Below are 56,780 nucleotides of genomic sequence, written 5' to 3'. Positions count from 1 at the left end.
CAAGTACCAGCACAAGCAGATCCCCGACGGCTACACGGTGTCGCCGTCCAAGCAGAACCCCTTCGTCGGGATCCTGCTCTCCCTGCTTCCCTTCGTCCTCATCGTGGTCGTCTTCCTGTTCCTGATGAACCAGATGCAGGGCGGCGGCTCCCGCGTCATGAACTTCGGCAAGTCCAAGGCGAAGCTCATCACCAAGGACACCCCGAAGACCACGTTCTCGGACGTCGCGGGCTCGGACGAGGCCGTCGAGGAGCTCCACGAGATCAAGGAGTTCCTCCAGGAGCCGGCCAAGTTCCAGGCCGTCGGCGCCAAGATCCCCAAGGGTGTGCTCCTGTACGGGCCTCCCGGTACGGGCAAGACGCTGCTCGCGCGTGCGGTCGCCGGCGAGGCGGGCGTCCCCTTCTACTCGATCTCGGGTTCCGACTTCGTCGAGATGTTCGTCGGTGTCGGTGCCTCCCGAGTCCGTGACCTGTTCGAGCAGGCCAAGGCGAACGCCCCGGCCATCGTCTTCGTCGACGAGATCGACGCGGTCGGCCGTCACCGCGGCGCCGGCCTCGGCGGCGGTCACGACGAGCGCGAGCAGACCCTGAACCAGCTCCTCGTCGAGATGGACGGCTTCGACGTCAAGGGCGGCGTGATCCTCATCGCGGCCACCAACCGCCCCGACATCCTCGACCCGGCCCTCCTGCGCCCCGGCCGCTTCGACCGCCAGATCGCGGTCGACCGCCCGGACATGCAGGGCCGTCTGGAGATCCTCAAGGTCCACCAGAAGGGCAAGCCGGTCGCCCCGGACGTCGACCTGTCGGCGGTCGCCCGCCGTACCCCCGGCTTCACCGGTGCCGATCTCTCCAACGTCCTGAACGAGGCCGCGCTTCTCACGGCCCGCAGCGACCAGAAACTGATCGACAACAAGATGCTGGACGAGGCGATCGACCGCGTGGTCGCGGGCCCGCAGAAGCGGACCCGGATCATGTCGGACAAGGAGAAGAAGATCACCGCGTACCACGAGGGCGGTCACGCCCTGGTCGCGGCGGCCTCGCCGAACTCCGACCCGGTCCACAAGATCACGATCCTGTCCCGCGGTCGCGCGCTGGGCTACACGATGGTGCTCCCGGACGAGGACAAGTACTCGACCACGCGCAACGAGATGCTCGACCAGCTCGCCTACATGCTGGGCGGTCGCGCGGCCGAGGAACTCGTCTTCCACGACCCGACGACGGGTGCCGCGAACGACATCGAGAAGGCCACGGCCACGGCCCGCGCGATGGTCACGCAGTACGGCATGACCGAGCGTCTCGGCGCGATCAAGTTCGGCGGCGACAACACCGAGCCGTTCCTCGGACGTGAGATGGCTCACCAGCGCGACTACTCGGAAGAGGTCGCCGCGCTCGTCGACGAAGAAGTCAAGAAGCTGATCGAGAACGCGCATAACGAAGCCTGGGAGATCCTGGTCGAGAACCGCGACGTCCTCGACAACCTGGTGCTCCAGCTGCTGGAGAAGGAGACGCTGGGCAAGGAGGAGATCGCCGAGATCTTCGCCCCCATCATCAAGCGTCCGGCGCGGCCCGCGTGGACCGGTTCCTCGCGTCGCGCGCCGTCCACGCGTCCGCCGGTGCTCTCCCCGAAGGAGCTGGCACTGACGAACGGCGCGAACGGCGCCACGCTCGCCAAGGCCACGGATGCCACCGCCGAGTCGGCTGTGGAGGACCGCCGGGAGAGCTGACCCCAGCCGTCCCGACGGGCCTCACCAGGCCCGGAATTTCCGCCGCGTCCCCTGGGCTTAGCCTGGGGGACGCGGCATTTCCATAAGACCGCGCAGGAACGACCGCACAGGAACGCGTGATCCGTAAGGCGCAGGAACGAGGCAACAGATGATCGACCCGGTGACACTGGACGGCGAGGGCACGATCGGCGAGTTCGACGAGAAGCGCGCGGAGAACGCCGTACGGGAACTGCTCATCGCGGTCGGGGAGGACCCGGACCGCGAGGGGCTGCGTGATACGCCCGGCAGGGTGGCGCGCGCGTACCGGGAGCTTCTGGCGGGGCTTCGGCAGGAGCCCGAGGACGTCCTGACGACGACGTTCGATCTCGGGCACGACGAGATGGTGCTGGTCAAGGACATCGAGATCGTCAGCCTGTGCGAGCACCATCTGCTGCCGTTCCACGGGGTGGCCCATGTCGGGTACATCCCGGCCGAGAGCGGGAAGATCACCGGCCTGTCGAAGCTGGCGCGGCTGGTCGATGTCTTCGCGCGCCGTCCGCAGGTGCAGGAACGACTCACCACGCAGATAGCCGACTCGCTGATGCGCATCCTCGAGGCGCGCGGCGCCATCGTGGTGGTCGAGGCGGAGCACATGTGCATGTCCGTCCGGGGCATCCGCAAGCCGGGCGCCAAGACGACGACATCGGCCGTGCGGGGTCAGCTCCGGGACGCCACGACCCGGTCCGAGGCGATGAGCCTGATACTGGCGCGCTGACCCGGAAGCGCCGGCCTGGCGGGGCGGCTGCCGTGATCGCGGGCGCCCGTCAGGTCGTCGGCGCCGTACCGCCGTTGTGTTCGTCGTCCTCGGGGAGCTTGCAGACCCGCTCCAGGAACAGGGCCGCCGCTATCACCGCGATACCGGCCACGAGCGAGAGACCGGCGTAGATGGCCTGGTCGCGGCGGGCGGGCTGGTCCAGGGACTCCAGGAGGACGACGCCCGTGCCGCCGTACATGCCGGCGACCAGGGCCGCGACGAGGGCGCTGGCCTGGCCGAAGACGACGGCGCGGGCCGCCATCAGCGGGTCGACCCCCTTCGCGTCGGCTCGGCGCTCCCGCTGGGCCTTGAGGCGGGCGCGGAGGGAGAGCGCCGTGGCCAGCAGGACCACGGCGATCAGGGCGAGGACGATGGGCGCGGCCAGGGGGACGCTGGGCAGCGTGTCCACCGCGGACCACAGCCGGGCGCCCGCCCAGGACAGCACTCCGGCCACCACGAACACCGCCGCCAGCGTCCGAATGCGCAGCTCTTTCACGATGTCCCTTCGTCAGCCCGGCCGTGGGCCGTCCATGATCGTGGATCCGGGGATCCTGGCCCGGTAGACCTTAACGACTACTCGGGCAGCCGGAGTTCCAGGTCGGGGCGGGGCGTGACACCGGCGCGGGTGACCAGGGCGAGCAGGTCGGCCACCGGGCCGCGGCCGGGGAGCTGGGCCTCGGGGTCCAGGTCGTGCCACGGCGCGAGGACGAACGCCCGCTCATGGGCGCGGGGGTGGGGAAGCGTCAGCACCGGGTCGTCGGAGACGACATCCGCGTACGTGATGATGTCCATGTCGAGCGTGCGCGGGCCCCACCGTTCGTCCCGCACCCGGCGGAAGGCCTCCTCCACGGCATGTGCCCGCTCCAGCAGCGAGGACGGGGGGAGGGTCGTCTTCACGACGACGACGGCGTTGAAGTACGAGGGCTGGCTGCCGGGATCCACGCCCCAGGGCTCCGTCTCGTACACCGGGGAGACGGCCTTGACGCGGACGCCCGGGGTGTCCTCCAGGGCGTCGATGGCGCCCTGGAGCGTCTCCAGCCGATTGCCCAGGTTCGACCCCAGGGAGATCACCGCGCGGCGGGGGTTCTGGAGGGTCGTGTCGGCGTCGACGCGTTCCACCACGGAGGCGGGCACCGGTTGTACGGTCGGGTCGCTCTGACCCTTGGGGAAGAAGGCGGTCATACTCGGCTCCGGGTGATCGTGACGGTCACGTCGTCGAAGGGGACCGTGATCGGTGCCTCCGGTTTGTGCACACACACCTCGACCTCCTGGACCGGGGCGTGCGCGAGGCAGGAGCGGGCGATGCGCTCGGCGAGCGTCTCGAGGAGGTCGACGGGTTCTCCTTCGACGAGGGCCACGACCTCCTCCGCCACGACGCCGTAGTGCACGGTCTTCGTCAGATCGTCGGCGGCGGCGGCAGGCCGGGTGTCCAGGCCCAGGACGAGGTCCACGACGAAGGTCTGGCCCTTCGCGCGTTCCTCGGGGAACACTCCGTGGTGGCCTCGGGCCCTCAGGCCGCGCAGCGCGACACGATCCACGCGAATCACTCCTGCAATCGTCGGTAAGCGGCGGTGGTCACCACGTGCGGTCGGCTCACCGGTCTCGAACGAATCTACCGGCGGGCACTGACAGCGAGGGCCCGCGAAGGCGTCCGCTCGCAAGACGGCCGCGAGGGTTCACCGGGCGTTCTCCTGGGAAACACGATGGCGCACGCGAAGGCGGCCACCCAAGCCGGGGCCGGGTGATTCCGGCCACTAGGGCCGCGTCAGGCACGAGCACCGCCCGCCGCCACCGGGAGCCCGCTCACGGGGCGGAGTCCTCCTCCTCGTCGTCGTTCGACTCGGCCAGGACCGGTGAGGCGTGGTGCGACCAGAGCTTCCAGCCCTCCGCGGTGCGGCGGAACACGTTCGTGGCGACCACGAGCTGGCCGACGAGCGGACCCAGCTCGGTGCCGTCGTCCGGGGCCGGGCCCCCGCTGAGGATGTTCTCGGTGCAGGTCACCAGGGCGGTGTCACCGGTCACGGAGACGTGCACATCGGTGAGGAAGAACTGGATGTAGTCGGTGTTCGCCATGATCAGCGCGTACGACCGGAGGACCTCGCCGCGGCCGGTCAGCACCGGCCAGCCGGGGTGGACGCAGGAGATCACCCCGGTGTCGGCCGGGTCGTGGTACTCCTCGTCGACGCCCAGGTCGGCGGGCGTCAGCCAGAGCGTGGACAGCGTCTCGAAGTCGCCCTGCTCCAAGGCCTCGTAGAAGGCGGTGTTGGCCTGCTCGACCTGTTCGACGTCGGTGTGGGCCGTGCTCACCGGGCTCCTTCGGGGGTGCCGGTGCGGGGTGCGCGGTCCGACGCGCGGGCCCCCTCGATGGCGCGTGCCACGCGGACCGCGTCCGCTGTCGCGCGCACCTCGTGCACGCGTACGGCCCATGCTCCGGCCTGGGCGGCGAGCGCGGAGACGGCGGCCGTGGCGGCGTCGCGCTCCCGCGCGGGCGGCGGCGCGCCGTCCGGACCGGCCAGGACGTGCCCCAGGAACCGCTTGCGGGAGGCCGCGACCAGCAGTGGGTGGCCGAGCGCGAGCAGGCGGTCGAGATGGGCGAGGAGGACCAGGTCGTGTTCGGCCTCCTTGGAGAAGCCGAGGCCGGGGTCGATGACGATCCGGTCGGGGGCGACGCCGCCCTCCAGCACCGCCGCCACGCGCGCGTGCAGCTCGTCGACGACCTCGCCGACGACGTCCGCGTAGTCGCCCTTGATGCCGTCGCCCTGGAGGATGCCGCGCCAGTGCATGACCACGAAGGGGGCGCCCGCCGCCGCGACGACCGGGATCATCGCGGGGTCGGCGAGGCCGCCGCTGACGTCGTTGACGAGGGTGGCACCGGCGGCGAGGGCCTGTTCGGCGACGGAGGCGCGCATGGTGTCCACGGAGACCGTGACGCCCTCGGCGACGAGGCCGCGCACGACGGGTACGACACGTCGCAGTTCCTCGGCCTCGTCGACGCGGGTGGCGCCGGGCCGGGTGGACTCGCCGCCGACGTCGACGAGGTCGGCACCCTCGGCGACCAGGTCGAGGCCGTGCTTGACGGCGGTGGCGGTGTCGAACCAGCGGCCACCGTCGGAGAAGGAGTCGGGGGTGACGTTGACGACACCCATGACCGCGCAGCGGTCCCATGTCGGAAGGCCTGCCACGTGGCCCCGCCCGGTCTTCGTGCTCATACGTTCAGCGTAGGCCCCCGGCGTCCCCGGGCTCCGCTCGCGGGGGCGGGCCACCGGGGGCCGGGGGAGCGGTGGATCAGACCCTGCCCGTGGCCTCCGCCCCCCGCTCCACGCCTCCGTGCGCGCACGGAGGCGTGGGACGGGGCCTGCGGCGCAGCAAGCGCGGGAGCGCCACGTTCACGAAGCCCTCGGCGCGCATGGCCGCCAGACCGATGCGCGGAAGGTCGCGGGAGGACGCGTAGACCACGAAGCGCGGCTCCCAGCGGGGCTGGAACTTCGCGTTGAACTTGTACAGCGACTCGATCTGGAACCAGCGGGAGAGGAAGAGCAGCAGGCTCCGCCACATCCGCAGCACCGGGCCCGCGCCGATCTTCTCGCCGCGCGCCAGCGCCGAGCGGAAGTTCGCGAAGTTCAGCGAGACGTGCTCGATACCGAACTTGGGGGCGGCCTGGAGCGCGGCCACGATCAGCAGTTCGTTCATGCCCGGATCCGCCGAGCGGTCGCGGCGCATCAGGTCGAGGGAGGCCCCCTTGGTGCCCCAGGGAACGAAGTGCAGGATCGCCTTCAGATCGCCGTAGGGGCTCGACCCCGTCTCGCCCTGCCCGTCGACCCGGTGGGCCGTGGCGATCAGGCAGTCACCGTCGGCCGGGTCGCCGATGCGGCCGAGCGCCATGGAGAAGCCGCGCTCGGTGTCCGTACCGCGCCAGTCCTCGGCGGCGTGCCGTATGCGCTCCAGTTCTCCCTCGCCGAGGTCACGGATGCGCCGTACCCGGGTTTCGTAGCCGGCGCGCTCGATGCGCTTCACCATCTGGCGCACGTTGCGCATCGCACGGCCGGCGAGGGAGAAACCCGCGACGTCCACCACCGCCTCGTCGCCCAGTTCGAGGGCGTCCAGGCCGGTCTCGCGGGTCCACACCTCGCCGCCCGTCTCGGAGCAGCCGAGGACCGCGGGGGTCCAGGAGTGGGCCTTCGCCTCGTCCATGAAGCGCTCGATGGCACCGGGCCAGGCCTCCACGTCGCCGATGGGGTCGCCGCTGGCCAGCATCACGCCCGAGACGACGCGGTACGTCACCGCCGCCTTGCCGCTCGGCGAGAAGACGACCGCCTTGTCCCGGCGGAGCGCGAAGTGGCCGAGGGAGTCCCGGCCGCCGTGCTTGGCCAGCAGGGCGCGCAGTCGTGCCTCGTCCTCCTCGGTGAGCCGGGCGGCCGGGTGCTCGGGGCGGAAGGCGAGATAGATCGTGGTGACCGCGGTCAGCAGGCCGAGCGCGCCGAGCGAGAAGCCCACCGTCCAGGAGGTGTTGCCGGTGTAGTCGACGGGGCCCTCGAAGCCGAGGAGGCCGTACAGGACGTGGGCGATGCGCTCGGACAGGCTCGGGTCGCCGACCGTGCGGTGTGGGTGGACGCTGACGATGACCAGGCCGAGCCCCAGCGAACCGGCGCTCATGAGGACGAAGTTGGCGAGCGCGCGCCAGCGGCTGCGGGGATCCGGCAGGGCCGCGAACTCGGCGCGGTGCAGCAGCAGGGGCAGCAGCAGCGCCACCGAGATGAGCACGCCGAGGACCGAGTGGCGGTAGGCGGACTGCGCCACCGCGCCCCCCGGCAGCAGAAGAACCGCCGCCCGCCAGGCCCGGCGCTTGCGCCGCCGCAGCCCGTGCGCGAGGAGCAGCAACAGGATGCCGACGCTCAGCGACAGGGCCGCCGCGAACGGGCCGAGCGCACCGGGCAGGACCTCGGCCAGGCGGTGCATACGGCTGTTGCGGAAGCGAGGGAACACGCCTGCCGCGACGTCCAGGACGCCCACGAGCGTGCACGCCCTGGCGATCAGGGCGGGGACCACTTCGGGGCGCGGGCCACGGAGTATGCGCCGGATCACCTGCGACCGCCCCGGAACCTCGCCCGACAATTCCCCATCTATCCTGACAGACATCGCGTTCCGTAGTTCTTCGAGAGACCTTGAGCCCGGTGCCTATCAGGGCATCCGGCGACATTGCGCCCTCTAGGACGGTGTCTCGGGGAGCGAGGTTCACTCCCCATGTCAAAGCCGTTTCAAAGCCGAAGGAAAGGCCGGGGCAAGCCCTCGCGAAGGTGTGAGGGAGACTCCCACGGAACAAAAAGCGCAGGCAGGGGAGCCCATGGGTCTCACGAGCAACAAGGTGCTCGCACTCGCGGTCGTGTGCGCCGTACTGCTGTTCGTCGGCACGGTCTGGTACTGGCCGCGGCTCGCACGGCGGAGCTGGCGGGCCGTCATCGGACGTGTCGGTCTGCTGTTCGCCACGCAGTTGACGATCTTCGCCTCCATCGGGCTCGCCGCCAACCAGGCGTTCGGGTTCTACGCGAGCTGGGCGGACCTGTTCGGGCAGGAGAGCGGCCAGGGTGTGGTGGTCGACCACAACGCCGCCGGGTCGCGAGCCGGCCCGCTCCAGGTGACGGACACCCAGGAGGTGAACGTGACGGGGGGTGCGCGGCCACAGATCGGGGGCCAGATCCAGAAGGTCGACATCGTGGGCCGCAAGACCCGTATCGCGTCGCCCGCGTTCGTGTATCTGCCGCCGGAGTACTTCCAGCCCCAGTACCGCACACGGACGTTCCCCGCGACCGTGGTCCTCACCGGCTACCCGGGGACGGCGCAGGCGCTCATCAAGGGGCTGCACTACCCGCAGACGGCTCACGAGCTGGCCAAGACCGGGAAGATGCAGCCGATGATCCTCGTGATGCTGCGGCCGACGGTGGCGCCGCCGCGCGACACGGAGTGCGTGAACGTGCCGGGCGGTCCGCAGACCGAGACGTTCTTCGCGAGGGACCTGCCCGACGCGGTCATGGCCCACTACCGGGTGGGCAGGAAGCCCGGGAGCTGGGGCATCATCGGCGACTCCACCGGCGGGTACTGCGCGCTGAAGCTGGCGATGCACCACCCGAAGGTGTACGCCGCCGCGGTGGGCCTGTCGCCGTACTACACGGCGCCGATCGACCCGACCACGGGCGACCTCTTCCACGGCGACACGGCGCTGCGGAACCACGCCGACCTGTGGTGGTGTCTCAAGAACCTGCCGCCGCCGGACACCTCACTGCTCGTCAGCAGCAGCAGGGTGGGTGAGGCCAACTACCGGGCCACGCTCAAGTTCATAGGGCAGGTGCAGGCCAAAGGGGTGACCCGGATCTCGTCGATCATCCTCGACAGCGGCGGTCACAACTTCAACACCTGGCGGCGGGAGATCCCGGGAGCACTGCAGTGGCTGAGCGGACGGCTCAGCGATCGCTGAGCGGGTGAATACTGCGGGTGGTACGGGGAATTCCGCGTGATCCGCGGGAGGCCGGTGGGCCGGGCGATGGACTGGCGAGAAATGATCTTGTAAGTCGTCGCGCCGGTTCACGATCGTGCCTTGCGGTGCGTCAGAAGGCCTGTGCGGGGGCGCCGATGCGCTCCTCAGTCGTCCATGACGGGCCTGCAACAAGGGAATTGCACCGGATACCGGACGTGGAGGTTCCGTTTCCGGTACGTGCCGACGGTGACGAAAGCCCCCCGGTCGCCGCGTTTTTACCAGGTGGCGCCCCATCATCCCTCTACGCGCGGTAAGTTTCTGGCCATGCCACGTGGACGTCACCGTCATTCCCCGCCCTTGCACAGGACGCTGCCCCCCTCGGTGATCGCCGGCGTCTCGATCGTCTGCGCCGTGGCGCCCTGGCTGTTCACGGAGCCGATGCTGCTCCGCGGACTGGCCGCGGGTGCCGCGATGACGACGGTCGTCGGCTCCTTCATCATGCGCCGCTGGGATGTCGCCGCGACCAAACGCGTCGCCGACCTCACGCGCGCGCAGGCGAACGACGAGTGGCGCCATGAGGAGCGGGTCGCCGAGCTGGAGACCGACCTGGAGGAGTCGCGCGAGCTGCGCACCAAGCTGGAGCACAAGCTGCGGGCCAAGCGCGCGGAGCTGGCGAAGCTGCGCAACGAACACGCGGCGCTCCTGCGGCGGTACGCCACGGCCGAGACGGAGCGGGCCAGCGCCCTGGAGGGCCGCCGCCTGCTCGCGATCGAGACGACCACTCCGACACACGCGCTTCCGTCGGCACAGAGCACGTCCGGTACGGAGGCCACGCCCTCGGTGGAGTCGTCGGCCGTGCGGGCGTTCTCCGCGGAGGGCTCCTCGCTCTTCGCGCGGGCCGACGCGGCGCTGGAGCGGCTCGCCGGACGGAACACCGGCACGCCGGAGCAGGACGCCACGTCGGCGAGCGCGTCCGCGCAGGAGGGCGACGCGGCGGAAGGGGACGCCCCGGCCGCCGGGCCGGAGCACGCGCCCGCCCCGGCCGCGCAGTACCTGCCGGCTCTCGCCCGGCCGACCCAGGGCGCGGGGAACCTCCCCGTGTCGACCGCTGTGGCCGTCGTCCCGTCGACGCCGCGACGGCGCCCGGCCGTCGAGGGCGGCTTCGACTTCTTCGGCAGGCAGAAGGAGCAGGACTCCCCGGAGCCCCAGGCCTCGGAGCCCCAGGAGACCCCGGAGTCCCTGGACGCCGTGCAGCACGAGGACCTCGCGGACGTCGTCGGCCAGGAGGCGCTCGCCGCGCACCAGGCGGAGTCCGCGTCCGGCGCCGAGCCCGCCGAGCCGAAGGGGCACGCCCTCCCTCAGGTCATCGACCTGACGGCCCATGACGAGACGGAGCGGATCGACATCCAGGACATCCAGAAGCTGCGCACCGCCGCCTCCTGAGCCGCGGAACGGGGACCGGGGGCCGTCCGCCCCCGGTCCCCGTTTCCGTACCCCGGGCGTCCGTACGAGAGACTGGGGCCATGACTCCTACGACGGAGACCATGGTCGGGATCGGCGGCGCCGCGGAGAGCACCGACATGGTGCTCAACATCGGTCCCCAGCACCCCTCCACCCACGGTGTGCTGCGGCTGCGGCTCGTGCTGGACGGAGAGCGGATCACGCACGCGGAGCCCGTCATCGGCTATATGCACCGCGGCGCGGAGAAGCTCTTCGAGGCGCGGGACTACCGCCAGATCGTCATGCTCGCCAACCGCCACGACTGGCTCTCCGCCTTCTCGAACGAGCTGGGCGTGGTCCTGGCCGTCGAGCGGATGCTCGGCATGGAGGTCCCCGAGCGCGCGGTGTGGCTGCGTACGCTCCTCGCCGAGCTGAACCGCGTGCTGAACCACCTGATGTTCCTCGGCTCGTACCCGCTGGAGCTGGGCGGCATCACCCCGGTGTTCTACGCCTTCCACGAGCGCGAGGAACTCCAGAACGTCATGGAGGAGATCTCCGGCGGGCGGATGCACTACATGTTCAACCGCGTCGGCGGCCTCAAGGAGGACCTGCCCGCCGGATGGACCACACGCGCGCGTACGGCGGTCGCCGATGTGCGCTCCCGCATGGACCGGTTCGACGACCTGGTGCTCGGCAACGAGATCTTCCGGGGGCGCACGCGCGGCGTCGGCGTCCTGGCGCCCGAGGCCGTGCACGCGTACGGCGTGAGCGGGCCCATCGCACGCGCCAGCGGTGTGGACTTCGACCTGCGCCGGGACGAGCCGTATCTGGCGTACGGGGAGCTCCAGGACACGCTGCGGGTCGTCACCCGACAGGAAGGCGACTGTCTGGCGCGCTTCGAGTGCCTGCTGGAGCAGACGCACAACGCGCTCGACCTGGCCGACGCCTGCCTGGACCGACTGGCGGAGCTGCCGGCCGGGCCGGTCAACCAGCGGCTGCCGAAGGTGCTCAAGGCGCCCGAGGGCCACACCTACGCCTGGACCGAGAACCCGCTCGGCATCAACGGCTACTACCTGGTCAGCAAGGGCGAGAAGACGCCGTACCGGCTGAAGCTGCGCTCGGCCTCGTACAACAACATCCAGGCCCTGACCGAGCTGCTGCCGGGGACGCTGGTGGCGGACATGGTGGCGATCCTCGGGTCACTGTTCTTCGTGGTCGGGGACATCGACAAGTAGCCCCCCGAGCGAGGCGTCCGCGAGCCCGACGGGCTGGAGCAGCCAGCCGAAGTCACCGAGGCCGCCCGGCGCGGTGAGTTCCGCGGCGGCTCCGGCTCGGGCGAGGGCGCGTACGTAGGCCGCCGGGTCGGTGGACGCGAGCGCGAGCGCGGGGCGTGCGCCGGTGATGCCCAAGGCGTGCAGGGCCGCGCGCTGGGTCAGCAGTCGGGCACCCGGCAGGGCGCACGCGTCCAGTGCCACATGCGCCGTGATGTCGCACGAGCCGTCCGGCACGGGCGCGGTCCCCCGGCCCGCGCGGAACCCGGTGAGCGTCCCGAAGGGCGGCCGGGCCGCGGCGCGGTGCGCGTAGTCGACGGCGACGGCGAGCCCCCGGTCCACCGTCGCGACGACGTCGGCCCAGGCGGCGTCCCTGGGCAGCCCGATCTCGGCACGCAGTCCCTCAGCGGGAAGCCCCGTGGGCAGCGGCCACCAGCGCGCCAGCCACTCCGCCTCCGCACCCGCGACCGGATCGCCGAGGCGCTCGGTCCCGTCCTCCCGTACGAGCACCCGACGCCGTACGCCGTCGGAGTCCGCCTCCGCGACCTCGACCGGTACGTTGTCCAGCCACTCGTTGGCGACCAGCAGCCCGGTGATCCGCTCGGGCGGCGCGTCGCGCCAGGCGATCCGGGGGTCGAGGCCCTCGGGCCGGTCGGCGATCTCGACGGCGTGCACGCGCACCCGGGCGCCGACGTCCGGGGGCAGCGCGCCGAGGACTCCGGTGGCCAGCTCGCCCCGCCCGGCCCCCATGTCGACGAAGTCGAGCCCGGCGGGCCGGCCCAGCGCCTCGTCCAGTCGGCACATCAGCCGGGCCACGGCGGCGGCGAACAGCGGCGAAGCGTGCACGGACGTACGGAAGTGCCCCGCGGGTCCCTCGGGCCGCCGGTAGAAGCCGTCCGCCCCGTACAGCGCCTCCTGGGCCGCCGCCCGCCAGCCACGCCACTCACCGTTCGCCTTGTCCGCCTTGTCTGCCACAAGGTCAGGCTAGAGGCGGCCCGTGCCCTCCACCGGTCGGCCGCGTGCTCCGGCGGGCGCGCTCGGCGCACCCGGACCGGTCGGGATCAGGCGGGCATCCACCTTGCGGAGTACGCGCGACCGCTCCGGATCGACCCTCCGGTTGACCCCTGCGCACACAGCACTTCCTACCCTGGGTTACGTGCAGCGCCTCTATGACTTCCTCCGCAGGCACCCGACATGGGTCGACAGTTTCTGGGCCGTCGTCCTGTTCGGGCTGTCCTGCGTGAGCGTGACGAACGTCAACGGGGCGTCGGACCACCACGGGACGCGCGTCGGTGGGCTCGCGATCTCCGCCGTGCTGTCCGTGGTCGTCGCGCTGCGCCGCCGTATGCCCGAGAAGATGCTCCTCGTGGCCGTCGCGACGGGGCTGGCACAGGTGGTCCTGGACGAGCAGTCGATGATCGCGGACTTCGCGATGCTGGTGATCATCTACACGGTCGCCGCCACCGGCTCCCGGTGGGCCTCCAGCGTCGGCCTGATCGGCGGTCTGGCCGCCGGAACGATTTCGCAGGTGCGCTGGCCGCAGGACGCGAGCATGGCGGGCAACGTCGCGATAGCGCTGTTCCAGACCGTCCCCTTCGCCCTCGCCTGGGTCCTCGGCGACTCGCTGCGCACCCGCCGCGCCTACCTGGCCCAGCTCGAGGAGCGTGCCTCCCGTCTGGAGAAGGAGCGCGAGGCGCAGGCCAAGGTCGCGGTCGCCGCCGAGCGCGCCCGTATCGCCCGCGAGCTGCACGACGTCGTCGCGCACAATGTCTCGGTGATGGTCGTGCAGGCCGACGGCGCCGCCTACGTCCTCGACGCCGCCCCCGACCAGGCGAAGAAGGCCCTGGAGACGATCTCGGGGACCGGCCGTCAGGCCCTCGCCGAGATGCGCCGCCTGCTCGGCGTGCTGCGTACCGGCGAGCACAAGGAGGCGGGCGAGTACGTCCCGCAGCCCGACGTCGAGCAGATCGACGACCTGGTCGAGCAGTGCCGCAGCGCGGGCCTGCCCGTCGACTTCCGGGTGGAGGGCACCCCGCGCCCGCTGCCCAGCGGCGTCGAGCTGACGGCGTACCGCATCGTCCAGGAGGCGCTCACCAACACGCGCAAGCACGGGGGCCCCAACACCGGCGCGAGCGTGCGGCTGGTGTACTTCGACGACGGCCTCGGACTGCTGGTCGAGGACGACGGCAAGGGCGCCCCGCACGAGCTGTACGAGGAGGGCGGCGCCGACGGCCAGGGCCATGGTCTGATCGGCATGCGGGAGCGCGTCGGCATGGTCGGAGGCACGCTGGACGCGGGCCCCCGCCCCGGCGGGGGCTTCCGTATCAGCGCCCTGCTGCCCCTGAAGCCGACCTCATGAGCCCCATGAGTCTCCTGGCCCCCGCCTCTGACACGCCCCAGCCACCCGCCCGAAGCCGACCGTGAGGACCCCCGCCATGCCGATCCGTGTGATGCTCGTCGACGACCAGGTGCTGCTGCGCACCGGCTTCCGGATGGTGCTGGCCGCACAGCCGGACATGGAGGTCGTCGCGGAGGCGGGCGACGGCGTCGAGGCCCTTCAGGCGCTGCGGGCCACCCAGGTCGACGTGGTCCTCATGGACGTCCGCATGCCGAAGCTCGACGGTGTGGAGACCACCCGCCGCATCTGTGCCGACCCCAACCCGCCGAAGGTGCTGATCCTGACCACCTTCGACCTGGACGAGTACGCCTTCTCCGGGCTGAAGGCGGGCGCCTCCGGCTTCATGCTGAAGGATGTGCCGCCCGGCGAACTGCTCACCGCCATCCGCTCCGTGCACAGCGGCGACGCCGTGGTAGCGCCCTCCACCACCCGCCGCCTCCTCGACCGCTTCGCGCCGATGCTGCCGAGCGGCACCAAGGAGCCCCGGCACAAGGAACTGGCCCGGCTCACCGAGCGCGAGCGCGAGGTCATGATCCTGGTCGCCCAGGGGCTGTCCAACGGGGAGATCGCGGCGCGGCTCGTGCTGTCCGAGGCGACCGTGAAGACCCATGTGGGCCGCATCCTGACCAAGCTGGCGCTCAGGGACCGGGTGCAGGTGGTCGTGCTCGCCTACGAGAGCGGTCTGGTCCGGGCGGGAGGGCACGGCTGAGTCATGCTCCTGTGGCTCAACGGCCCCTTCGGAGGCGGCAAGACACAGACCGCGTACGAGATCCGGCGGCGCCTGCCCGGCAGCGTCGTCTGCGACCCGGAACACGTCGGCTTCGGGCTGCACCGCATGCTGCCGCCCGAACTGCGCGGCGACTTCCAGGACTTGGCGTCCTGGCGGCAGGGCGTGGTCGAGGTCCTCGACCTGGCGCTCCGGCGGTACGACGGTGTGATCATCGCGCCGATGACGGTGACCGACCCGGTCTCCTTCACGGAGACCGTCGGGCGACTGCGTGAACTGGGCCACGACGTACGGCACTTCGCGCTGCTCGCCGAGCGCGAGACCGTGCTGCGCAGGCTGCGCGAGCGCGGCGTCGGGCAGGTGCTGAAGTACGTCGCCGGGAAGGGCTACGAGCCGCGCGGCGAGAGCTGGGCCGTCCAGCGGCTCGACCACTGTCTGGAGCGGCTGCGCGAGCCGGAGTTCGCCGAGCACCTGTGGACGGACCGCTTGACGTTGCCCAGGACGGCGGACCGGATCGCGACGCTGGCCGGGCTGACGCTCGTGCCCAACGACGACGGAGCCCTGCGGACCCGGCTGCGGCAGGCGAGGGTCGGGCTGAAGCACATCCGCTTCGACTGAGCCGACACACATCCGGTTCGACCGACGGCCGCCTTCGGCCGACAGTCGCCGTCTCCGCTTCGGCCGACGGTCGCCGTCGCTCCCGGCCGCGCTACCGGAGGATCCCCTCCAGGAAGTCGCTCCCCAGCCGGGCCACCGCGGTGACGTCCAGTTGGTGCAGCACATACCGGCCGCGGCGGCGCGTGGTGAGCAGGCCCGCCTTCTTCAGGGCGCTCAAGTGGCGGGATATCTCGGGGGCGGTCATGCCGTGCGTCTGGGCCAACTCACCCGTGGTGAAGGCGCTGCGGGCCAGGTTGCGGCACATGCGCATCCGCACCGGGTGGGCCAGGGCGGCCATCCGCAGGGTCAACTGCTCCACCGACGGCAGGGCGGTCGGCTCCGGAGAACCGACCGGGTAGTGCAGCACCGGCTGCCAGCCGTAGCGGTGCAGCACCATCAGATGCGGCCACCCGAGGCTCGTCGGTACGAGCAGCAGGCTGCCGTCCCCCGTGGTGGTGCGGCCGTTGCCGAGCTTGTCGACGACGATCCGGTCCCCGGCCTCGTCGAGCGTGACCGCGGACGACACCGACGTCAGGGCCTCCGCGAGGCCCTTGTGCCGCAGGAGGTCCGTCTTGTGCCGGGAGTCCGCCGTGAGCTGGTGGCGCAGCCGGGACCAGATGTCGGCGAAGAACGCCTCGTCGCAGTCCTGGAGGAACTGCCGCAGCCAGGCCCGGATGCGCGGCGGGTCGGCCAGCAGCCGCTCGCTGAACCGCAGTTGCTGCGGGCCGCGCGCCGCCGCCAGCTCCAGGGCGCGTCGGCGGACGCCCTCGTCACTGAGCGCGTCCGAGCCGGGCGTGATGTACGGCAGCGCGCACGTGAACTCCAGCGCCGCGTTCACGAACTGCTCGTCGTCGAGCTTGTCGAGGAGGTCCAGGTCCTCGGTGAGCGTGGCACCGGGGAGCGTGTCCCGGCCCGGCAGTCCCGCGCACGGCAGGAAGAGGTCCGAGAACGTCGTACGCCACAGGAAGTCGGCTTCGCACATCCGGTCGGCGAGATGGCAGTCGAGGCCCGCGGTCACCGCGGTCGCCCAGCCCCGGAGCCCGGGATGGTGGCCGGGCTCGGCCAGCCCGTGCAGGGCCATCCCCAGCTCGGCCAGCGGGGACGGCACGACGGCGATGCTCTCCCGCCGCAGCCCCGTGATGTCGATCTCCACGCTCATGGCCTCACCTCCGCGCTCACGGCTTCATAGTGCACCTCACCACTGACAACGCCGCCGCCGATTGACGACGGCCGTCAATCGGGACGACGCGCGGCCGGAGCGGGTGCAGGCTGATGCGTCACCGGGGCCGCCGCGGAGCCTTCCGGATCCCGTTCCCGTTCCCGTTTCCGAAGAGGCGATCCGCCATGACTCTCACTCAGCAGTACCTCCTCGACACCTACCGGGCCCAGCGCCTCGGCGAGCCCGTCCCGCCCGCGCCCGGCACCCGCGACTGGCAACTCGTCCGCGAACTGGACGACCGCCGTCGGTTCCACGCCGTCCTGGCGGGCCGCCCGGCGCGCGGCCGGTTGCGCACGGCCCTGTCGCACCTGCTGTCCAGCCGCCGCTCGGGCTCCCTCCGCTGAGCGGACGGGCGCTACGCCTCCGGAAGCCGCTTCACGAACTCCGTCACGGCCGACGTCACGTCGTCCGCCGTCCACTCCAGCCCCTGGGCCCGTACGGAGACCTCGGTGAAGGCCAGGCCGGGGCCGCCGCGGTTCCAGGGGCCCGCGAACAGCAGCGTCCCGGTCTCCTCGGCCTGCAGGACCGCGGCCTCCGCGAGGACGTCGGCGTCGTACGGCAGCCAGACCTGGAACTCGTGGGTGGCCGGTACGCCGGGGTGTACATGCGCCCATGGCACCCCGGCCGCCGCGAACCCCGCGCGCAGTGCGGCGGCGACCACGCGCGCGTGGCGCACGTACTCCGGCAGCCGGGGCAGCTCCCGCTCCAGGCCGATGAGGGCCGACAGGGCGGTCGGGAACTGCTGGAAGACCAGGCCGCCGTAGCGGTGCCGCCAGGTCCTGGCCTCCTCCACGAGCGAGGCGGGACCCGCGAGCGCGGCACCGCCGTACGCGTCGAGGGACTTGTAGAACGACACATAGACGCTGTCCGCGAGGCCCGCGATCTCGTCCAGGGGGCGGCCGAAGTGGGCGGTGGTCTCCCACAGGCGCGCCCCGTCGAAGTGCACCACCGCGTCGCGCTCGCGCGCGGCCTCGACGACCTCGGTCAGTTCCTCGAAGGAGGGCAGGACGAAACCGGCGTCGCGCAGGGGCAGTTCGAGCATCAGCGCGCCGAACGGCTCCTCGAATCCGCGTACTTCGTCGGCGGTCGGCAACCGGGGTTCGCTCGTCACATGTACCGGCCGCAACCCGCTGACCTGGCTGAACGCCTTGCGTTCATGGACTTCGGGGTGGGCGAGCGGGTGCAGGGCCACCGTGGTGTCGCCCGTACGGCCCGCCCAGCAGCGCAGCGCCACCTGCTGGGCCATGGTGCCTGTCGGGAAGAAGGCGGCGGCCTCCGTCCCGAGCAGCCCGGCGACCTTCTCCTCCAGGGCCTCCACGACCCCGTTCCCGTAGATGTCACCGGTCTCGTCCAGGTCGTACACGTCCTGCGCGTCCGCCAGCAGCGCCAGCCGCTCCCGGAGCGTCCCCAGGAAGCCCGGCCGCGCCAGGACCCGCTCCGCACGCCGGTAGGCGGCGATACGCCGCTTACGCCGCATCCGCCACTGCTCCTCCACCGCAGGATCCGATCGCTCCGCGTCAGCCTCCTGCGGTCCGCCCGCCGATCCTTCCGGGCCTCCTGCCGGCTCCTGCGGCCCGCCTGTCGGCCCCTCGGGCCTTCCTGCTGATCCGGTCGGCTCCTGCGGTCTTCCCGCCGACTCCTTTGGTCCGTCCACTGCTGTCTGCGGTCTTCCCGGGGACTCCTCCGGTCCGTCCGCTGATGCCTGCGGCCTTCCTGGCAACTCCTGCGGTCCGTGCGCCGATCCTTCCGGGCCTTCTGTCGGCTCCTCCGGCCTTCCCGCCGATCCCCGTAGTCCGCCTGCCGATCCCTCCGGCCTTCCCACCGGTCCCTCCGGTCCGCCAGTCGGCGCCTCCGGCGCTCCCGCCGATCCCGTCGGTGCCTGCGGCGCTCCCGCTGACTCCACCGGCCCTCCCGGCAGACTCTCCGGCACTTCCGCCGACCGCCCCTCGTCCCACCCCGCCGTAGAACCCTCACGCCGTCCCGCCGTCTGTGCCATGTCCCCCTCCGCCTTCGTCCTCATGCCCGGATCATGCCGCGTACCCATGGCCTCGGGCATGTCCCTCTCCCTACCCCGCCCTGCGGGAACCCACAGCCTGTGGACAGCCGGTCGGCCCCTGAGTCGATCGCGTTAACATGACGAGAAATCGTCCGGTACCCAGAGCGGACTGGAACGGGAAGGTCACCGTCGAGTGAGTACATTCCAGCAACCTGACCCTGGAGACCGCCCCGCGCGGCTCCGCGTGGGCGTGATCGGAGCCGGCCGGGTCGGCCCCGTGCTCGCCGCGTCCCTGCAACTGGCCGGGCACCGTCCGGTCGCCGCCTCCGGGGTCTCCGAGGCGTCCAGACGGCGGGCGGCGTCGATGCTGCCGGACGTCCCCCTCCTCCAGCCCGCCGAGGTGTTGCAACGGGCGGACCTGGTCCTGCTGACCGTCCCCGACGACGTGCTGCCGGGCCTGGTCGAGGGCCTCGCCGAGACCGGCGCCGTACGGCCGGGACAACTGCTGGTGCACACCTCCGGGCGGTACGGCACGAAGGTGCTCGACCCCGCCCTGCGCGCGGGCGCGCTGCCGCTCGCCCTGCACCCCGCGATGACCTTCACCGGTAGCCCGGTGGACATCCAGCGCCTCGCCGGCTGCTCCTTCGGGATCACCGCGCCCGAGGAGCTGCGCCTGGCCGCCGAGGCCCTCGTGATCGAGATGGGCGGCGAACCCGAGTGGATCGCCGAGGAGATGCGGCCCCTCTACCACGCGGCCCTCGCCCTCGGCGCCAACCACCTCGTCACCCTGGTCGCCCAGTCCATGGAACTGCTGCGCGAGGTGGGCGTCGAAGCCCCCGACCGCATGCTCGGCCCGCTGCTCGGCGCCGCCCTGGACAACGCCCTGCGCTCCGGTGACGCGGCCCTCACCGGCCCCGTCGCGCGCGGTGACGCGGGCACGGTCTCGGCCCACGTGGCCGAGTTGCGCCGACACGCGCCGCAGACCGTCGCCGGCTATCTCGCGATGGCCCGCGCGACCGCCGACCGGGCCCTGGCCCATGGACTGCTCAAGCCGGAGCTCGCCGAGGACCTCCTCGGGGTACTCGCCGACGGGACCGAAGGGGAGCCCCGATGACCACCGTTCTGCTGCGCACCGCCGATGAGCTGCACGCGCGCGTGAAGCACGGCCGCCGCGCCGTCGTGATGACCATGGGCGCCCTGCACGAAGGCCACGCCACCTTGATCCGCGCCGCCCGCCGGATCGCCGGACGCGACGGCGAGGTCGTCGTCACCGTCTTCGTGAACCCCCTCCAGTTCGGCGAGGGCGAGGACCTCGACCGCTACCCGCGCACCCTGGACGCCGACCTCAAGGTCGCCGAGCAGGCGGGCGCGGACGCCGTGTTCGCCCCCACTCCGGAGGAGGTCTACCCCGGCGGCGAGCCCCAGGTGCGGATCACCGCGGGGCCCATGGGCGAGCGCTTCGAAGGGGCTTGCCGCCCCGGCCACTTCGACGGCGTCCTCACCGTCGTCGCCAAGCTGCTGCACCTCACCCGCCCCGATGTCGCCCTGTTCGGACAGAAGGACGCCCAGCAGGTCGCCCTGATCCGCCGGATGGTGCGCGATCTGAACTTCGGCGTGGAGATCGTCGGCGTGCCCACGGTGCGCGAGGACGACGGCCTGGCCCTTTCCAGCCGCAACCGCTACCTCTCGATCGAGGAACGGCGCACCGCGCTCGCCCTGTCCCGGGCCCTGTTCGCGGGCCGCGACCGGCACGCCGCCCAGGAGGCCCTGCGCGCGCGGGCGCTGGAGGTGCCCGCCACGCACGCGCGCGCCGAGGCGCTCAGCGCGATAGGCGAGTCGCGCGCCGCCGCCGACGCGCACGCGGTCGCGAAGGCCGCCCCAGGCGGTCCCGCCGCCGTCCGAGCCGCCGCCCGGCTGGTCCTGGACGAGGCCGCCCGTCAGGAACCGCCCCTGGACCTCGACTACCTCGCCCTGGTCGATCCGTCGGACTTCACCGAGGTCCCCGACGGCTACACCGGCGAGGCCGTCCTCGCCGTCGCCGCCCGCATCGGCACGACCCGGCTCATCGACAACATCCCGCTCTCCTTCGGAGCCCCCGAACCCGAACCCGAACTCGCGGACCCGGACGGGGCCTCCTCGTGACCCGGCCCCGGCACGCCGGAACGGGCCTGCGCCTGCACGCCCCGGCCCCCGGCTGGTCCGTCGCCGCGGACGTCGTGGTCATCGGCTCCGGTGTGGCCGGCCTCACGGCGGCCCTGCGCTGCGAGGCCGCCGGTCTGAAGACGGTCGTCGTCACGAAGGCCCGCCTCGACGCCGGTTCCACCCGCTGGGCGCAGGGCGGCATCGCGGCGGCCCTGGGCGAGGGCGACACACCCGAGCAGCACCTGGACGACACGCTGGTGGCGGGCGCGGGACTGTGCGACGAGGAGGCCGTACGCCTCCTGGTCACCGAGGGCCCGGACGCCGTACGGCGGCTCATCTCCACCGGCGCCCGGTTCGACACCGACGACGAGGGCGGCATCGAGCTCACGCGCGAGGGCGGCCACCACCGCCGCCGTATCGCGCACGCGGGCGGCGACGCGACCGGCGCGGAGATCTCCCGCGCCCTCGTCGAAGCGGTCCGCGCGCGCGGGCTGCGGACGGTCGAGAACGCGCTGGTGCTGGACCTGCTCACGGACGCCGAAGGCCGCGCCGCGGGCGTGACCCTGCACGTCATGGGCGAGGGCCAGCACGACGGCGTGGGCGCCGTGCACGCGCCCGCCGTGGTCCTCGCGACCGGCGGCATGGGCCAGGTCTTCGCCGCGACCACCAACCCGTCGGTGTCCACGGGCGACGGCGTCGCGCTGGCCCTGCGCGCCGGAGCCGAGGTCAGTGATCTGGAGTTCGTGCAGTTCCACCCGACCGTGCTGTTCCTCGGCCCGGACGCGGAGGGCCAGCAGCCGCTGGTCTCCGAGGCGGTACGCGGCGAGGGCGCCCACCTGGTGGACGCGGACGGCGTGCGCTTCATGGTCGGGCAGCACGAACTGGCCGAACTGGCGCCCCGGGACATCGTCGCCAAGGGCATCATGCGCCGTATGCGGGAACAGGGCGCCGAGCACATGTACCTGGACGCCCGCCACTTCGGCGCGCAGATGTGGGAGCACCGCTTCCCGACGATCCTCGCCGCCTGCCGCGCCCACGGCATCGACCCGGTCACCGAGCCCGTCCCGGTCGCCCCGGCCGCCCACTACGCCTCCGGCGGCGTCCGCACCGACTCCCACGGCCGGACCACCGTGCCCGGCCTGTACGCGTGCGGAGAGGTCGCCTGCACCGGCGTCCACGGCGCCAACCGGCTCGCCTCCAACTCCCTTCTGGAAGGCCTGGTCTACGCAGAGCGCATCGCCGCCGACATCGCGGCGGCCCACGCGGCACACGGCCTCACCGCGCGCGTGCCCGCGACCGTCCCGTACCCCGAGAAGCCCGCGCACCCGCTGTTCGCCGCGCAGGACCGGTTCGCGATCCAGCGGATCATGACGGACGGCGCGGGTGTGCTCAGGTCCGAGGGGTCGTTGCGCAAGGCCGCGGAACGCCTGGAGCGGCTGGCCGCCGACGCGCGCGAGCGCCTCGAGGAGCACGGCAAGACCCCCGAGCCCGGCGTCGACACCTGGGAGACCACCAACCTCCTCCTGGTGTCCCGGGTCCTGGTCGCAGCCGCCCTGCTGCGCGAGGAGACCCGCGGCTGCCACTGGCGCGAGGACCACGCCGGGCGCGACGACACCGCCTGGCGCCGCCACGTCGTCGTACGGCTGAATCCCGACCGATCGCTGGCCACACGCACCACCGACACCGCAGACTTCCCCCCGACCGTCCCCTCGACGGGCACCCCCGGCACGCGTCCCCAGGAGCAGTGACATGAGCACCCCCGACCTTCCCCTCGTCCCGAGCGGCGGCTGCGGCGACGGCTGCGCCTGCGGTGCGGACGACGACATGGACGCCTACCTGGAGTGCGGACTCGACCCCGCCCTCGCCCAGTTGCTGACGGACGCCGGACTCGACCCCGTGGAGGTCGAGGACATCGCCAACCTGGCCATCGAGGAGGACCTGGACAACGGCGTCGACGTGACGACGGTCGCGACGATCCCCGAGGACGCCGTGGCCACGGCCGACTTCACCGCGCGGGAGGCGGGCGTGGTGGCGGGCCTCCGGGTCGCCGAGGCGGTCATCTCGGTGGTCTGCACGGACGAGTTCGAGGTCGAGCGCCACGCGGAGGACGGCGAGCGGGTCGAGGCCGGACAGAAGCTCCTGACCGTGACCACCCGCACCCGCGACCTGCTCACCGCCGAGCGCAGCGCGCTGAACCTGCTGTGCCGTCTGTCGGGCATCGCGACGGCCACGCGCGCGTGGGCGGACGTGCTCGAGGGCACCAAGGCGCGCGTACGCGACACCCGCAAGACGACGCCGGGCCTGCGCTCCCTGGAGAAGTTCGCGGTCCGCTGCGGCGGCGGCGTCAACCACCGCATGTCCCTGTCGGACGCGGCACTGGTGAAGGACAACCACGTCGTGGCGGCCGGCGGGGTGGCGGCGGCCTTCGAGGCGGTCCGTACGACGTTCCCGGGCCTGCCGGTCGAGGTCGAGGTCGACACCCTCCACCAGTTGCGCGAGGTCGTGGACGCGGGCGCGGACCTGATCCTGCTGGACAACTTCACGCCGGGCGAGTGCGAGGAAGCGGTGGCCCTCGTCGCCGGCCGCGCCCAGTTGGAAGCCTCGGGCCGACTGACCCTGGAGAACGCCAAGGCCTACGCGGACACGGGCGTCGACTTCCTGGCGGTCGGAGCGCTGACGCACTCCGCGCGGATCCTGGACATCGGCCTCGACCTGCGAGCGGCGGAGTAGGCGAACCCCATGCTGCTGACCATCGACGTAGGCAACACCCACACCGTCCTCGGCCTGTTCGACGGCGAGGACATCGTCGAGCACTGGCGCATCTCCACGGACGCCCGCCGCACGGCGGACGAGCTGGCCGTGCTCCTCCAGGGCCTGATGGGCATGCACCCGCTCCTCGGCGAGGAGCTGGGCGACGGCATCGACGGCATCGCGATCTGCTCGACGGTCCCCTCCGTCCTGCACGAGCTGCGCGAGGTCACCCGCCGCTACTACGGCGACGTCCCCGCGGTCCTGGTCGAACCCGGCATCAAGACCGGCGTCCCGATCCTCATGGACAACCCGAAGGAGGTCGGCGCCGACCGCATCATCAACGCGGTGGCGGCGGTCGAGCTGTACGGCGGCCCGGCGATCGTCGTGGACTTCGGCACGGCGACGACGTTCGACGCGGTCTCGGCGCGTGGCGAGTACACGGGCGGCGTCATCGCCCCCGGCATCGAGATCTCCGTGGACGCCCTCGGGGTCCGCGGCGCCCAGCTCCGCAAGATCGAGCTGGCCCGTCCGCGCTCGGTGATCGGCAAGAACACCGTCGAGGCGATGCAGGCGGGCATCGTGTACGGCTTCGCGGGCCAGGTCGACGGCGTGGTGAGCCGGATGGCCCGCGAGCTGGCGGACGACCCCGAGGAGGTCACGGTCATCGCGACGGGCGGCCTCGCCCCGATGGTCCTCGGCGAGTCCGCGCTGATCGACGCGCACGAGCCGTGGCTGACCCTGATCGGTCTGCGCCTGGTCTACGAGCGGAACGTGTCCCGCATGTGAGACGCGACGCCCCGGCGGAGCCTCACCACCGCCGGGGCGCCGCCGCACGGCGACTGCATCCGCCCCCACCTGGGGGAACCCCACAGCGACACGACCCCCAACAAGGTCGGTTTTGTCCGATTAGCGGTAGCGTCCCCCGCATGCCCACGCCACACGGATCCCGCGGCGGCCTGGCGTTCGGCGCGGAGGAGCTGCGTGTGCTCCGCCGAGCCCTCGCCCTCGCCCTCCAGCCCCGTACCGCCTCCGCCGAGGACGTCCAGGAGTGTCTCCGCCTCGCCGAGTCCGTCGACGAGGCGGTACGCGAGGGCGCCCGCCTGAGGGCCTTCCTGCTGGCCGACCTCGCCCGCTACCGCGCGGCCCTCCCGGGCGCCGTCGTCGGCTACTGCGCCCTCCTGGAGGAGGCCCTGAGCGACGGCTACCGCCCGGTCCCTGACGACCTCGCGGCCCTGGGCGCCCTGCGTGGCACCCCCGCCGCCGCGGCCCTCCTCGACCGCTGCTCCGCCCTCGCAGGCCGGAGCGCCCGAGCCCGCCTCACCCTCCGTACGGCCACCATCCCCGCCTCCCGCGCCCGTCTCACAGCGCTTCCGGGCGGCCGTGCGGTCGCGGAGGACCCGGCGGGCGAACCGGCCCGCAAGCCCAGCGAGAAGCCGGCGGAGCGGCCCGACCGGCCCAGCCCCCGGCCGGAACCGCAGAGCCCGCGCCCCTCGCGCCCGATCCCCACCCCGGGCGAGGTGTTCCCGCCGAAGCGCAAGCCCGCCCCTCCCGCGCGCTCCGCGCAGCGACTGGCCGCGGTCTGACCCCGGGGGAGTCCTCGGACGGACCCTGGCTACTCTGGACTCATGGACTACGTCTCCGCGCTTCTGCCCCCGGTCGTCATGGCTGTCTTCTTCATCGGGCTGATCAGGGTGATCGTGAAGACCCAGGGCGGCGCCAACAAGGCCAAGGAGGACGCGGCCGTCGAAGCCGCCTTTGCCCGCGCCGAGAGCAAGACCCCGGACGCGACGGCCTGACCCCCGGCCGGTCCGCACCGGTGACCCCCGGCCGGTCCGCACCGGCACCGCACCCTCCGGCGTACGACTCACCGCTTTCCGAGTCGTACGCCCTTTTTGTTACCCCTCACCGGGAAAGTCACCGTTCGGCAGGCCATGGCCGGGATCTCCCACTATTCTGCTGAGGTGCCTCGCCCCCTGGGAGAACTCGAAGACGCGGTCATGACGCGGGTGTGGAAGTGGAACCGCCCGGTGACCGTTCGAGAAGTCCTGGAAGATCTCCAACAGGACAGGTCCATCGCGTACACCACGGTGATGACCGTTTTGGACAATCTCCATCAGAAGGGCTGGGTCCGTCGCGAGGCGGAAGGCCGGGCCTATCGATATGAGGCGGTCTCCACCCGCGCCGCCTACGCGGCCGCACTGATGAACGATGCCTGGGCGCAGAGCGACAACCCGGCCGCCGCACTCGTCGCCTTCTTCGAGATGATGAGCGACGAACAGCGGCAGACGCTGCGCGACGCCGTCCGTATCGCGCAGGGACCGCAGGACGTGGGTGAGTCCGCCGAACCCGCGGAGAACCCGGAGAACCCGCAGGAGAACGTCGCGGAGAAGGGCGAAGAGAAGAACCCCGCCGCGCCCGAGGAACGTACCGGGCGATAGCGTCCACTCATGCCAGCAGAGAGTCCTGAAGCAGCCGCAAAAGCCCTCACCATCCGACGGGCCAGGACGAGCGATGTCCCGGCGGTGCGCCGCCTGCTCGACGCCTACGTCCAGCGCCGCATCCTGCTCGACAAAGCGACGGTCACGCTTTACGAGGACATCCAGGAGTTCTGGGTCGCGGAACGCGACGACAACGGCGAGGTCGTGGGCTGCGGCGCGCTGCACGTCATGTGGGAAGACCTCGCGGAAGTCCGTACTCTCGCGGTGACGCCCGAGGCCAAGGGCCACGGCGTCGGACACCACTTGCTGCAGAAGTTGCTCCAGACCGCCCGCTGGCTCGGGGTTCGCCGCGTATTCTGTCTGACCTTCGAAGTGGACTTCTTCGGGAAGCACGGGTTCGTCGAGATCGGTGAGACTCCCGTCGACACCGATGTGTACACCGAGCTGATGCGTTCCTATGACGAGGGCGTGGCGGAGTTCCTCGGTCTCGAACGAGTGAAACCGAACACCTTGGGCAACACTCGGATGCTTCTGCATCTGTGATCGCCGACGGATCACCTCCCCGACTATTCGGCCGCCTTCCGTCGGACAGCCTTGCCCGCGTTCCCTATGTCCGAAACGCGCATGTTTCCGGTCTCCCGTCTCTCCCTCGGTCTCTCACAGGGGTTTGTGTTTTTCCGGCAAAAGCGGTTTGCTTTCCGACGTAACGCAGTACTGCATATAACAGGGGACCCGAAACAAGCGGGGCACAGGCCGCGAACCAGCGGCCCCTGAAGTTATCGATGAAAGGAAATCCGGTGGCACAGAAGGTTCAGGTCCTTCTTGTGGACGACCTCGACGGCGGCGAGGCGGACGAGACCGTGACGTTCGCGCTGGACGGCAAGACGTACGAGATCGACCTCACGACCGCGAACGCGGACAAGCTCCGTGGCCTTCTCGACCCTTATGTGAAGGGTGGCCGTCGCACCGGAGGCCGTGGGGCGGGTGGCCGTGGTAAGGCCCGGGCCGCTTCCGGTGCCGGCCAGGACACCGCGCAGATCCGCGCCTGGGCGAAGGAGAACGGGTACGAGGTCAACGACCGTGGCCGCGTCCCGGCGACCATTCGTGAGGCCTACGAGAAGGCGAACGCCTGAGCGTACGCACGGCGCAGCCGGATCCGGTGGCAGTGCGTCGCCATGGTGTCGGCCAGCCGCACCAGATCGGGGGCGCTCCCCGCGCCCCCCAATGCCGACAGCGTCGGCAGCCGGGATGCGACCTCGCACCCCGGCTCAGGGGGCCGCGGCCAGATGGCGGCCCCCTGTGAACGGATCCGGCCGGGAGTCCAGCCCGGCGGCAGGAGTGCCTCGACGCATCCGCCCGCGCCGGTCGTGGTGAGGACCAGCGCGAGCTCGCCCCACTCCAGCCGGTCGAGCGGCCCCGGCAGCTCCTCCGCGCTGCCCGCGGCCATCAGTAGCCGCATCCGCCCGGCGTGCAGTGCCACCGGCGAGGCCGGTCCCAGATGCCGCAGCGCGGCGAACTCCGCCTTCGCGGGGACCTCCAGGACGTCCGCTCTCGTACCGCCGCCCTACCGCCTTGCCCGGGTCGAGCGCCCCGCGCGACGGCGGGAGCACCCCGTCGGGCGGGCGCTTGCAGGGGGGCGGCCTGGTGAGGTGAGAGCCATGCCGGGAGCAACAGCCAGGAGCACGGTCGGGTTACGCTGGGTGGAGGCTCGATTGCACAGTGTGTCGAACAAGGGGGCGTTCGGGGGTGTGTGGTGGCGCAAGGATGTTCGCCCGTAGCGGAGGGAACCGGTACGCGCGGCATGGAGTGTCCGTACATACGGGTAAGACATCCCTAGTGGGAGGGGGCGACACGCAGCACGGGCGGTCTCTCGTTCGCCATGGGCGTACTGACGACGTACTGGCGACTGGGATATCTGCCTGGCCTGCGGGAACATCGTCTCGCACCATCGGGTTGGAGCACATGTCGGCGTTCGGGGTCAGGAGGCAGGGACTCTGTCTCCGCGAGAGCGGAGGTGATCCGGACGGTGTCGGCAGTTGGAATGAGCGGTCCCCGCTTGCGGGACTAAGCTGCGGAAGGACAGGGAGGGGAGCGTCCCCTTACTGCCTGACCGCTCTGAGGAGCGATTAACGATGTTCGAGAGGTTCACCGACCGCGCGCGGCGGGTTGTCGTCCTGGCTCAGGAAGAAGCCCGGATGCTCAACCACAACTACATCGGCACCGAACACATCCTCCTGGGCCTGATCCACGAGGGTGAGGGTGTCGCCGCTAAGGCCCTGGAGAGCCTCGGGATTTCGCTCGAGGCGGTCCGCCAGCAAGTGGAGGAGATCATCGGCCAGGGCCAGCAGGCGCCCTCGGGCCACATCCCCTTCACCCCCCGTGCCAAGAAGGTCCTGGAGCTGTCGCTCCGCGAGGCCCTTCAGCTCGGCCACAACTACATCGGCACGGAGCACATCCTGCTCGGCCTGATCCGCGAGGGCGAGGGCGTCGCCGCCCAGGTCCTGGTCAAGCTGGGCGCAGACCTCAACCGCGTCCGCCAGCAGGTCATCCAGCTGCTGTCGGGCTACCAGGGCAAGGAAGCCGCCACCGCGGGCGGCCCGGCCGAGGGCACCCCCTCGACCTCTCTCGTCCTGGACCAGTTCGGCCGGAACCTCACGCAGGCCGCTCGCGAGTCCAAGCTCGACCCGGTCATCGGGCGCGAGAAGGAGATCGAGCGGGTCATGCAGGTCCTGTCCCGCCGTACGAAGAACAACCCGGTCCTCATCGGCGAGCCCGGCGTCGGCAAGACGGCGGTCGTCGAGGGGCTGGCGCAGGCCATCGTCAAGGGCGAGGTGCCCGAGACCCTCAAGGACAAGCACCTCTACACCCTCGACCTGGGCGCGCTGGTCGCCGGCTCCCGCTACCGCGGTGACTTCGAGGAGCGCCTGAAGAAGGTCCTCAAGGAGATCCGCACCCGCGGCGACATCATCCTGTTCATCGACGAGCTGCACACGCTGGTCGGTGCGGGTGCCGCCGAGGGCGCCATCGACGCGGCCTCGATCCTGAAGCCGATGCTGGCCCGCGGTGAGCTCCAGACCATCGGCGCCACCACGCTGGACGAGTACCGCAAGCACCTGGAGAAGGACGCGGCCCTCGAGCGCCGCTTCCAGCCCATCCAGGTCGCGGAGCCGTCCCTGCCGCACACCATCGAGATCCTCAAGGGTCTGCGCGACCGCTACGAGGCGCATCACCGCGTCTCCATCACGGACGAGGCCCTGGTCCAGGCCGCCACCCTGGCCGACCGGTACATCTCCGACCGCTTCCTGCCGGACAAGGCGATCGACCTGATCGACGAGGCGGGTTCCCGGATGCGCATCCGCCGGATGACCGCGCCGCCGGACCTCCGTGAGTTCGACGAGAAGATCGCGGGCGTCCGTCGCGACAAGGAGTCGGCGATCGACTCCCAGGACTTCGAGAAGGCCGCTTCCCTGCGCGACAAGGAGAAGCAGCTCCTCGCGGCCAAGGCCAAGCGGGAGAAGGAGTGGAAGGCCGGCGACATGGACGTCGTCGCCGAGGTCGACGGCGACCTGATCGCCGAGGTCCTCGCCACCGCCACGGGCATCCCGGTCTTCAAGCTGACCGAGGAGGAGTCCAGCCGCCTGCTGCGCATGGAGGACGAGCTCCACAAGCGCGTCATCGGCCAGGTGGACGCCGTCAAGGCGCTCTCCAAGGCGATCCGGCGTACGCGTGCGGGCCTGAAGGACCCGAAGCGTCCGGGTGGCTCGTTCATCTTCGCGGGCCCGTCCGGTGTCGGTAAGACCGAGCTGTCCAAGGCGCTGGCGGAGTTCCTGTTCGGCGACGAGGACGCGCTGATCTCCCTCGACATGTCGGAGTTCAGCGAGAAGCACACGGTGTCGCGTCTCTTCGGTTCGCCCCCCGGTTACGTGGGCTACGAGGAGGGCGGCCAGCTCACGGAGAAGGTGCGCCGCAAGCCGTTCTCGGTCGTCCTCTTCGACGAGGTCGAGAAGGCCCACCCGGACATCTTCAACTCGCTGCTGCAGATCCTGGAGGACGGTCGCCTGACCGACTCCCAGGGCCGGGTCGTGGACTTCAAGAACACGGTCATCATCATGACGACCAACCTCGGCACCCGGGACATCTCCAAGGGCTTCAACCTGGGCTTCGCCGCCGCGGGCGACACGAAGACCAACTACGAGCGCATGAAGAACAAGGTGTCGGACGAGCTGAAGCAGCACTTCCGCCCCGAGTTCCTCAACCGCGTCGACGACGTGGTCGTCTTCCCGCAGCTCACGCAGGACGACATCCTGGCGATCGTCGATCTGATGATCAGCAAGGTCGACGAGCGGCTCAAGGACCGGGACATGGGCATCGAGCTGGCCCAGTCCGCGAAGGAGCTGCTGGCGAAGAAGGGTTACGACCCCGTGCTGGGTGCCCGGCCGCTGCGCCGCACGATCCAGCGCGAGATCGAGGACACGCTGTCCGAGAAGATCCTCTTCGGCGAGCTGCGTCCGGGCCACATCGTGGTCGTGGACACGGAGGACGGCGAGGGCGACACCAAGGTCTTCACCTTCCGCGGTGAGGAGAAGTCGGCTCTGCCGGACGTTCCGCCGATCGAGCAGGCGGCCGGTGGCGCAGGCCCGAACCTGAGCAAGGAGGCGTGAGCGCGCGACGCTCGGCCTGAAGAACGAAAGGGGCTGCCCCGGGACTTTCGGTCCCGGGGCAGCCCCTTTCGCGTGCCCGCAGAGCCCCTGATTCCTTCGTGTTCAACCGCTGGTTCAGCCGTAATGGATCTGTCACGGATGGTTGTTCCGACAGGGGCCGCGCGTGACAAGGGGCACAGGTGAATGAGTAACTACTAGACGCTTTAGTGACCTGATGGATCACGTATCGCGGGCGCTTTCCCGAACTTCTGCGGAGCCCTCGGCGCGCAGGCCCTGCGGTTTCGGGGGAAATGTCTGAATTGCTGAGGTCTGTCAAGCATCTCTTGGTTTTACTGCGATGTACTAGAAGTCATCGTAGATCACACATTTGGGGGATCTGTTCGGGTCGGGTTACCAAGGGATGCATCAAGTCCCCGACTCCCTGAGGTCTTCATGTTCAACCGCGTCACGTCCCACTTCTCCCGCAAGCCCCGACTTCGCACCCGCGCCGCCGTGCTGGCCGCCGGCCTTGGAGCCACGGCCGCGCTCGGGGTCGGGGTCGCGCACGCCACCGGTTCGCACGCGCAGGCCCCCCAGGCCGCGAGCACCGGTGTGAAGGCGGCGGGCACCGGCACGAAGGCGGTCTCCGGCAACGCGAAGCCGGCCGGCGCCGGTGCCCAGGTGGTCAACTCGTCGGGCTGGGTCTCCCCGGTCAAGCAGTACGCGCTCTCCGCGGGCTACGCCCAGGCCGGTGGCATGTGGAAGTCCACCCACAGCGGCCAGGACTTCGCCGTTCCGAGCGGGACGGATGTCGTCGCCGCGAGCAGCGGCACCGTCGTCAAGGCCGGCGGCAACGGCGCCGGTGACGGTCCCGCGTACGGCAACGCCGTCGTGATCAAGCACGCCGGTGGTACGTACTCCCAGTACGCCCACCTCTCGCGGGTCGACGTGCAGATCGGCCAGAGCGTCGGTGCCGGACAGCACATAGCGAAGTCCGGTAACACCGGTAACTCCAGCGGTCCGCACCTGCACTTCGAGATCCGGACGACCCCCAACTACGGGTCTGCCGTCAACCCCGTCGAGTTCCTCCGGGCCAAGGGCGTGGCCCTCTAAGACGTCCGAGACGTCTCCTGTGACGCAGGCGCACCCGAGTGCGCCTGCGTCACCATGTCGATCGCGACCTCCAGGCTGGCCTTGCGCTTGTCCTCGGGGTCGCTCTCTATGTCCTGGAGAACGAACATCCCCGCGTGCATCGTGAACAGCGCGGTCACGCAGCGGACCTGGTCGGTCAAGGACGCGTCCGGATCTCTGATGATGTCGCGCATCTCGAGCATGCGGCCCTTGAACTGGTTGCCGATGCTCAGCTCCCGCATCGTCGCCTGGTTCTCCTGCATGAAGCGGAAGAGCGGGGCCGCGCCGGCCAGTGCCTCGCTGTAGCGGCGCAGTACCTCCTGCTTCGTCTCCAGGGTGTGCGGCTGCGCCTTGCCCCACTCGATCAACTCGTCCATGGGGCGGGTGAGGTCCTCGAAGAGGCTGACGAGGATCTCTTCCTTGGTCTTGAAGTGGTAGTACAGCGCGGCCTTGGTGACGTCCAGATGCTCGGCGATCTCCCGCAGCGAGGTCTTCTCGTAGCCCTGCTCGGCGAAGAGTTCGAGCGCCACGTCCTGGATGCGCTGGCGTGTGTCGCCGCGCCGCTGCCGCTTGGTGCCGCCCATGGTGTTCATCGTCGCACTCCTCGCAGTCGCGGACCATCTGCCGACCGGCCGGCGTACAGACCCGCGCAAACTTACTTGACGCCCGGCTAGTTACGGGGTTACCGTCCCAGTGTAGTCAACTAGCCGGTCGGCAGGTAAGGGCCCGGTCGGCTCGCAAGACCAGGGAAGTGGGGGGCCATGGCGGACAGCACGGCACCAGTCGGAAGCGACAAACAACCACGGAGCGTACGGGTCGTCCTGCTCGCTCTCATGATCACGATGATGCTCGCCATGCTCGACAACATGATCGTGGGCACGGCGATGCCGACGATCGTCGGCGAGCTGGGCGGCTTGCAGCATCTGTCCTGGGTGGTGACGGCCTACACCCTCGCGACCGCCGCCTCCACTCCTCTGTGGGGCAAGATCGGTGACATGTACGGGCGCAAGGGCGCCTTCATGAGCTCGATCGTGATCTTCCTGATCGGTTCGGCGCTCAGCGGCATGGCCCAGGACATGGGCCAGCTCATCGGCTTCCGCGCCTTGCAGGGCCTCGGCGCCGGTGGCCTCATGGTCGGCGTCATGGCCATCATCGGCGATCTGATACCGCCGCGGGAGCGCGGCAAGTACCAGGGCATGATGGCCGGTGTCATGGCGCTGGCGATGATCGGCGGACCGCTGGTCGGCGGCACCATCACCGACCACTGGGGCTGGCGCTGGGCGTTCTACATCAACCTGCCCCTCGGCATCGTCTCCCTGGTCGCCATCAGCGCCGTGCTGCATCTGCCGAAGAAGCGCGCCAAGGCCCGTATCGACTACCTCGGCGCCGGGCTGCTGACCATCGGGATCACCTCGATCGTGCTGGTCACCACCTGGGGCGGCACCGAGTACGAGTGGACCTCCCCGCGGATCATGGAACTGATCGGGATCGGCGTCGTCGCGCTCGTCGGGTTCGCGCTCTGGGAGACCAAGGCCACCGAGCCGGTCCTGCCGCTGCACATCTTCCGCAGCCGCAACTTCTCGCTGATGGCGCTGATCGGCTTCATCACCGGGTTCGTGATGTTCGGCGCGGTGCTGTTCCTGCCGCTCTACCAGCAGTCGGTGCAGGGCGCGTCCGCGACCAACTCCGGGCTGCTGCTCCTGCCGATGCTCGGCGCGATGCTCGTCATCTCGATGATCGCGGGCCGGATCACCACGAACAGCGGACGGTACAAGGCCTTCCCGGTGATCGGCAGCGTGCTGATGATCGCCGGTCTGTTCCTGCTCTCCCGGATGGACACCGAGACGACCCGGTTCACCTCCGGTGTGTACATGGCCGTCCTGGGCGCCGGTATGGGCTTCCTGATGCAGATCACCATGCTGGTCGCGCAGAACAGCGTGGAGATGAAGGACATGGGCGTCGCCTCCTCGTCCGCGACCCTCTTCCGTACGCTCGGCTCCTCCTTCGGTGTCGCGATCATGGGCGCCCTGTTCAACAACCGGGTGCAGGACGTGATGCAGCAGCGGGTGGGCCCGCAGTCCGAGGTCACCGCGCAGTCCGCGCAGTTGGACGCGAAGAGCCTGGACAAGCTGCCGACGCTGGTCCGCGAGGCCTACCAGCACGCGGTGTCGGCGGGCACGCACTCCGCGTTCCTGCTCGGCGCGGTGGTGGCCGTGGCCGCGCTGATCGCCGCGGTGTTCGTGAAGGAGGTCCCGCTGCGGGGAGCGGGCCCGGACAAGAAGGCGGGCGGGGACGCCCCGCAGGACACCGCACAGGCACAGCCGCCGGTAGCCAAGGCGGTCTGAGCCCCGAAGTCCCCCCGGAGCCATGTGTGCGCTCCGGGGGACTTCGCTTGTGCGCGTCCGGCTGAGGGGAGCCACTTGCCCCGGGGGTCTTCGCTCGTTGCGTCCCGGGGCGTTACTCGTCCCAGGGGCCTTCGCTCGGCCGTGCCCCGCTCAGGGGCTGGTCGCCGGGCACGGTCGCGGGACCACTGCTCAGGGAGCCACTTTGCCGGGGGCTTTCGCTCGTGCGTGCCCTGCTGAGGGAGCCATCCGCCCCGGCAGTCGCTCGAGCGCGTCCGGCTCAGAGGAGCCACTCGTCCCGGGGGCCTCCGCTCGTGCGCGCCCGCTCCGGGGCCTCGCGCCGTTTCCGGAGGCGTCCCGGCGACCCCACGGCAGCCCCGCGAGCCCTCGCTTTGCCGACTGGGGCGTCGGAGTCCTGCTCAGAGGAGCTATCCGCTTCGGGGTCTTCGCTCGTGTGCCCTGACCAGGCGACCCACTCGTCCCAGGGCCTTCGCTCTGCGTACCCGCTCAGGGCGCGGTCGCGGGAAGCTCGGCCGTTACTTTCCCGACATGGGCAGCGCCGGGAAGCTTCCTGTGTTCGTCGGGGCGTGTTCCGGTAGCCACAGCACTGCGACCGCACCCTCGGCCGGGATGTCTTCCGGGGCTCCGGCCGGGCGTACGTTGCGGAAGGTCAGGCGGGCGCCGAGGACCCGTGCCTGGCCCGCCGCGATCGTCAGGCCCAGGCCGTGCCCGCGACCGGAGCGGTCCGAGCTGCCCGTGCGGAAACGGCTCGGCCCCTCGGCGAGGAGTTCCTCGGGGAAGCCGGGCCCGTGGTCCCGTACGCGGATCACCCGGCCCTCGACCGAGACCTGGACCGGCGGCTTGCCGTGCCGGGCCGCGTTCGCCAGCAGATTGAACAGCACCCGCTCCAGCCGACGCGGGTCCGTGGTGACCTCGGACTCATGGACCACCCGGACCTCGATGTCCGAGTCCTTCGCGGCCACCCGCCGGCTCACGAACTCGCCGAGCAGGATGTCCTGGAGTTCGGCCCGCTCGGAGGCGCCGTCGAGGCGTGCGACCTCCAGGACGTCCTCGACCAGCGTGCGCATGGCCTTCGCGCGGTCCAGCACCAGCTCGGTGGGGCGGCCCGGCGGCAGCAGTTCCGCCGCCGTCAGCAGACCCGTGACCGGAGTGCGCAGCTCGTGCGCGATGTCCGCCGTCACCCGGCGCTCCGCCTCCAGCCGCTCCTGGAGCGCGTCCGCCATCGCGTCGACCGCACGCGCCAGATCGTCCGTCTCGTCGCGCACCACACCGCCGATCGCGTCCCGTACTCGTACGTCGGTCTCGCCCTGGGCGACCCGGTTCGCCGCTGCCGCCGCCTTGCGCAGTCGCCGCGAGAGCTGCCCGCCGATCAGTACACCGAGGGCCGAGCCGCCGAGGACGACCGAGATCGAGCCGATGATCAGCGCCTGGTCGAGGTCCTTCATCACCTCGGTGCTGCGGTCGGTGAAGGGGGTGTGCAGGGACAGCACCCTGCCGTCCTTGAGCGGGACGGCGGCCCAGATGTCCGGCACCCCGTGCGCGCCCTCGGAGACATAGGTGGCGCGTCGGCCTTCCCTGACCTTCTCCAGCAGATCCTGCGGGATGGCCGGGTCGTCGACCTTGACCCCGAAGGACAGCGTGCGCCCGGACTCGTACATCCGCTGGGCCACCTGGACGCGCGAGTCGGCGAGGTCGCGTGAGTTGTTGAGCATCGAGACCCGCGCCGCGCTGTGCACGACGAGGCTCAGCGCGAGCGCGACCAGCGCGCCGACCAGGGCGATCGCCGCGCTGAGCTTCCAGCTCAGACCGGTTCGTATGCCCGCGTCCTCGGGGACCAGGCGCTTGAGGAGCCGCCGCACGCGCTTGAGAACCCTTCGCATGCTCCTGGTCAGGCCTTCAACTTGTAGCCGAAGCCGCGGACCGTCTCGATCCGGTCCTGGCCGATCTTCGTGCGCAGCCGCTGGACATGGACGTCGACGACCCGCGTGTCACCGCCCCAGCCGTAGTCCCACACACGCTCCAGCAGCTTGTCGCGCGAGAGCACCGTGCCCGGCGCCGAGGAGAACTCCAGCAGCAGCCGCATCTCGGTGGGGGTGAGCCCCACCGGCTGCCCCGACCTGCGTACCTCCATGCCCTCGGTGTCGACCTCCAGATCACCGAAGGTGAGCACGGCGGTGTCGCCGGACGCCGCGTCCTCGGCCGCCCGGTGGGGGCCGCTCGCGTGTCCGAAGCGGCGCAGCACGGCACGGATGCGCGCGACCAGTACGGCGCCGTCGAACGGCTTGGTGACGTAGTCGTCGGCGCCGGCCTCCAGGCCGAGCACGACGTCGATCGAGTCGGCGCGCGCGGAGAGCATGATCACCGGGACGGTCGACTCGTCGCGGATACGGCGGCACAGGCTGACGCCGTCGAGACCGGGGACCATGACGTCCAGCAGGGCGATGTCGGGGCGGTCGGCGCGGAAGGCCTCCAGGCCCGAGAGCCCGTCGGGCATCGCGGTGACCGCGAAGCCGTCGCGCTCCAGCGCGAGCTGGGTGGCCTCGCGGATGACGTCGTCGTCCTCGACGAACAGGACGTGGGTCTGCTCTGCCATCCGAATGCCCTCAGTTCCCGGTGGGCGCGACCGCGTCGCCGTTGCCCACCGCGTTGCTGTACTCGTTGTGCGTGCGGGACTGCTCGGTGAAGTGCTTCGCCTTCCAGCGGTAGGTGATCACTTCCTCGCTGGAGGGATAGTCCACCGAGTCACTCTTGTCGAACACCTGCTGTGTCACCACCAGCTCGCCGCGGTCTATCTCCGCGTAGACCGGAGGCTCCTCGGCCTTGAACACATTGTGGTACCTGTCCTGAGCCCTCCGGTACACGTACGAGCCCACGCCGACGGCGTCACCGCAGGTCATGACGTTGACCACGATGTCGTTCGCGGAGCCTTGGGTCAGGTTCCCGTACGACACGTCGACCGGGTACTCGTCGCCCACGCACGGCTTCAGGTCGTTCTTGACGGCGCTGGAGACCAACGGGTCCGCCTTGACCATCCGCACGACGTCCATGCGCGTGGGTTCCCTGGTGGTCGGCGACGAGGAGGGGGTCGTATGGGACACCACCGTGTTGCCGCCCGCCGGGCCCTCGTCGCGGGCGCCTGTGCCACCGGTGGCACAGGCGGAGGCGAACAGACCGAGGGCGGCGATCATGGCCAACGCCACGATCGCCGCCTTGCGGGCTCTGTCGGACCGTATGGCTCCTGTGCCTAGGCCGCGCAACGCTCCCGCTCCTCACGCTCCAGCGCGCGTGCGTCCAGGTCGCGCGCCTCCAGCTCCTGGCGGAGCCGGGCGAGCGCCCGGTGCAGCGTGCTCTTGACCGTTCCGGCCGACATGCCGAGGGCGGCGGCCGTCTCCTCAGTGGACATCTGCTCCCAGTGTCGCAGGACGACGACACTGCGCTGCTTCGGAGCCAGCACCTTCAGGATGTCCATCAGCAGGGCGCGGTCGGCGTGCTGTTCGGTGGCGTCCTCGACACTCGCGTCGGGGAGCTGCTCGGTGGGGACCTCCTCCAGCTTGCGGGCCCGCCACCACTCCGTCCGGGTGTTGATCATGACGCGGCGCAGATAGGCGTCCGCGAGGCGCTTGTCGGCGATGCCGTCCCAGCGGCCGTACGTGCGCACCAGCGCGGTCTGCAGCAGGTCCTGGGCGTCCGTGGGGTCCGGGACCAGCCGGCGGGCACTGCGCAACAGCGCGTCCTGCCGGGTGCGGACGTACTCCTCGAATTCGAGCACCTCGCCGTGCGCCATTCCAACCGCCTCCGTTCCCCGTTTCCGACCTGCGCACCACGCCGTGCGCGGTACGCATATGAAGCTACGGAGGGCTTGTCACGAGGTTGTCCGAGGCAGCCTGCGAGAAGCGCTCGGCTGTCCGTCGGTTGTGTAACGGAAGTAGGAACGGGGTAAGGCCGCGCGGTAGTTGGGGATGGTATCGGGGGATTTGCCCTGTTGGTGGATGGGGCGAGCTGTGACAGGGCCGGGGGCGGGCTGTGGCCGCGCTGAGAGATCGGTGTGCGCGGTCCGCCCGGACGCCCGCGGGAGGGCGGGCGTCCGGGCGGGGCGGTGTCAGGTGAGCGGGAGGCGGTAGAGGCCCCCGGGGAGGGGCTCCACCAGGCCGTCGGAGACCAGGCCGTCCAGCGCGCGGGCGCGCTGCACCGGCTCGTCCCAGACGCGGTCGAGGACCGACTGCGGAACCGGGTGCGAGGCCTCCCGCAGGACGGCCAGGAGTCGGCCGCGCACCTGGCGGTCCGTGCCCGCGTACGTCTGGCCGCGGCGCGGCGGGCCCTCGTGCTCCGGCTTCCCGGCGAGCCGCCAGGCGCACCGACCGGCGATCGGGCACTGGTGGCAGGTCTCGTTCTTCGCGGTGCACACCAGCGCGCCCAGCTCCATGGACGCGGCGGCCCAGCGGGAGGCGGTGCGCTCGTCCTCGGGCAGCAGCGCGCGGGCGAGCTTGCGCTCGGCGGCGGTCGTGGCGTTGGGCGGGTACTGCACACCGGTGACCGCGCGTGCCAGGACGCGGCGCACATTGGTGTCGAGGACCGCGTGCCGCTGGCCGTACGCGAAGGAGGCGACCGCCGCGGCCGTGTACTCGCCGATGCCGGGCAGGGCGAGCAGTTGGGCGTGGTCGGTGGGTACGTCGCCGCCGTGCCGCTCCGCTATGGCGACGGCGGCGCCGTGCAGGCGCAGTGCGCGGCGTGGATAGCCGAGGCGGCCCCAGGCGCGGACGGCCTCGCCGGGCGGTTCCTTGGCGAGGTCCGCGGGGCGTGGCCAGCGGGCGAGCCACTGTTCGTAGACGGGCAGGACGCGGTTGACCGGCGTCTGCTGCAGCATGAACTCGCTGACCATCACGCCCCAGGGTCCGGCCTCGGGGCGCCGCCAGGGCAGGTCGCGGGCGTGCTCGTCGAACCAGGCGATGACAGGGGCGTGCAGGCCCCGGTCGGACGCTTGGCCGGTGGTGTCGTCGGCGGAGGCCGGAGCGGGGGCGGGGGCAGGAGGGGGGCTCGTGGGTGCAGTCATGACGCCTTCGATCCTGCCACGGGAAGGGTGGTGCGGTGGGGGAGCGGCTCGGGATGAGGGTGCGTGTGTCGGTTCGGAGCCGCCGTGCGGGGGCATGGCGTCATGCGGCCGTTGAGCGGGTGCGCGCGTCCGCGCGGGGGCCGGCGGAGGGGCCGGGGGACGCTTGCGGAGGGCGTGGACGGGGCGTGGGGTGCGGGATGATGATCCGGAAAAGTTGGGGCTGTGGCGGCGGGTGGGGCAGGGCGCGGCTCCGATCTCTCGTACAGTTTGGGCCGTGGGATCTCTGCGCAATCCGGTCGGGCCGCTTCCCTCCTCCATCTACTGGCGACGGAGGGCCGTAATGCTGTCCGTACTCGCCCTGTTGGTGCTGTTCCTCGTGTGGGCGGTCACCTCTTCCTCGGGCGGCGGTGGCAAGCCCGAGGCGAGCGGTGAGAACGGGAAGCACCCCACGTCGTCGATCACGCCGGGGCCCTCGGGAACCGGGCCCGCGATCAGCCAACACCCGGGCGGGCGCGACGAGTCGGACGACGAGGGCGGTTCGGGAACGGCCGGGTCCTCGGGGTCGGACGGTTCCTCCGACGACGAGGGCGCCGGGTCGGACGGCGGCGACGGCGACGGCGGCAGTTCCTCCGGCAAGCCGATCGAGGCGGGTTCGGGCACCTCGCTGCCCAACTGCACCGCGGAGTTGACGAAGTTGGGCGTACGCAGTGTGCAGAACAGCTACGCGCCCGGGGAGAGCCCGGCGTTCCGACTGAGCGCCGTGAACTCGTCCGACAAGGACTGCAAGGTCGATCTCGGGCCGAAGAAGGCCGTGTTGACGATCACTCAGTCGTCCAGCGACAAGACCATCTGGTCCTCGGCCGACTGCCCGAGCGGCGCGGGAAGCGTGCTGTACCGCGTGCCCGCGGGCGGCCACGCTGCGCTCACGGTGAAGTGGGACCGCAAGCCGAGCGCCCCGAACTGCGCCACGCCGCCCGCGGGTTCGGCGAAGGCGGGCACGTATCTGGTGGAGGCGAAGGCGCCCGGCTTCCCGAGCGTGCCCACGTCGTTCGTGCTGTCGAAGGACTGAGACGCCCAACGGGACTACGAGGATGCGTCCCTGAGGGCTCGGCGCCGGCGCTTGCCGAGGGGGGCCTGGGAGAGGTCCTCGGCCTTGGAGCGGAGGTTCTTGTAGCCGTATCCGCGGGCGGAGAGCCAGGCCTTCGCCGCCTCTTCGGCGCGTTCCGTCGCGGTCAGGATGTCCTCCTCGGCCTCGCCCGAGTCCTGGAAGCGGAAGGTGAAGGCGGGGCGGGCGGCGATGTCGTAAGTGAGGTTGCCCTCCGGGGTGAAGGCCGCGCGCAGTACGTCGTGCTCCGCGGCCCGCGCCTGGAGTTCGGCCCGTTGCCCGTCGTCGAGGCCGTCGAAGACACCGCGGACGGTGATGCGGAAGGTACGGATACTCATCCTGCGAACGTAGACGCGGGGACCGGCGCGCTTCCACCGGGTTTCCGGCGGGCCCGGCGTGATCCGAACGGCAGGCCCTAGACGTACCGCTCCAGGATCGACGACTCCGCCAGGCGGGACAGGCCCTCGCGGACGCTGCGGGCCCGTGCCTCGCCCACGCCGTCCACCGTCTGGAGGTCGTCGACGCTCGCCGCGAGCAGCTTCTGGAGGCCGCCGAAGTGCTCCACCAGTCGGTCGATGATCGCGCCGGGCAGCCGGGGGACCTTCGCCAGCAGCCGGAAGCCGCGCGGCGAGACCGCCGAGTCGAGCGCCTCGGGGGAGCCGGTGTAGCCCAACGCGCGGGCCACCGTGGACAGTTCGAGGAGCTCGCCCTGGCGCAGCGCGTCCAGCTCGGACAGCGCCTCCTCGACCGTACGGGAGCGCTTCGCGGTCGGCTCGGGCACGTAGTCGCGCACCACCAGCTCGCGCTCGGGCTCCACGCCCGCGATCAGCTCGTCCAACTGCAGGGCGAGCAGACGGCCGTCCGTGCCCAGCTCGACCACGTACTCCGCGATCTCCGTGGCGATCCGGCGGACCATCTCCAACCGCTGGGCCACCGCCGAGACGTCCCGGACCGTGACCAGGTCCTCGATCTCCAGCGCGGACAGCGTGCCCGCCACCTCGTCCAGGCGGAGCTTGTAGCGCTCCAGCGTGGCCAGGGCCTGGTTGGCGCGGGACAGGATGGCCGCCGAGTCCTCCAGGACGCGGCGCTGACCGTCGACGTACAGCGCGATCAGGCGCATCGACTGCGAGACGGAGACCACCGGGAAGTTGACCTGCTTGCTCACCCGGTCCGCCGTGCGATGGCGCGTGCCCGTCTCCTCCGTGGGGATCCGGGGGTCCGGGACGAGCTGCACTCCGGCGCGCAGGATCTTCGACAGGTCCGAGGAGAGCACGATGCCGCCGTCCAGCTTGCACAGCTCCCGCAGCCGGGTCGCGGTGAACTCGACGTCCAGCACGAAGCCGCCCGTGCACATCGCCTCGACGGTCTTGTCGGAGCCGAGCACGATCAGACCGCCGGTGTTGCCGCGGAGCACCCGCTCCAGGCCGTCACGCAGGGCCGTACCCGGCGCCACGGCGCTCAGCGAGGCGCGCATCAGCCCATCGGCACCGGAACTCCCACCGGACTTCCCGGGAGCTGCCGCCCGGTCGTTGGCTGCCACTGCACTCCTCCGGTCGCAGGTTCTGGGGCGCTCCCGTGTCGCACACTCGGTTCGTACGGACGGGTGAGACCAGGGCAAAGTCTACCGGCGCTCCTCCGCCTCCCGTGGGGCCTCCCGACGACGAGAGCGCGGCAGGACACGCAGCGCGTCCCCCACATCCGCCACTTCCAGCACCTTCATCCCGGGCGGGATCTTGCCCGGGTCGGTCGGTACGAGCGCGTGCGTGAAGCCCAGACGATGGGCCTCGGAGAGCCGCCGCTGGACCCCCGTGACCCGTCTGACCTCGCCCGCGAGGCCCACCTCGCCGATCGCGACGAGGTTCTTCGGCAGCGGGGTGTCACTCGCGGCGGAGGCGAGCGCGAGGGCGATCGCGAGGTCCGCGGCCGGCTCCGAGAGCCGTACGCCGCCCACCGTCGCCGAGTAGATGTCCTGCTTGCCGAGCGCCTTGATCCGGCCTCGCTGCTCCAGCACCGCGAGCATCATCGAGACCCGGGAGGTCTCCAGGCCCGACGTCGTACGCCGCGGGGAGGGGATCTGGGTGTCGACCGTGAGCGCCTGCACCTCGGCCACCAGGGGGCGGCGGCCCTCCAGGGTGACGGTCAGACACGTGCCCGGGACCGGCTCGTCGCGGCGGGTCAGGAAGAGGCCGCTGGGGTCCGTGAGGCCCGTGATGCCCTCGTCGTGCAGCTCGAAGCAGCCGACCTCGTCCGTCGCGCCGTACCGGTTCTTGACGCCGCGCACCAGGCGCAGGCGCGCATGCCGGTCGCCCTCGAAGTGCAGCACGACGTCCACGAGGTGTTCGAGCAGGCGGGGGCCCGCGATCGCGCCGTCCTTGGTCACATGGCCCACCAGCAGCGTGGCCATGCCGCGCTCCTTGGAGGCGCGGATCAGCGCCCCCGCGACCTCGCGCACCTGGGCCATGCCGCCGGGGGCGCCGTCGATCTCCGGGGAGGCGATGGTCTGCACGGAGTCGAGAACGAGCAGCGAGGGCTTCACCGCGTCCAAGTGGCCGAGGACGGCGGAGAGATCGGTCTCGGCCGCCAGGAAGAGGTGATCGTCGATGGCGCCGATGCGGTCGGCGCGCAGCCGCACCTGGCTCGCCGACTCCTCGCCGGTCACATACAGCGTGCGGTGCTCGTCGCTCGCGGCCTTGGCCGCGACGTCCAGCAGGAGCGTGGACTTGCCGACACCGGGCTCGCCCGCGAGCAGCACGACCGCGCCGGGCACGAGGCCGCCCCCGAGGACGCGGTCCAGCTCGGGCACGCCGGTGGAGCGGGCCGTGGCCTGGCGGCCGTCGACCTGGCCGATGGGCAGCGCGGACGAGGTCACCCGGCCCGGAGCCGTGGTCCGTACCGCGGGCGCGCCGTACTCCTCGACCGTCCCCCAGGCCTGGCACTCGGGGCAGCGGCCGAGCCACTTGGCGGTCTGCCAGCCGCATTCGGTACAGCGGTAGGACGGCCGGTCCTTGGTGGTCTTCGTACGGGCAGCCATGGACGAAACCGTAGCCGAGGCCACTGACACCCCCGGCGGCCCGTGGGCTCTCCGTAAGTCCTCAGGCGGCCCGGCGGCGGGCCGCGGACGCACGGAAGACCCCGGAAGTGGCCGTTCGTATCACCTTATGGAAGATCGTTTCACCCGTACGGAGTAAATGTGCGCAAGGGAGCAGAAGGCGCGACCCTGCGGCGCCTACGGTCGCACAGGTGATGAGCAGCAGGCCGGATACCTCCACGCACGCCACCGGCGCTCACCCGGCGCGCGGGGACGCACGCAAGCCGGGGAGCGCGCCTCGTGGTGCGAACACCCGCACCACGGCCGAGAGTCCGCCCGCGTCCTACGAGCCGTATGTGGACGGCCTGTTCACCTACTGCCTGTCCGTGCTGTGCGATCACGACACGGCGACCGCCGCCCTCGGCGAGGCGCTGGTGCTCGCCGAGCGCCGTGGCGCGCGCGGCCCGGAGGCCCCCGACGACCGGCGCGCCTGGCTGTACGCCCTCGCCCGCTGGGCCTGTCTGCGCAGGCTCGCCGAGGCCCGGCGGCGCCGCCGGGCCGGTCATGCAGCCGGGCGCGATCGCGGCGCTCGCGCGCACAAGGAGGCGGCCGACCGGCGCGCGGCCGACGCGATCCGCGCCGCCGCGCTCCCCGACGAGGTCAAGGAGCTGCGGCGGCGGGAACTCTCCCGGCTCGCCTGGCCGGAGGCCGCCGGGACCACCCCCGAGCAGCGCGAGGCGCTCGAACTCGCCGTACGCCACCAGCTCGCCGCCCATGAGGTCGCCGCCGTGCTCGGCATGGAACTCGCCCCCGCGCGCGAGCTGCTCGCCTCCGCCGCCTGCGAGGTCGAACGCACCCGCACCGCCCTCGCCGTCCTCGAACTCGGAAGCTGCCCGAGCGTCGCGGGCCTCACCGACGATCCCCGGGTCGTCCTCGGTGCCGCCCTGCGCCGCGAGCTGGTCCGCCACGTCGACGACTGCCCGCGCTGCCGCCGCACCGCCGAGCGCGCCACCCCCGGCAACTGGCCCGGCACCAGCGTCACCCCCGCCGCGCTGCCCGTCCTCCCGGCCCCGAAGGAGGCCCTGCGCGCCGCGATGGCGCACGCGCCCCGCGCGCGCGGCGCCGCGCCCCGCTTCGACCGGCGCGGCTTCCCCATGGACCCGAAGGACCACGCGGCCCGCCGCGACCGCCTGCGTACGTACGCCATCACCACGACCGTCGTCGCCGCCGTGATCGCGGCCCCCGTCCTCGCCGTCTGGGCCGCCTACCGCGGCGCGCCCCTCACCGACGACGCCGCCGACGGCCGCACCGCCACCGCACCTGAGGCGCACGGCCCCGGCATCCTCGGCGGCGAGGGCACGGCGGGCTACGAGAACGCGGGCAACGCCCGGACGAAACGGGGCTCCCACGCCGACCGGAACCACCCCGCGTCGAACGTCTCCGTCGAGGTCGTCGGCGCACCGACGGGCGCCCAGGGGCAGCCGCCTCTCACGGTGACGGCGGGCAACGACGGCACGACCACGCTCATCACGCTGACGGCCTCCGGGGACTCACCCGTCCACTGGTCCCTGTCCACGAGCGCTTCCTGGCTCCATCTGGGCCGGTCCTCGGGGACGCTCGCCCCGGGCGCGTCGGTCACGGTCGAGGTGCATGTCGATCATCGTCGCGAGCCCGTGGGTGCCTGGCACGCGCGCCTGACCGTGGCCCCCGCGGGCGCCGTGGTCTCCCTCGACGGCTACGGCTCCGCGGGCCCGTCCACCCCGCGCCCCACGCCCACGCGTCCCGTTCCGTCCCGGCCCACGCCGAGCGGTCCGACGTCCGGCCCGCATCCCACGCCCGTGGACCCGACGCCGACGGAGCCGTCGCCCACGAGCCCGCCCACCTCCGACCCGCCGCCCCCGACGTCACCACCGCCGGGCAGCGACCCGCCGAGCCCGGCGTCGTAGGACCGCGACGGACGCCCGAGGCGCCGCTCAGACCTCGGGGTCCGCGGGATGCGGGGCCACCAGCGGCAACCGCGAGGCCAGCCGCTGCTCGCACAGCTCGACCAGGCGGTCGTACCCCGCCTTGCCCATCAGCTCGGTCAGCTCGGCCCGGTAGGAGACGTAGACCGGTTCGCCCGCGCCGTGCGCCGAGGTCGCCGAGGTGCACCACCAGTGCAGATCGTGGCCGCCCGGTCCCCAGCCCCGGCGGTCGTACTCGCCGATCGAGATCTGCAGGACCCGGGTGTCATCGGGCCGGTCGATCCACTCGTACGTGCGCCGGATCGGGAGCTGCCAGCAGACGTCCGGCTTGGTCTCCAGCGGTTCGCGGCCCTCGCGCAGCGCGAGGATGTGCAGCGAGCAGCCGGCGCCGCCCGGGAAGCCCGGCCGGTTCTGGAAGATGCACGAGCCCTGGTACGGGCGGGTCTGCCGCGAGCCCTCGTCGTCCTCCGTGATCCAGCCCGTCTCCATGCCCACGTCATGGTGCTGCCAGAGTTCCGGCGTCAGCCGTGCCACATGCTCGGCCACGCGCTTCTCGTCGTCCTCGTCCGAGAAGTGCGCCCCCAGCGAGCAGCAGCCGTCATCGGCGCGGCCCGCCTGGATGCCCTGGCAGCCGCTGCCGAAGACACAGGTCCAGCGCGAGGTCAGCCAGGTCAGATCGCACCGGAAGACCTGCTCGTCGTCGGCCGGATCGGGGAACTCCACCCACGCGCGCGCGAAGTCGAGCCCCTTCTCGTCGCTCGCACTCGCGTTCATGGCGGACAGGGACGCCTTCGCCTGCGAAGAACCCTTCGCCTTCTTCTTGTTCTTCTTGGAAGGTTTGTCAGGCTTCGCCTTCTTCGTCTTTGGCACGATTCCAGGGTAAGCGGCGTACAGCCAGTAGCGTTCCGCCCATGAGACTCGGTGTCCTCGATGTGGGTTCGAACACGGTGCATCTGCTGGTGGTGGACGCGCACCCCGGCGCGCGCCCGCTGCCCGCGCACTCGCACAAGGCGGACCTGCGGCTCGCCCAACTCCTCGACGGCGACGGGGCGATCGGCTCCGAGGGGGTCGACCGCCTGATCACGGTCGTCCTGGACGCCCGCCAGGCGGCCGAGGACAAGGGCGTCGAGGATCTGCTGCCCTTCGCCACCTCCGCGGTGCGCGAGGCGAGCAACGCGGACCAGGTGCTGGCCCGCGTCGAGGAGGCCACCGGGGTCCGGCTCCAGGTGCTGGCCGGTGCGGAGGAGGCCCGGCTGACCTTTCTCGCGGCCCGCCGCTGGTTCGGCTGGTCGGCGGGCAAGCTGCTCGTCCTCGACATCGGCGGCGGCTCGCTGGAGATCGCGTACGGCATGGACGAGGAACCCGACGCGGCGGTGTCCCTGCCCCTCGGCGCGGGGCGGCTGACCGCGGCCTGGCTGCCCGGCGATCCCCCGGAGCCCGCCGACGTGAAGGAGCTGCGCCGCCATGTGCGGGCACGGATCGCCCGTACGGTCGGCGAGTTCAGCCGCCTCGGGGCGCCCGACCATGTCGTCGCCACGTCCAAGACGTTCCGGCAGCTCGCCCGGCTCGCCGGGGCGGCGCGCTCGGCCGAGGGCCTGTATGTGCAGCGCGAGCTGAAGCGGGAGTCGCTGGAGGCGTGGGTGCCGCGGCTGGCCGGGATGACGGCCGCCGAGCGCTCGGACCTGCCCGGCGTCTCTGCGGGCCGCGCGGGTCAGCTCCTCGCCGGGGCGCTGGTCGCCGAGGGCGTCATGGACCTGTTCGACGTGGAGGTGCTGGAGATCTGCCCCTGGGCACTGCGGGAGGGCGTGATCCTGCGGCGGCTCGACCACATGGGGCCGCAGTAGCGCAGGGACCCGAAGCAGGGCAGTGGCGGCGGGAGCCCGCCCTGTCCGGGCATTCCCGGCCCATGCCGCCCGTGCCCGGCCCATGTGGTGGCCCGCACTGTCCGCCCGCTCCCGGCCCCCGTGGCAGCCCGTCCCGTCCGTCGTTCCCGGCACACGCGTCAAGGGCAACCCGTACGCTGTCCCTCGTGGCAGAACCAGCAGTGCGCGTCCCGGAGATGAAGGTCGCCCTGTCGACGGCCTCCGTCTATCCGGAGTCGACGGCGACGGCCTTCGAGATGGCGGCGCGGCTCGGGTACGACGGCGTCGAGCTGATGGTGTGGACCGACCCGGTCAGCCAGGACATCGACGCGCTGCGCCGGCTCAGCGACTACCACCAGATCCCCGTACTGGCCGTCCACGCCCCCTGTCTGCTGATCACCCAGCGGGTCTGGTCCACGGACCCCTGGGTCAAGCTCCAGCGCGCCCGCGCCGCCGCCGAGAAGCTGGGCGCGGGCACCGTCGTCGTCCATCCGCCCTTCCGCTGGCAGCGCCAGTACGCGCGCGGCTTCGTGGACGGGGTCTGGCGCATGGCGAACGAGACCGACGTGCGCTTCGCCGTCGAGAACATGTACCCCTGGCGCTACCGGGACCGCGAGATGCTCGCGTACGCCCCCGACTGGGACGTCACCCAGGACGACTACCGGCACTTCACGATCGACCTCAGCCACACCGCGACGGCCCGCACCGACGCGCTGGACATGATCGACCGCATGGGCGACCGGCTCGGCCACATCCACCTCGCCGACGGCAACGGCTCCAGCAAGGACGAGCATCTCGTCCCCGGCCGCGGCAGCCAGCCCTGCGCCGAGGTCCTGGAACGGCTGGCGCGCACCGGGTTCGACGGGTACGTCGTCATCGAGGTCAACACCCGCCGCGCCATGTCCAGCGCCGAGCGCGAGGCGGACCTCGCGGAGGCCCTCGCCTTCACCCGGCTTCATCTGGGGTCGTCGGTCAGACTGCCGCGCGGCTGAGCGGGGCGCACGCCCCCGGCGCATCCGTTCCGTGCCGGAGGCCGGGCCCGGCCTCCGGTGCTTCTGCCGTCCGAGACACGCGTCCCGCATTCCGGACACTCATGTCCAGCCCTTGGAGCGGCGGCGTAGGCTCGACCTGAGTTCAGAACCGTCCGAAGGAGCGAGTGACGATGCCCGAGCTGAGGTCCCGCACGGTCACCCACGGCCGCAACATGGCGGGCGCCCGCGCCCTGATGCGCGCCTCCGGTGTACCCGGTGCGGACATCGGGCGGAAGCCGGTCATCGCGGTCGCCAACTCCTTCACGGAGTTCGTGCCAGGCCACACCCACCTCCAGCCGGTCGGCCGGATCGTCAGCGAGGCGATCAAGGAGGCCGGCGGCATCCCGCGCGAGTTCAACACCATCGCGGTGGACGACGGCATTGCCATGGGCCACGGCGGCATGCTCTACAGCCTGCCCTCCCGCGACCTGATCGCGGACAGCGTGGAGTACATGGTCGAGGCCCACTGCGCCGACGCCCTGGTCTGCATCTCCAACTGCGACAAGATCACCCCGGGCATGCTGATGGCCGCCCTGCGGCTGGACATCCCGACCGTCTTCGTCTCCGGCGGTCCCATGGAGGCCGGGCGCGCCACGCTGGTCGACGGCACGGTGCGCACGCTCGACCTGATCGACGCGATCGCGGACGCCGCCAACGACAAGATCTCCGACGAGGACATCCTCCGTATCGAGGAGAACGCCTGTCCGACCTGCGGCTCCTGTTCCGGCATGTTCACCGCCAACTCGATGAACTGCCTGACCGAGGCGATCGGCCTCTCCCTGCCCGGCAACGGCTCGGTCCTGGCCACGCACACGGCCCGCCGGGCGCTGTACGAGGACGCGGCCCGCACGGTCATGGACCTGACCCGCCGCTACTACGAGCAGGACGACGAGACGGTCCTGCCCCGCAACATCGCCACCACCGCGGCCTTCGAGAACGCGATGGCCCTCGACATCGCGATGGGCGGCTCCACCAACACGATCCTGCACCTGCTGGCGGCGGCGCAGGAGGCGGGCGTCCCCTTCGGGCTCGCGGAGATCGACCAGGTCTCGCGCCGGGTCCCGTGCCTCGCGAAGGTGGCACCGAACGTCGCCAAGAACCGCACGTACTACATGGAGGACGTGCACCGCGCGGGCGGCATCCCCGCCCTCCTCGGTGAACTGCACCGCGCGGGCCTGCTGAACGAGGACGTGCACGCGGTGCACAGCCCGTCCCTCGCGGACTGGCTCAAGACCTGGGACGTCCGCGGCGGCTCCCCCTCCGCGGCGGCGGTCGAACTGTGGCACGCCGCGCCCGGCTGTGTGCGCTCGGCCGAGGCCTTCTCCCAGTCCGAGCGCTGGGAGGCGCTGGACACGGACGCCGAGAACGGCTGCATCCGCTCGGCGGAGCACGCCTACTCCAAGGACGGCGGCCTGGCGGTCCTGCACGGCAACCTCGCCGTCGACGGCTGCGTGGTGAAGACCGCGGGTGTCGACGAGTCGATCTGGACGTTCGAGGGCCCGGCGGTCGTCTGCGAGTCGCAGGAGGAGGCCGTCGAGAAGATCCTCACCCAGCGGATCAAGGAGGGCGACGTCGTCGTCATCCGCTACGAGGGCCCCAAGGGCGGTCCGGGCATGCAGGAGATGCTCTACCCGACCTCGTATCTGAAGGGCCGCGGCCTCGGCAAGGCCTGCGCGCTGATCACGGACGGCCGCTTCTCCGGCGGCACCTCGGGCCTGTCCATCGGCCACGCCTCCCCGGAGGCGGCGTCCGGCGGCACGATCGCGCTCGTCGAGGACGGCGACCGCATCCGCATCGACATCCCGGGCCGCTCCATCGAACTCCTCGTGCCCGACGAGGAGTTGGCCACCCGCCGGGCCGCCCTGAACGGCGTCTACGCCCCCGCGGACCGCGACCGCAAGGTCTCCGCCGCGCTGCGCGCCTACGCGGCGATGGCGACCAGCGCGGACAAGGGCGCGGTGCGGGACGTGGCGAAGCTCGGCTGAGCCGTACTGTGCGAAGGGGCCGCTTCGGTGGCCCCTTCGGCATGTCACCAGTCCGCAGGCCGACGCGCGTTCACGGCGAACAGCGAACCGTCGGGCGCGGCGGCGAACACCTTCCCGTCGGCCGCGATCGGGGCCGGCAGCGTGCTCGCCACGGAGTCCCCCTTGCCGCCGGGCCGCGCCCTCGTCTGACCCAGCAGCCCGCCCCGCGCGGAGTCGACCGCGAACAGCCGCCCGTCCGCCGCGCTGAAGTAGAGCCGCCCGCCGGTCACCACAGGCGCCGACGCGAAGGTGACGGCGGTCTCGAGTCGCCACCGCTGCGCCGAGGTCCGCGTGTCCAGGGCGACGAGCGCACCGCCGTATCCGAGCAGATAGACCGTGTCCCCGTGCACGACCGTCTGGGGACTCTGCAACGGGACGCGCAGCGGGGTACGGCGGACCTTCCGGTCGGCGACGTCGTAGCGCACGACGGCGTTCGTGTACGACTGCGCGTCGTACGAGGTGAGCCAGACCGATCCGTCGTGCGCGCCCACCAGGCGCTGCGGGCCGTCCAGCCGTCGCTGCCAGCGCGTGGTGCCGGTCTCCGGGTCCACGGCGGTCACCCGGGTGTCCGGCCCGGCCGCGCTCACGGCGTACGCCACCCCGTCCCCGTACGACTGGAAGACCGGCCGCGGCTGCCCCGGGATCGCGCGGTGCCACTTCTCCTCGCCCGTGGCGGCGTCGAGCGCGGTCACCGTCCCATCGGCGCCGGTGAGCAGGACGGCCCCCGCGGCATGAGCGACACGGCCGTCGTACGGCGAGATGTCATGGGTCCAGCGGGGCGTACCGGTCGCCGGATCGAGCGCCGTCAGACGTGTGCCGTGCCGGCCTATGACGTGCAGCAGCCCGCCCGAGAGCACGGGTGGGCGCGGGCTGTCCTGCTGCGCCGCCCCGCCACGCACCCACCGGACTCTTCCGCCGGCCGCGTCGACGGCGGCGGCCAGGACGCCGGGGCGGGTGCAGTAGAGCGTCCGTGGGGTGTGGACGCACCGCGCCATGCCGTCGGCCGTGACGCCCGCCGCGCTCAGCTCGATGCCCCAGCCGTGGAAGGCGCTCGTGGAGGTCGCCGCGGTGGGTGTGCCGGCCGCGGGTTCGTCGGAGCCGGCGTAGACGAGGGCACCCGCGAGGGCGGCGAGGGCCGCGACGCCCGGCAGCCACAGCCGCCGTACGACGCTCTTCCGCCGCGAAGTCCGCCGGGAATCGGGCGCCTTGGGGTCGGGCTCGGGTGGCTTGATCTTGAGGTGGGTCGTGTCGTCGCGGCGCTCTGGCCGGAAACCGCTCCGGTCGCGCTGCTGCGGGATGAACGCCTGTGTGTCGTACGAGGCGGACAACGACCGCAGGGCGTTCATCAACTCGTCCGCGGTGGGCCGGTCTTCCGGCTCCTTGGCCAGGCAACGCGCCACGAGCGGGGCCAGGTCCTGCGGTACACCCGTCAAGTCCGGTTCTTCATGGACGACTTGGTACGCGACCAGGTACGGGCTGTCGGAGGCGAAGGGGCCGCTGCCGGTCGCGGCGTGGACGATGAGGGACCCGAGCGCGAAGACGTCCGCGGCCGGCCCGACCTCCCGGGGGCTGCGGAACTGCTCCGGAGCCATGAACGGCGGAGTGCCGATCAATTTGCCCGTCTCGGTGCGCAGTTCGCTGTCGGACGGGCGGGAGATCCCGAAGTCGATGACTTTCGGACCGTCCTCGGCCAGCAGCACGTTGCTGGGCTTGAGGTCGCGGTGCACGACCCCGGCCCGGTGGATGTCCCGCAGGGCCTCGGCCAGTCCCGCCATGAGATGGCGCAGTCGCGCCGGGGGCAGCCCGCCGTTCCGCTTCACATGCTCGGAGAGGGTGGGGCCGGGGATGAAGAGCGTCGCCATCCAGGGGTTGTCGGCCTCGGGATCGGCGTCCACGACCGGTGCGGTGAAGGCGCCGCTGACCCGTCGTGCGGCCGCGACCTCCTGCCTGAACCGCCCCCGGAACTCGGGGTCTTGAGCGAACTCGGCGTGCACCACCTTGACCGCGAGCCGCAGCCCTGAGGCGGACCGCGCGAGATGTACGACCCCCATGCCACCGGAGCCGAGCCGCGTCTCCAGCAGGTACTGCCCCACCTGCAGCGGAAGTTCCGCTTCCGGGTCAGTACCGGCGCTGCGCGGTGGCAGCATCACTCACCCCCCGTGAGTTCGTCCGCGTGTGCGACGCGCCGAGCCTAGTTGATGCTTCACGCGAGACAACGGCGGCTTGCTAGCCTCTGCGCTCCACGCGATCTGGCGTGAACCAATCGGAACCATCAACGGGGGAGGCCGACATGGCGACAGAGGACATCGCGTCCGAGAGCACGGCGCAGGCGACCCGCACCTACCCGGTCGCACCGGGTGTCCGGGTCAACGTCCGCAGCGGCCCCGGCACCACCCACGACATCGTCCGGGTCCTGCCGGAAGGCGCGAGCGTGCCGATCTTCTGCCAGAAGGCGGGCACGACGGTGACGGGCACCTACGGCACGACGAACATCTGGGACTGCATCGGAAGCTCGGAATACGTCTCGGACGCGTACGTGCACACGGGCAGCGACGGCTACATCGCCGCACGCTGCGCGTGACCCTGCGGACGGGCCGCACCACGAACAGGCGCGGCCCGTATCGACCCGAGGCCGAGGAACGGCGCGTACGCGCCCACAAGGCGGAGGCGAGGGCCGATCGTGGGCGGAGCGATAATCGACGCGTGAGCGAAGAGAACGGCACTCCGGCCACCCCCAGGGGCCCCCGCCCCGAACCGATCCGCTTCTTCGGTACCACCTGGGTGGACCACGACGGCGGCTACGGGGCCCGTCGTGCCGCCGTCGCGGCCGGTTCCCTGCTCGCCGCCGCAGCCGCCTGCCTCGTCCTGCGGCTCGCCTACGAGGGTCTCCAGATCGCCGCCGCGGGCACGCTGGTGTCCCTGCTGATCGTGGTCATGTTCGCGGTGTGCAGCGCGCTGGCGTTCGGCCACACCTGGGGAGCCTTCGGCAAACGCCCCGACCCGGAGCGCCAGGCCTCCCTCCGTGGCCTGCTGGCGATCGGGTTCATCGGCTCCCTCCTCGCGTACTTCGTGCGCTCGCTCGGCGAGGCCCCTGGGGAGAAGCTCCACCGCGAGGAGTACGAGACGGCCCGCGCCGCGTACGAGAAGCGGTCCTCCCGCCGCACCGGCAACCCCTCCCGCAAGCGCCGCCGTTCCTGAACCCGGCCGAAGTTCCCGCACAGGCGACCGCGGCCCGCCAGCATGGACGTATGACGGCCATGTCCCGCTCCACCCGCGCCCACTCCTTCAACATCGCCGCGGCCCAGTACGCCGCGAACCGCCCCTCCTACCCGCCCGCCCTCTTCGACGCCCTGGAAGACCTCGCCGCCCGCCCCCTCACCGGCGCCCGCGTCGCGGACATCGGCGCCGGTACCGGCATCGCCACCGCACTCCTCACGGCCCGGGGCGCCGAGGTCGTCGCCGTGGAGCCCGGTGACGGCATGGCGGCCCAGTTCCGCCGCGCCCTGCCCGACGTACCCCTGCTGCGCGGCGACGGCAACGCCCTGCCCCTCGCAACCGCCTCCATGGACGTCCTCACCTACGCCCAGTCCTGGCACTGGACCGACCCCGCCCGCTCGGTCCCGGAGGCCCTGCGGGTGCTGCGCCCCGGGGGCGCGCTCGCGCTGTGGTGGAACAGGGCCGCCCTGGACGTCCCGTGGCTGGCCGAGCAGGAGGACCGTGTCAGGCGGTACGTCGGCACCGGGAAGGGCGCCGAGAGTGTGCGCGCCGAGGACGTCCGTACGGAACTCGCCTTCGCCGGGGCGGCCGAGACCCCGGCCCACGCCCACCGCGTGATCCGCTGGAGCCGCACGGTCCCGGTCGACACCCACCTGGCCAACCTCGGCAGCCACTCCGCCTTCCTCGTTCTCGGGGAGGAGAAGGCGAACGCCTTCCTGGCCGAGGAGCGGGACCACCTCCTCGCAGCCTTCCCGGACGGCAGGGTCGAGGAGGTGTACGACGTGTTGCTGATCGTGGCGACACGCCCTTGACGCGAGGGGGCGCCCGCAGCGTCCCGTTCCCCGGACAACGGCGCGGCCCCACCGTCCCCGGTGCGAGGATGAACGCGGACGAAGCAACCCGTGGAGGGCACCCGCACCATGACGCAGAAAGTCGCAGTCCTCGGCACCGGCAAGATCGGCGAAGCCCTGCTCAGCGGAATGATCCGGGCGGGCTGGGCCCCCGGCGACCTCCTGGTCACCGCCCGCCGCCCCGAACGCGCCGAGGAACTCCGCAGCCGTTACGGCGTCACCCCGGTGAGCAACACCGAGGCCGCGAAGACCGCCGACACCCTGATCCTGACGGTCAAGCCCCAAGACATGGGCGCGCTCCTCGACGAACTCGCCCCGCACGTCCCCGCCGACCGCCTGGTCGTCACGGGTGCCGCGGGCGTCCCCCTCTCCTTTTTCGAGGAACGCCTCACCGCCGGCACCCCGGTCGTCCGCGTCATGACGAACACCCCCGCTCTCGTCGACGAGGCCATGTCCGTCATCTCCGCCGGCAGCCACGCCACCGAGGCCCATCTCGCCCACACCGAGGAGATCTTCGGCGCCGTCGGCAAGACCCTGCGCGTGCCCGAGTACCAGCAGGACGCCTGCACGGCGCTGTCCGGCTCGGGCCCGGCGTACTTCTTCTACCTGGTCGAGGCCATGACCGACGCGGGCATCCTGCTCGGCCTGCCCCGCGACAAGGCCCATGAACTGATCGTCCAGTCCGCGATCGGCGCCGCCGTGATGCTCCGCGACAGCGGCGAGCACCCGGTGAAGCTCCGCGAGAACGTCACCTCGCCCGCGGGCACCACGATCAACGCGATCCGCGAACTGGAGAACCACGGGGTGCGCGCCGCGCTCATCGCCGCGCTGGAGGCCGCCCGCGACCGCAGCCGTGAGCTGGCCTCCGGCAACAACGGCTGACCGGTCACGCCCACCGCCGGGGGACCGGCGGTGGGCGCCAGGGCTTCAGACGGCGGGCAGCAACCCGATCGCCCGGTACGCGGCGTCCACGTACGGCCGGGCCATGCCCCGGGCCTGCTCCGCAGCGGCCCGCAGCACCTCGTCGACGTACCCGGGGTCCGCGCACAGCGCCTTGTGCCGCTCCTGCAAGGGCCGCAGCAACTCGACCACGGCCTCGGCCGCGTCCTTCTTCAAGGCGCCGTACGACGTGTACGTGCCACTGAGCGCCTCGGGGTCCCCGCCCCCGCACGCGGCGAGGATGTCCAGCAGATTGGCGACACCCGGCCGGGCCTCCCGGTCGTACACGACGTCCGTGTGGCTGTCGGTGACCGCCCGCAGGACCTTCTTCCGCATCACCTCGGGCTCGTCGAGCAGGTAGACGATGCCCGGCCCGGAGTCGTCGGACTTCCCCATCTTCGAGGTCGGGTCCTGGAGGTTCATGACGCGCGCCGCGACCTTGGGAGGCGTCGCCTTCGGCACCGTGAACGTGTGCCCGTAGCGCTGGTTGAACCGCACCGCCAGATCCCGGGCCAGCTCCACGTGCTGCGTCTGGTCCTCACCGACCGGCACCTCATCGGTTCCGTACGCCAGGATGTCCGCCGCCATCAGCGCCGGATAGGTCAGCAGGGACAGCCGTACGCTGCCACCGCGCTCGCGTTCCCGCGCTGCCTTCTCCTTGTACTGGATCATGCGGCGCATCTCGCCGTCGGTGGCCACGCACTCCATCAGGTACGACAGCCGCGCGTGCTCGTCCACATGGCTCTGTACGAACACGGTGCACAGCTTGGGGTCGAGCCCCGCCGCCAGCAGCAGGGTGGCCGCCTGGCGGCTGAGCCTGCGCACCCGTGCCGGATCGTGGTCCACCGTCAACGCGTGCAGGTCCACGACGCAGAACAGCGCGTCGGCCTGGTGCTGGTCCACCTCGACCCACTGCTGGACGGCCCCCAGGTAGTTGCCCAGCGTCAGATGCCCGGTCGGCTTGATCCCGCTGAAGACCCGCTTCATCTCTACCTCCTGGTCGAGGCCGCCGTCCCTGGCCGGCCGACCCTCTGGAGGGAGATACGAGAACGGCCGCCGAGGTGGCGGCCGTTGCAATGCATACGTGAGGTCGGCCGCCCTTCAGGCGGCCCACCAGAGTTGGGTGCACGTACGCGTAGTCATGGGCCCAGAGTACGCCTCACGGATGCCGTCCGGGCAAGGGTTGACATCCCTCTGCCGCATCCGTAAGGTTCTCCGGGTTGTCCGACGTGAGCACCGACTCCGGTCGGTCCCCGGACAGCCATCCCGTATGTACTCACCACTGTTCGACGATCAGTCTGTTTGCCTGGCGTCGTTTCATTGGCATGTGTGTGTACGGAATGAGGAATCCACGTTCGAAAGGACGCGGCCCCCGATTAGCGTCGGGAGCTGGGAATCCGCTAAAGTCTCACTCGTCGGAACGGCCCAGCGGCCGGGAAGGCAAGCCCCGCTGACGGGGAATCAGGGCCGAAAGGATCTGATAGAGTCAGAATCGCCGGAAAGGGAAACGCGAGAGCGGGAACCTGGAAAGCACCGAGGAAATCGGATCGGA

52 protein-coding genes and 1 pseudogene (1 of these 53 running past the window's edge) are annotated in these 56,780 nt (G+C 71.4%); 31 read left to right on the top strand and 22 right to left on the bottom strand.

Features of this window, described 5'->3' with window-relative positions:
• Together ftsH and folE are read left to right on the top strand one after the other, a co-directional pair.
• On the top strand, nt 1-1,723 hold the 3' portion of the coding sequence (gene ftsH, locus NGF19_RS13180; RefSeq protein WP_252425044.1) for an ATP-dependent zinc metalloprotease FtsH. Its footprint begins 293 nt before the window's first position; 1,723 of the gene's 2,016 nt are visible here — the last part of the coding sequence; the start codon falls outside the window, past its left edge; the stop codon is at nt 1,721-1,723.
• A gap of 148 nt (nt 1,724-1,871) precedes the next feature.
• On the top strand, nt 1,872-2,477 hold the full coding sequence (gene folE, locus NGF19_RS13175) for a GTP cyclohydrolase I FolE (protein ID WP_252425043.1): 606 nt from the start codon (nt 1,872-1,874) through the stop codon (nt 2,475-2,477).
• Between the two features lie 49 nt (nt 2,478-2,526).
• Here the strand turns inward: folE and NGF19_RS13170 are convergent, their stop codons facing one another.
• The 6 genes from NGF19_RS13170 to NGF19_RS13145 form a co-directional block, all read right to left on the bottom strand.
• Entirely contained in the window at nt 2,527-3,012 is a 486-nt protein-coding gene (locus NGF19_RS13170; RefSeq protein WP_252425042.1) for a DUF3180 domain-containing protein, read from the bottom strand.
• Between the two features lie 77 nt (nt 3,013-3,089).
• Nucleotides 3,090-3,698, bottom strand: coding sequence for a 2-amino-4-hydroxy-6-hydroxymethyldihydropteridine diphosphokinase (gene folK / locus NGF19_RS13165; protein WP_252425041.1), 609 nt, complete (start codon nt 3,696-3,698; stop codon nt 3,090-3,092).
• The gene (gene folB, locus NGF19_RS13160; RefSeq protein WP_252425040.1) at nt 3,695-4,054 is read right to left on the bottom strand and encodes a dihydroneopterin aldolase; all 360 of its coding nucleotides are present in this window, start codon (nt 4,052-4,054) and stop codon (nt 3,695-3,697) included. The genes folK and folB overlap by 4 nt, the downstream gene beginning before the upstream one ends.
• Nucleotides 4,055-4,319: 265 nt before the next feature.
• A complete protein-coding gene (locus NGF19_RS13155; protein ID WP_252425039.1) occupies nt 4,320-4,823 on the bottom strand; it encodes a nuclear transport factor 2 family protein in 504 nt (167 codons plus the stop codon).
• Complete coding sequence (folP, locus tag NGF19_RS13150; RefSeq protein WP_252425038.1) at nt 4,820-5,725, bottom strand: dihydropteroate synthase; 906 nt, start codon at nt 5,723-5,725, stop codon at nt 4,820-4,822. The genes NGF19_RS13155 and folP overlap by 4 nt, the downstream gene beginning before the upstream one ends.
• Nucleotides 5,726-5,801: 76 nt before the next feature.
• Nucleotides 5,802-7,628: a phosphatidylglycerol lysyltransferase domain-containing protein gene (locus NGF19_RS13145; RefSeq protein WP_252425170.1), complete on the bottom strand. Its 1,827-nt coding sequence runs from the start codon at nt 7,626-7,628 to the stop codon at nt 5,802-5,804.
• A gap of 229 nt (nt 7,629-7,857) precedes the next feature.
• Here NGF19_RS13145 and NGF19_RS13140 point away from each other — a divergent pair, with 229 nt between their 5' ends.
• The 3 genes from NGF19_RS13140 to NGF19_RS13130 all read left to right on the top strand — a co-directional run bounded on the left by NGF19_RS13140 (nt 7,858) and on the right by NGF19_RS13130 (nt 11,660).
• A complete protein-coding gene (locus NGF19_RS13140; protein WP_252425037.1) occupies nt 7,858-8,985 on the top strand; it encodes an alpha/beta hydrolase in 1,128 nt (375 codons plus the stop codon).
• Between the two features lie 324 nt (nt 8,986-9,309).
• Complete coding sequence (locus NGF19_RS13135; protein ID WP_252425036.1) at nt 9,310-10,428, top strand: hypothetical protein; 1,119 nt, start codon at nt 9,310-9,312, stop codon at nt 10,426-10,428.
• A gap of 80 nt (nt 10,429-10,508) precedes the next feature.
• Entirely contained in the window at nt 10,509-11,660 is a 1,152-nt protein-coding gene (locus tag NGF19_RS13130) for an NADH-quinone oxidoreductase subunit D (RefSeq protein ID WP_252425035.1), read from the top strand.
• Here the strand turns inward: NGF19_RS13130 and NGF19_RS13125 are convergent.
• Nucleotides 11,625-12,671 (bottom strand): SAM-dependent methyltransferase, encoded by a 1,047-nt coding sequence (locus NGF19_RS13125; protein ID WP_252425034.1) that lies wholly within the window; start codon nt 12,669-12,671, stop codon nt 11,625-11,627. The two genes, NGF19_RS13130 and NGF19_RS13125, sit on opposite strands and share 36 nt — an antisense overlap.
• A gap of 181 nt (nt 12,672-12,852) precedes the next feature.
• Here NGF19_RS13125 and NGF19_RS13120 point away from each other — a divergent pair, with 181 nt between their 5' ends.
• From NGF19_RS13120 to NGF19_RS13110, 3 genes are all read left to right on the top strand, one after another.
• Nucleotides 12,853-14,055, top strand: a complete 1,203-nt coding sequence (locus NGF19_RS13120; protein ID WP_252425033.1) for a sensor histidine kinase — start codon at nt 12,853-12,855, stop codon at nt 14,053-14,055.
• Nucleotides 14,056-14,131: 76 nt separating this feature from the next.
• Nucleotides 14,132-14,803, top strand: coding sequence for a response regulator (locus NGF19_RS13115; protein ID WP_252425032.1), 672 nt, complete (start codon nt 14,132-14,134; stop codon nt 14,801-14,803).
• 3 nt (nt 14,804-14,806) lie between these two features.
• A complete protein-coding gene (locus tag NGF19_RS13110) occupies nt 14,807-15,439 on the top strand; it encodes an AAA family ATPase (RefSeq protein ID WP_252425031.1) in 633 nt (210 codons plus the stop codon).
• Nucleotides 15,440-15,530: 91 nt separating this feature from the next.
• On the opposite strand, the gene NGF19_RS13105 is transcribed toward NGF19_RS13110, so the two are convergent.
• On the bottom strand, nt 15,531-16,637 hold the full coding sequence (locus NGF19_RS13105) for a DUF5937 family protein (protein ID WP_252425030.1): 1,107 nt from the start codon (nt 16,635-16,637) through the stop codon (nt 15,531-15,533).
• 185 nt (nt 16,638-16,822) lie between these two features.
• On the opposite strand from NGF19_RS13105, the gene NGF19_RS13100 reads away from it, so the two are divergent.
• Nucleotides 16,823-17,041 carry a hypothetical protein gene (locus tag NGF19_RS13100; RefSeq protein WP_252425029.1) on the top strand — a complete coding sequence of 73 codons (219 nt, stop codon included), beginning with the start codon at nt 16,823-16,825 and terminating at the stop codon, nt 17,039-17,041.
• Nucleotides 17,042-17,052: 11 nt separating this feature from the next.
• Here the strand turns inward: NGF19_RS13100 and NGF19_RS13095 are convergent, their stop codons facing one another.
• On the bottom strand, nt 17,053-18,192 hold the full coding sequence (locus tag NGF19_RS13095; protein WP_252425028.1) for a threonine aldolase family protein: 1,140 nt from the start codon (nt 18,190-18,192) through the stop codon (nt 17,053-17,055).
• Nucleotides 18,193-18,886: 694 nt separating this feature from the next.
• Here NGF19_RS13095 and NGF19_RS13090 point away from each other — a divergent pair.
• The 10 genes from NGF19_RS13090 (at nt 18,887) to NGF19_RS13045 (ending at nt 27,157) form a co-directional block, all read left to right on the top strand.
• Entirely contained in the window at nt 18,887-19,807 is a 921-nt protein-coding gene (locus tag NGF19_RS13090; RefSeq protein ID WP_252425027.1) for a Rossmann-like and DUF2520 domain-containing protein, read from the top strand.
• Nucleotides 19,804-20,835: a pantoate--beta-alanine ligase gene (gene panC / locus NGF19_RS13085; protein WP_252425026.1), complete on the top strand. Its 1,032-nt coding sequence runs from the start codon at nt 19,804-19,806 to the stop codon at nt 20,833-20,835. Before NGF19_RS13090 ends, panC begins: the two co-directional genes overlap by 4 nt.
• The gene (locus tag NGF19_RS13080) at nt 20,832-22,583 is read left to right on the top strand and encodes an L-aspartate oxidase (RefSeq protein ID WP_252425025.1); all 1,752 of its coding nucleotides are present in this window, start codon (nt 20,832-20,834) and stop codon (nt 22,581-22,583) included. The genes panC and NGF19_RS13080 overlap by 4 nt, the downstream gene beginning before the upstream one ends.
• 1 nt (nt 22,584) lies before the next feature.
• Nucleotides 22,585-23,565, top strand: coding sequence for a carboxylating nicotinate-nucleotide diphosphorylase (gene nadC, locus NGF19_RS13075; protein WP_252425024.1), 981 nt, complete (start codon nt 22,585-22,587; stop codon nt 23,563-23,565).
• A gap of 9 nt (nt 23,566-23,574) precedes the next feature.
• On the top strand, nt 23,575-24,372 hold the full coding sequence (locus tag NGF19_RS13070) for a type III pantothenate kinase (protein WP_252425023.1): 798 nt from the start codon (nt 23,575-23,577) through the stop codon (nt 24,370-24,372).
• 140 nt (nt 24,373-24,512) lie between these two features.
• Nucleotides 24,513-25,169 carry a flagellar biosynthesis protein FlhF gene (locus tag NGF19_RS13065; protein ID WP_252425022.1) on the top strand — a complete coding sequence of 219 codons (657 nt, stop codon included), beginning with the start codon at nt 24,513-24,515 and terminating at the stop codon, nt 25,167-25,169.
• A gap of 42 nt (nt 25,170-25,211) precedes the next feature.
• Entirely contained in the window at nt 25,212-25,382 is a 171-nt protein-coding gene (locus tag NGF19_RS13060) for a hypothetical protein (protein ID WP_252425021.1), read from the top strand.
• A gap of 165 nt (nt 25,383-25,547) precedes the next feature.
• Nucleotides 25,548-26,024, top strand: a complete 477-nt coding sequence (locus tag NGF19_RS13055) for a BlaI/MecI/CopY family transcriptional regulator (protein ID WP_252425020.1) — start codon at nt 25,548-25,550, stop codon at nt 26,022-26,024.
• Nucleotides 26,025-26,033: 9 nt separating this feature from the next.
• Nucleotides 26,034-26,567 (top strand): amino-acid N-acetyltransferase, encoded by a 534-nt coding sequence (locus NGF19_RS13050; RefSeq protein WP_252425019.1) that lies wholly within the window; start codon nt 26,034-26,036, stop codon nt 26,565-26,567.
• Nucleotides 26,568-26,821: 254 nt separating this feature from the next.
• Complete coding sequence (locus NGF19_RS13045; RefSeq protein ID WP_252425018.1) at nt 26,822-27,157, top strand: histone-like nucleoid-structuring protein Lsr2; 336 nt, start codon at nt 26,822-26,824, stop codon at nt 27,155-27,157.
• Here the strand turns inward: NGF19_RS13045 and NGF19_RS13040 are convergent.
• A pseudogene (locus NGF19_RS13040) lies at nt 27,136-27,582 on the bottom strand (SCO3374 family protein); the annotation flags it as partial. The gene NGF19_RS13045 and the pseudogene NGF19_RS13040 overlap by 22 nt on opposite strands.
• Before the next feature lie 574 nt (nt 27,583-28,156).
• On the opposite strand from NGF19_RS13040, the gene NGF19_RS13035 reads away from it, so the two are divergent.
• Both NGF19_RS13035 and NGF19_RS13030 read left to right on the top strand, forming a co-directional pair.
• Nucleotides 28,157-30,685: an ATP-dependent Clp protease ATP-binding subunit gene (locus tag NGF19_RS13035; RefSeq protein WP_252425017.1), complete on the top strand. Its 2,529-nt coding sequence runs from the start codon at nt 28,157-28,159 to the stop codon at nt 30,683-30,685.
• 432 nt (nt 30,686-31,117) lie between these two features.
• Entirely contained in the window at nt 31,118-31,777 is a 660-nt protein-coding gene (locus NGF19_RS13030) for a M23 family metallopeptidase (RefSeq protein WP_252425016.1), read from the top strand.
• Here NGF19_RS13030 and NGF19_RS13025 read toward each other — a convergent pair.
• Entirely contained in the window at nt 31,774-32,379 is a 606-nt protein-coding gene (locus tag NGF19_RS13025; RefSeq protein WP_252425169.1) for a TetR/AcrR family transcriptional regulator, read from the bottom strand. The two genes, NGF19_RS13030 and NGF19_RS13025, sit on opposite strands and share 4 nt — an antisense overlap.
• Nucleotides 32,380-32,556: 177 nt before the next feature.
• Here NGF19_RS13025 and NGF19_RS13020 point away from each other — a divergent pair, with 177 nt between their 5' ends.
• Entirely contained in the window at nt 32,557-34,140 is a 1,584-nt protein-coding gene (locus NGF19_RS13020) for an MDR family MFS transporter (protein ID WP_252425015.1), read from the top strand.
• A 533-nt stretch (nt 34,141-34,673) separates the two neighbouring features.
• Here the strand turns inward: NGF19_RS13020 and cseC are convergent.
• From cseC to NGF19_RS12995, 5 genes are all read right to left on the bottom strand, one after another.
• Nucleotides 34,674-36,038, bottom strand: a complete 1,365-nt coding sequence (cseC, locus tag NGF19_RS13015; RefSeq protein WP_252425014.1) for a two-component system sensor histidine kinase CseC — start codon at nt 36,036-36,038, stop codon at nt 34,674-34,676.
• Nucleotides 36,039-36,046: 8 nt separating this feature from the next.
• The gene (gene cseB / locus NGF19_RS13010) at nt 36,047-36,751 is read right to left on the bottom strand and encodes a two-component system response regulator CseB (protein ID WP_252425013.1); all 705 of its coding nucleotides are present in this window, start codon (nt 36,749-36,751) and stop codon (nt 36,047-36,049) included.
• A gap of 10 nt (nt 36,752-36,761) precedes the next feature.
• Nucleotides 36,762-37,415, bottom strand: coding sequence for a hypothetical protein (locus tag NGF19_RS13005; protein WP_252425012.1), 654 nt, complete (start codon nt 37,413-37,415; stop codon nt 36,762-36,764).
• Entirely contained in the window at nt 37,403-37,942 is a 540-nt protein-coding gene (locus NGF19_RS13000) for a SigE family RNA polymerase sigma factor (RefSeq protein WP_252425011.1), read from the bottom strand. The genes NGF19_RS13005 and NGF19_RS13000 overlap by 13 nt, the downstream gene beginning before the upstream one ends.
• 315 nt (nt 37,943-38,257) lie before the next feature.
• On the bottom strand, nt 38,258-39,208 hold the full coding sequence (locus NGF19_RS12995) for an HhH-GPD family protein (protein WP_252425010.1): 951 nt from the start codon (nt 39,206-39,208) through the stop codon (nt 38,258-38,260).
• A gap of 274 nt (nt 39,209-39,482) precedes the next feature.
• Between NGF19_RS12995 and NGF19_RS12990 the strand changes: the two genes are divergently transcribed.
• A complete protein-coding gene (locus tag NGF19_RS12990) occupies nt 39,483-40,277 on the top strand; it encodes a hypothetical protein (protein WP_252425009.1) in 795 nt (264 codons plus the stop codon).
• 14 nt (nt 40,278-40,291) lie between these two features.
• Here NGF19_RS12990 and NGF19_RS12985 read toward each other — a convergent pair whose 3' ends face one another.
• From NGF19_RS12985 to radA, 3 genes are all read right to left on the bottom strand, one after another.
• Nucleotides 40,292-40,651: a DUF6204 family protein gene (locus NGF19_RS12985; RefSeq protein ID WP_252425008.1), complete on the bottom strand. Its 360-nt coding sequence runs from the start codon at nt 40,649-40,651 to the stop codon at nt 40,292-40,294.
• A gap of 77 nt (nt 40,652-40,728) precedes the next feature.
• Nucleotides 40,729-41,853, bottom strand: coding sequence for a DNA integrity scanning diadenylate cyclase DisA (disA, locus tag NGF19_RS12980; protein ID WP_252425007.1), 1,125 nt, complete (start codon nt 41,851-41,853; stop codon nt 40,729-40,731).
• 81 nt (nt 41,854-41,934) lie between these two features.
• The gene (gene radA, locus NGF19_RS12975; RefSeq protein WP_252425006.1) at nt 41,935-43,344 is read right to left on the bottom strand and encodes a DNA repair protein RadA; all 1,410 of its coding nucleotides are present in this window, start codon (nt 43,342-43,344) and stop codon (nt 41,935-41,937) included.
• Nucleotides 43,345-43,556: 212 nt separating this feature from the next.
• Here radA and NGF19_RS12970 point away from each other — a divergent pair, with 212 nt between their 5' ends.
• Entirely contained in the window at nt 43,557-45,287 is a 1,731-nt protein-coding gene (locus tag NGF19_RS12970) for a BACON domain-containing protein (RefSeq protein WP_252425005.1), read from the top strand.
• A gap of 27 nt (nt 45,288-45,314) precedes the next feature.
• On the opposite strand, the gene NGF19_RS12965 is transcribed toward NGF19_RS12970, so the two are convergent.
• Entirely contained in the window at nt 45,315-46,175 is an 861-nt protein-coding gene (locus NGF19_RS12965; protein WP_252425004.1) for a DUF3109 family protein, read from the bottom strand.
• A gap of 41 nt (nt 46,176-46,216) precedes the next feature.
• On the opposite strand from NGF19_RS12965, the gene NGF19_RS12960 reads away from it, so the two are divergent.
• The 3 genes from NGF19_RS12960 to ilvD all read left to right on the top strand — a co-directional run bounded on the left by NGF19_RS12960 (nt 46,217) and on the right by ilvD (nt 50,183).
• Nucleotides 46,217-47,149 carry a Ppx/GppA family phosphatase gene (locus NGF19_RS12960; protein WP_252425003.1) on the top strand — a complete coding sequence of 311 codons (933 nt, stop codon included), beginning with the start codon at nt 46,217-46,219 and terminating at the stop codon, nt 47,147-47,149.
• Nucleotides 47,150-47,334: 185 nt separating this feature from the next.
• On the top strand, nt 47,335-48,159 hold the full coding sequence (locus NGF19_RS12955; RefSeq protein ID WP_252425002.1) for a sugar phosphate isomerase/epimerase family protein: 825 nt from the start codon (nt 47,335-47,337) through the stop codon (nt 48,157-48,159).
• Nucleotides 48,160-48,329: 170 nt separating this feature from the next.
• The gene (ilvD, locus tag NGF19_RS12950) at nt 48,330-50,183 is read left to right on the top strand and encodes a dihydroxy-acid dehydratase (protein ID WP_252425001.1); all 1,854 of its coding nucleotides are present in this window, start codon (nt 48,330-48,332) and stop codon (nt 50,181-50,183) included.
• Between the two features lie 44 nt (nt 50,184-50,227).
• Here the strand turns inward: ilvD and NGF19_RS12945 are convergent, their stop codons facing one another.
• Nucleotides 50,228-52,369, bottom strand: a complete 2,142-nt coding sequence (locus tag NGF19_RS12945; protein WP_252425000.1) for a serine/threonine-protein kinase — start codon at nt 52,367-52,369, stop codon at nt 50,228-50,230.
• 143 nt (nt 52,370-52,512) lie between these two features.
• Between NGF19_RS12945 and NGF19_RS12940 the strand changes: the two genes are divergently transcribed.
• From NGF19_RS12940 to proC, 4 genes are all read left to right on the top strand, one after another.
• Complete coding sequence (locus NGF19_RS12940; RefSeq protein WP_252424999.1) at nt 52,513-52,803, top strand: hypothetical protein; 291 nt, start codon at nt 52,513-52,515, stop codon at nt 52,801-52,803.
• A 122-nt stretch (nt 52,804-52,925) separates the two neighbouring features.
• A complete protein-coding gene (locus NGF19_RS12935; RefSeq protein ID WP_252424998.1) occupies nt 52,926-53,420 on the top strand; it encodes an EamA/RhaT family transporter in 495 nt (164 codons plus the stop codon).
• 50 nt (nt 53,421-53,470) lie between these two features.
• Nucleotides 53,471-54,250, top strand: a complete 780-nt coding sequence (locus NGF19_RS12930) for a class I SAM-dependent methyltransferase (RefSeq protein WP_252424997.1) — start codon at nt 53,471-53,473, stop codon at nt 54,248-54,250.
• Between the two features lie 108 nt (nt 54,251-54,358).
• Complete coding sequence (gene proC / locus NGF19_RS12925) at nt 54,359-55,171, top strand: pyrroline-5-carboxylate reductase (RefSeq protein ID WP_252424996.1); 813 nt, start codon at nt 54,359-54,361, stop codon at nt 55,169-55,171.
• Nucleotides 55,172-55,216: 45 nt separating this feature from the next.
• Here the strand turns inward: proC and trpS are convergent, their stop codons facing one another.
• Nucleotides 55,217-56,215, bottom strand: coding sequence for a tryptophan--tRNA ligase (trpS, locus tag NGF19_RS12920; protein ID WP_252424995.1), 999 nt, complete (start codon nt 56,213-56,215; stop codon nt 55,217-55,219).
• Nucleotides 56,216-56,780 lie beyond the last annotated feature (565 nt).

Source organism: Streptomyces macrolidinus, assembly GCF_023887685.1.
GTDB lineage: Bacteria > Actinomycetota > Actinomycetes > Streptomycetales > Streptomycetaceae > Streptomyces > Streptomyces macrolidinus.
Note: the sequence above shows the minus strand (reverse complement) of the source record. Positions and strands in the feature narration are given on the sequence as shown.

Bases quoted from the DNA above. Each gene is read 5' to 3' on its own strand.
- folE (WP_252425043.1), top strand. From the start codon at position 1,872: ATGATCGACCCGGTGACACTGGACGGCGAGGGCACGATCGGCGAGTTC.
- folK (WP_252425041.1), bottom strand. From the start codon at position 3,698: ATGACCGCCTTCTTCCCCAAGGGTCAGAGCGACCCGACCGTACAACCG.
- folP (WP_252425038.1), bottom strand. From the start codon at position 5,725: ATGAGCACGAAGACCGGGCGGGGCCACGTGGCAGGCCTTCCGACATGG.
- NGF19_RS13140 (WP_252425037.1), top strand. From the start codon at position 7,858: ATGGGTCTCACGAGCAACAAGGTGCTCGCACTCGCGGTCGTGTGCGCC.
- NGF19_RS13135 (WP_252425036.1), top strand. From the start codon at position 9,310: ATGCCACGTGGACGTCACCGTCATTCCCCGCCCTTGCACAGGACGCTG.
- NGF19_RS13130 (WP_252425035.1), top strand. From the start codon at position 10,509: ATGACTCCTACGACGGAGACCATGGTCGGGATCGGCGGCGCCGCGGAG.
- NGF19_RS13115 (WP_252425032.1), top strand. From the start codon at position 14,132: ATGCCGATCCGTGTGATGCTCGTCGACGACCAGGTGCTGCTGCGCACC.
- NGF19_RS13110 (WP_252425031.1), top strand. From the start codon at position 14,807: ATGCTCCTGTGGCTCAACGGCCCCTTCGGAGGCGGCAAGACACAGACC.
- NGF19_RS13105 (WP_252425030.1), bottom strand. From the start codon at position 16,637: ATGAGCGTGGAGATCGACATCACGGGGCTGCGGCGGGAGAGCATCGCC.
- NGF19_RS13100 (WP_252425029.1), top strand. From the start codon at position 16,823: ATGACTCTCACTCAGCAGTACCTCCTCGACACCTACCGGGCCCAGCGC.
- panC (WP_252425026.1), top strand. From the start codon at position 19,804: ATGACCACCGTTCTGCTGCGCACCGCCGATGAGCTGCACGCGCGCGTG.
- nadC (WP_252425024.1), top strand. From the start codon at position 22,585: ATGAGCACCCCCGACCTTCCCCTCGTCCCGAGCGGCGGCTGCGGCGAC.
- NGF19_RS13070 (WP_252425023.1), top strand. From the start codon at position 23,575: ATGCTGCTGACCATCGACGTAGGCAACACCCACACCGTCCTCGGCCTG.
- NGF19_RS13065 (WP_252425022.1), top strand. From the start codon at position 24,513: ATGCCCACGCCACACGGATCCCGCGGCGGCCTGGCGTTCGGCGCGGAG.
- NGF19_RS13060 (WP_252425021.1), top strand. From the start codon at position 25,212: ATGGACTACGTCTCCGCGCTTCTGCCCCCGGTCGTCATGGCTGTCTTC.
- NGF19_RS13050 (WP_252425019.1), top strand. From the start codon at position 26,034: ATGCCAGCAGAGAGTCCTGAAGCAGCCGCAAAAGCCCTCACCATCCGA.
- NGF19_RS13035 (WP_252425017.1), top strand. From the start codon at position 28,157: ATGTTCGAGAGGTTCACCGACCGCGCGCGGCGGGTTGTCGTCCTGGCT.
- NGF19_RS13030 (WP_252425016.1), top strand. From the start codon at position 31,118: ATGTTCAACCGCGTCACGTCCCACTTCTCCCGCAAGCCCCGACTTCGC.
- NGF19_RS13025 (WP_252425169.1), bottom strand. From the start codon at position 32,379: ATGGGCGGCACCAAGCGGCAGCGGCGCGGCGACACACGCCAGCGCATC.
- NGF19_RS13020 (WP_252425015.1), top strand. From the start codon at position 32,557: ATGGCGGACAGCACGGCACCAGTCGGAAGCGACAAACAACCACGGAGC.
- cseC (WP_252425014.1), bottom strand. From the start codon at position 36,038: ATGCGAAGGGTTCTCAAGCGCGTGCGGCGGCTCCTCAAGCGCCTGGTC.
- cseB (WP_252425013.1), bottom strand. From the start codon at position 36,751: ATGGCAGAGCAGACCCACGTCCTGTTCGTCGAGGACGACGACGTCATC.
- NGF19_RS13000 (WP_252425011.1), bottom strand. From the start codon at position 37,942: ATGGCGCACGGCGAGGTGCTCGAATTCGAGGAGTACGTCCGCACCCGG.
- NGF19_RS12995 (WP_252425010.1), bottom strand. From the start codon at position 39,208: ATGACTGCACCCACGAGCCCCCCTCCTGCCCCCGCCCCCGCTCCGGCC.
- NGF19_RS12985 (WP_252425008.1), bottom strand. From the start codon at position 40,651: ATGAGTATCCGTACCTTCCGCATCACCGTCCGCGGTGTCTTCGACGGC.
- radA (WP_252425006.1), bottom strand. From the start codon at position 43,344: ATGGCTGCCCGTACGAAGACCACCAAGGACCGGCCGTCCTACCGCTGT.
- NGF19_RS12970 (WP_252425005.1), top strand. From the start codon at position 43,557: ATGAGCAGCAGGCCGGATACCTCCACGCACGCCACCGGCGCTCACCCG.
- NGF19_RS12960 (WP_252425003.1), top strand. From the start codon at position 46,217: ATGAGACTCGGTGTCCTCGATGTGGGTTCGAACACGGTGCATCTGCTG.
- ilvD (WP_252425001.1), top strand. From the start codon at position 48,330: ATGCCCGAGCTGAGGTCCCGCACGGTCACCCACGGCCGCAACATGGCG.
- NGF19_RS12945 (WP_252425000.1), bottom strand. From the start codon at position 52,369: ATGCTGCCACCGCGCAGCGCCGGTACTGACCCGGAAGCGGAACTTCCG.
- NGF19_RS12940 (WP_252424999.1), top strand. From the start codon at position 52,513: ATGGCGACAGAGGACATCGCGTCCGAGAGCACGGCGCAGGCGACCCGC.
- NGF19_RS12930 (WP_252424997.1), top strand. From the start codon at position 53,471: ATGACGGCCATGTCCCGCTCCACCCGCGCCCACTCCTTCAACATCGCC.
- proC (WP_252424996.1), top strand. From the start codon at position 54,359: ATGACGCAGAAAGTCGCAGTCCTCGGCACCGGCAAGATCGGCGAAGCC.
- trpS (WP_252424995.1), bottom strand. From the start codon at position 56,215: ATGAAGCGGGTCTTCAGCGGGATCAAGCCGACCGGGCATCTGACGCTG.